Source organism: Streptomyces sp. PR69 (genome assembly GCF_026420845.1).
Taxonomy (GTDB): Bacteria; Actinomycetota; Actinomycetes; order Streptomycetales; family Streptomycetaceae; genus Streptomyces.
Window position 1 is genome coordinate 108,756 of the sequence record NZ_JAOWCB010000015.1, and the last position, 47,595, is coordinate 156,350.

The following is a 47,595-nucleotide window of genomic DNA, read 5'->3' on the forward strand; positions in this document are numbered from 1 at the left end:
GATGATCTGGGCGTGGCATTTGCTGCTCTTGGCGACGCGTTCGAGGGTGTCGATCCGTGCGTATAGCTGGTCGAGGGCGTCGCTGGTGATGGTGTCGACCGTGTGCCGCGCACGTCCGCAGGTGACGGCGTGCGGGGCGAGGGTGGTGGTATGGCCGTCGAGGATGACGTCGGTGAGGGTGCGGCCGCAGCACGGCACCCGGTAGTCGCCTGACGGGGGAGAGGCATGGACGGTCACAGGTAGCTCCCGGTGGGTAGGTCTTCGATCTCTCGAGGCATGGGTTCGTCGTCTTCGCACGGGCAGGCCTGGGCGTCGTCGTCCCAACAGCACTGAATCTGCGGGTCGTCGAGGCAGGCGGGGCGGCCGGTCACGACTCGGCCCTCCCCGTAGTGGGCTCCTCTTCGGGTGGGCACTGTGCGCAGCGCTCAGCCATGGAGCAGGTGCACGGCGGAGGTTCCGGCAGCGGCACGAGGGCATCCCGCAGGCCTCCAGCCGCGTCCTCGACACTGATCACCACTCCGGGCGAGTCCAGGCGTTGCCAGGACTCCAGGAGAGCCCCCGCGCGGGCGGCGGCAGCCTCGGCGGCCTGCGCGCGCTCCAGGTACTCGACAGCGAGCTCGGATGACTTCGCCACGGCGCACTCCGCCTTCTCCTGCACTTCGCCGAACAGCGCCTCCAGCTCGGCGACCCGCGGATCCCGTCGGCGCCCGGCGCGCACCTCGTACGCGAAGGCGGCGGCGTCGACCGCGCCGATCGCGGCCGCGCCGAACAAGACCGCGGGGACCGGCTGGCCATCGATGCCGAGGAGCATCGAGAGGGTGAGGAAGGTGCAGGCGGCGAAGGCATGCCCCCATGCGCGCAGGCAGTCCGTCATCGGCCGGCCGCCTTCGGCGCGTGGACGGGGCAGGGCTCGGACTCCACAGGCTGGCTGCAGACGCTGCACACAAGTCCGCCGGGCGGGAGCTCGCTGCTCCACACCTCCTGGTAGACCGGTACCGGCGCCGACGTGTTCAGGTGCATCGGGGCCTCCTCGAAGATGAGCAGTTGGCCGACGGCTGCCGTGCCGCGGCTGCCGCGGTACTTGTTGGCGCAGATGGGGCCGCGCCCGGCCGCTCGCGATTCGGGGTCGACGAGGGGTCGGCCGCAGTCCTGGCAGGTGGCGGCCATCAGTGGAGTGCTCCGGTCCACTGGGCGAGTTCTTCGGCGGCCTGGGCGTTGGCCTCGGTGAGCTGCTCGTGATCGGCGAAAAGGTCCTGGAGGGCGTTCCAGCAGCGTCCGGCGAGCTGGTACAGCTCGCGCTCTGTGTCTGTGGCGAAGACTCCGGCCGCCGGGTTGATGCCGGTCGTGAACCTCAGTTGCTTGATCTCGGCGTAGCGCTCGGGCGTCATCACACCGCCGCCTCGTTGTCGTCGACGAGACGGAATCGGCGGGCCTGCTTGTCCCACTCGATGTGCTCGCTGCCGGTGCTGCTGCTGATGTGGCCGTCGGGCTCGATGTGGAAGGGGACGTCGGCGTCTACGAGGGCGTTGAGGCCTTCGACGGCTCGTTGCCAGGGGCCTTCGTCGGGGAGGCCGAGTGCATGGCGGGCGGCTGGGTTGTGGGTGCTGGTGGCGTCGAGCAGCTGCTCGGCGAGGAGTCGGGTTTCGCGGTGGGCGCGGGCGGCATCCGAGCGCCAGCGGGCGACGGCGCGGAGGGCGCGGTCGAGGCGGCGGCGGTAGGTGATGCAGCGGCCAATACCGTGGTCTTGGGCGGTGTCGAGGGCGCTGTAGGCCTCGGTGAGCAGCTGGACGTTCGCGTCGCGCTGGGCTTCGACCTGGCGGAGGCGGCGGGTGGTGGTGAGTCCGAACATGGGTGCTCCTGGCATGGGCGGCCGGGGGCGGGCCCCCGAGGATGGGCCCCAAGTCCGGTGCGGGCAGGTCAGTGGGTCCAGGTGGCCTGTTCCTCGAGGAAGCGGGCGATCACCGCGTTGTGTCGGGCGTCGGCGAGGGCGTTGTGGTGCCCGCCCTCCTGCTTCGGCAGGTCCTGCGGGGTCAGGCCGAGCCGCTTGGCCTCGGTGACCAGGTCGTCGGTCTGCATGGGCAGGCCGGCGGGGAGCTGGCTCATCGGGCCGAAAAGCTGGGCGTAGGCGACGTGGTCGTACGCGGCGTAGTAGGCCCAGAGATCGGGGTTCGGGGTGGCGTGGATGAAGTTCTGTACGAGGCGGGCGATCTGGGCGCGGGGCCGGACGTCGGGGTGGCCGAGGTCCAGGTGCTCGATGCCCCGGTGCCCGGGAGGGTTCTTGGCGATGGGCAGGGAGGGCCAGACGTTGGCCATGAGCCAGCCGTGTTGGCGGACGGCGGCCTGGTCGAACTCGCTGCTGACGGCGTAGAGCTCGCGGCCGTCTTCGGCGACCATGCCGATGCTGATGAGGTCGATGGTGCGGCCGTCGTCGAGGAACTCGGTGTCGTAGAAGATCTTCATTCGGTGTGCTCCTGAGTGAGGTGTGGTGGTCGGATGTGGTCGAGTGAGCTGCTGATGTCGTCGGCCATCCGACGCCAGCGTTCGGCGAGTGCCGGTTCGTCGCTGCGGACGCTGGCTGCGGTGAGCAGGGCCTCGACGATCTCGGAGGCCTCCGCGGCGCCGCCGGCCAGCTGTAGGAGGAGGACGGAGGCCATCAGATATCGCAGTCGTCAAGGTGGATGACGTCGCTGTCGGCGTGCGGCCGCTTCCCGGGCCTCGTCTCGGGTTTCGAGGCCTTGCCGCTGCTCTTCGAGCCGTCCGCCTTCGGAGCTGTGGCCATCGCTGGGGCCGGCCGCGGGGCCGCGGGGCGGTCCGGAGCGATGGGGGCTGCCTGTGCTGCAGGTTGCGGTACGGCGGTGCATCGACCGTCGTTGTTGCATGCCGTGAGCAGCGCGGCGACCGTCATGCCTGCGGCAAGGACCTGGAGTGGTTTCACGAGGGGCTCCGCTGGCTAGAACGGGGGCTCGGCCGGTGTGCCGCCGTCGACCGCCCACGGGTCATCCTGAGGCGGCTGAGTCGGCCGGGGCCTCTGGGCTTGACCCTGCTGCGGCCGTGCAGCCCGCTGGCCGCTCGTCTGCACGCCGCTCTGGCTCGCGGCGTCCTTCGACACCGATGCCACGGAGAACGCCAGCGAGGGGCCGATATGGCGGATCATGAGCGACGGCATGGAGTGCTTCTGGCCGTCCTTCTCCCACTCCTCCGTCCGGATCTCCCCAGTGACGAGGACCTCCATGCCCTTGGCGAAGGTCTCGGTGATGTTCTCGGCGAGGCGCTCCCAGGCGGTGCCACGGATCCAGAAGGTATCGCCGTCCTCCCATTCGCCGGTCTGCTGGTTGCGGCGGCGGGAGTTGAAGGCGAGGCGCACGGAGGCGACCGCCTTGCCGGAGGAGGTGAAGCGGAGTTCGGGGTCAGCGACCAGGCGGGCGATACCGGTCACGGTGGGCAATGGCACGAGGACTTCTCCTTACGTGTAGAACCGGGCTGTAACCGGTGCTGGCGGGTGGGGACTACGGCTTTCGGGGCGGCGCGCTGGCCGTTCCTCCGGGGCGGGAGTCGAGGTCGCTGATCCAGGCGGCGCACACGGCGGCGACCTGGACGAGTTCGGCGCGCAGTTGCGCCGGGTTGGACTCGGCGAGGGCCTCGCGGACCTCCTCTTGGAGGATGTGTCGCCGGGTCAACGTGCCGTCGGCCGCTGCCTTCCGGCAGATCCGGCGGGCGATGTGCGCCTGGCTGTGGTCACCGGGCAGGCCCGTGCCGTCGGGGTGGTGTTGGTCGCCGAACTTGGTGAGCTGTGCCTGGCGCTCGGCGTCGATGTCGTAGGCGAACTGCTTGATGCCGGGGACGATGAAGAGGGCGGGGTACATCAGCGGCGGTTCCTTCGGTGGTCGGCGAGGCGGGTGACGCCAGGAGGGAGGGGGAGCTGCTGCTGGTTGGCGGGGCAGGTGGCGACGTGGGGTTTGTGGAGTCGCTCCCAGCCGTTGAGGGGGAGTTCTGTGGTGGGGCGGCGGGAGCGCCAGGCGCCGGTGCCGTCGCGCCAGACGGCGGTGTTGCCGTCGAGGTCGGGGGTGGGGTCGACGGCGAGGTGTCGGCCGGCCTGGGTGGTGGTCCAGCGGATGGGTTGGCGGCAGGCGGGGCAGGTGGTGGGTCGTCTGGTGGTCATGTGGGGTCCTGGTGGGCGGGTGTCTGTTTCTGGGTTGTCATGGCCCAGTCGGTTTTGCGGGTGGTGTGGCTGGTGGATCCGGGGAGGCGGCGGCCGTTGGCGGGGACGGTGCAGGGTTCCCCGGCGGGGGCGTTGCACCAGTTGCAGCGGATGGCTTGCTCGGGGCGGTGGGGGCGCATTAGGTGGCGTCCTCGTACGCGGTGGGGGGCTGGTTGGCGAGGGCGGCGGCGGATGCGGCGCGGCGGCGTTCCTGCTCTCGAAGGTCGTCATCGGGGTCGATCGGCGGGAGGCCCGCGGCGGCGCGGCGGGCGTCGTCGAGGCGTGCGGGGTGGACGTCTCGTCGGCGGCGGCCGTTGGTGATGCAGGTGCGGCCGGGCTGGGCGTGGCAGCGGCGGCACGGGATGGCGAGGACGTTGGTGACGCCGTCGCGGCGGTGCGGCAGGGCTTGGCCGATGGCGTCGAGGACGGCGGCTGCGCGGCCGCTGGGTCGGCTGCCCGGCGGCAGGGCCGGGCGGTCGGCGGTGCCGAGTGAGGCGCGGATGGTTTGCGGGGGGCGCTGGCCGGAGGCGGCGGCTGCGGTGAGTGCGCGAAGGTTGCGCGCCGAGTCGAGGCCGGTTTCGTCGGGGTCGCCGTCGTAGACGAGGTTCGCGGCGGCGATGCGTTCGGCGCGTCGGTCGCGGATTTCGGTGACGATCTCGGCTGGGGAGACGAAGGGCTGGCGGCGGGCGACGGCGATGACGGCGGCCCTGGCTTCGTTGATCGAGTACGGGGCGAGGATCTCGCCCCAGACGTCGGGGGTGTACTCGCCGAATTTCTGGGCGGGGCAGGCTGCGGCGACGTACTCGGCGATTTGGACAGCTTCTTCTTCGGTCACGGGGTCTGTCCTTCCTGGCGTTGTGCGGCGCGGGCGGCGGCGCGGGCGCGGGCGCGGTCGAAGACGGTTCCTCCGGGCTGGCCGGGCGGCGGGGTGCTGACCGATCCGGGGCCGGGGGTGTTCATGACCTCGTTGACGACGGCCGGGAGGGTCGAGGGGTGGAGGCCTTTCTGCATCCAGCGGGCGATGCCTCGGCGGATGTCGTCCGGGTCGATGCGGTCTTCCTCGAGGAGGACGTGGATCTGCTTGGCCATTTGGCCGATGACGGAGCGTGGTGGGCGCTTGGTGGTGCGCTGCAGCCACTCGCCGACGATGGTCTGGGCGGTGACGTGGTCCGGTTCTTGGGTCTCGGTCTCGGTCTCGTGCTCGACATCGGCGTCGATGACGTTGTCGTGGAGCGCGTCGTCGTGAGGGCCGGCTGACGACGGCGGGTCCGTGTACGAGTGAGGTCTTGTAGAGAGAGGAGAGTGAGTAGGCGTCCGGGATTTCCGGACACTGACGTCCGGGATTTCCGGACACTGAGATTCGTCAGTGTCCGGGTTTCGCGGACACTGGACTGTCGGGTCAGTGTCCGGGTTTTGCGGACGCTGAGGCGGTTCAGTGTCCGGAGTTTCCGGACCCTCAAGTTCGGGTCCAGGGTCCGGGGTTTCCGGACACTGAGGGCTGCCAGTGTCCGCAGAATCCGGACGCTGAGGCTCGGGGCCAGTGTCTGGAAGTTCCGGACACTGAAGCGGCAGGATCCGGTACTTCGCCGTGCCGTTCTTCTGGCCGGCCGTGACCTTCTCCAGGACGCCCTTCTTCACGAGTGCCTTGATCACTTCGTAGATCTGGGGGCGCGACACCTGCGCGCGGCGGAGGATCTTCTCCGACTCCACGCTGGACCAGGTGATCCGAGTCGAGTCCCGGGCGTCGTCCGCCAGCACAGCGAGAGCGAGCTTCTCGCGGTGCGTCAGCGTCGTCGGTGCGTAGTCGAGCACCTCGACGTACAGGCGGCTGCCCACGTACGGATCTCCCTTATTGCGGAGGGGCCTGGTGCGCGGCCGCCGACCGGCCGCGCACCAGAGTTCATGCGGTGCCGTCGTGATCGGCGGCGCTCGGGGCATCGGGCCAGATGGCCCAGCAGTCGATGAGGTCGGCGGACGGCCCGCCGGGCTCGGTCTCCCGGTGCGCGGAGGCGACCGCTTCACGCATCGGATCGAAGGTGTCCATGTATCCGCGGGCGAAGTCCTCAGGCTCGACCGCCGGTTCCTCGTGCTCCGGTTCGTTGTTGCGGTGCGCTGACCAGGCCATCCACAGCACGGCGAGGATCGAGGCGCCCCATGCGGCGGCGCCCACGGCGAGCCATCCCGTGCCGTTCATGACGCGACCGCCGTGACGCTGTGGACCCAGGCCAGCGCGGTGCTGTCGAGCGCCTCGCGGGCGCGGGTGACCGCGACGTAGGCGAGGCGGCCCTCCTCGCGCGGCAGGAGCACCAGCCCGGTCTCCGGGTGAGGCTTCGGGGCGCGGAAATCGTCGTGAATCCGCACGCGCGGCCACTCACGGCCCTTCGCCTTGTGCGCCGTAGAGACGACCAGATCGGCCTGCTGCTCGCTGCACAGCGCGTCCGCCGCCGAGATAATCGCCTCGGTGCCGTGCTCGTCGATGAGCTTCACCAGCACCTTGAGCGACCCGTCTTCCTCCTCCGCGTACTCGCGCACCGCGTCCCACGACGGGAACGCGAGGAGCTCTGGGTGATCCGTCGGGCGGCCGGACTGAAGGGCTTCAGCGGCCCAGGCGAGACGCTTGATGTCCCCTCCGCCGCCGACGAGCGCCGTCTTCCGCCCGGTGGCAAGGGCCTCCATGACGATCCCCATCGCGCCTGCATTGGTGCGGCAGAGGATCGCATCCGGCTCCGCGACCGGCCCCACCGTCGACGTGCACTGGTCGTAGCCCGTGAGGCGGAGCGGGGCGTCGATGGTGCGGAGCCACAGGTTGGCCTCATCCGCGATGGCCGGCCCGAAACGAAAACTCTGGCTGAGCGTCAGCTCCGGGGCGGAGAGCTCACGGACGAACTTCTGGAGGGCGTCGTTCGCGCCGCGCCAGCCGTAGATCTGCTGCGCGGAGTCCCCTACCGCGATCCGCTGCGCGTGGTCCTGCGCGAGCAGCACCGCGGAGAGGACGTCGTTGGTGTCCTGCGCCTCGTCGAGCAGCACCACGTCAGTGGGGATTGTCGGCGAGCTCAGCGCCCACATCTTCAGGTAGTGGTCGTGGCTCAGGTTGAGCACGCCGTCGTCGGTCCGCAGGTCGTCCCACGCCGCCCGTGCAACGGGCAGGACCAGTGCGGCCAGCTGGGCGCGCGGCTCGGTCTTCGTGAGTCCGTCGTAGCGCGGGATGTGCCGTTCGGTGATCTCCAGGTCCGCTGAGTGGCACCAGCGGGTGACGGTGTCGAGTGCCGCCCGCATGATCAGCTTGCTCGTCATGGCCTTCGGGACGCTGAGGTCCGTGATGATGGCCGGAGTCGAGCCGACGATGCCGAGGACGCTGCGGACGTCGAGCGCCTGCGCCGCCTGGTGCGCGGTCTGCCGTGGACGCTGGAGCCGGGCACCGTACCGGGGGTCGAAGGCGAGTCCGTGGCCGGTCTTGCAGAGCACCGTGGACGGGAAGGACCGCGAGGCTTCGGCGGCGATGCTGCGGTTGTACGCCACGTACGTCATCCGCCGCCGCGCGTCGGACCGGGCGATCATCTTCAGCGTGCTGCTCTTGCCGCAGCCCGCACCGGCTTGCAGGACCAGGTCCAGCCCGTCGCCGTAGACGGCGATGGCGTCGGTCTGTTCTGGGGTGGGGTCCACCACTGTGGTGCACCTCCTTTCCGGGGTGCGGGCCCCGCCGGGAGAGTCGGCGGCGGGGCCCGCGATCAGCGGTGGATCAAGCGGCCTGGTCGGCCTGCTGGGCGGTCTCGGAGGCCAGGGCGTCGACCATGGAGGTGAAGTCGGCGGGCCCGTTCTCCCGCTCCGCGTAGGCGTTGAGGGTGTCGAGCAGTTCCTTCGCTTCGTTGAGCGTCAGCTTGTTTGCCGAGTCGAGCTCGCTGCCGACAATGAGCGAGGTGGCCCGGAGGCGATCCGCGCGGTTCTTCACGCCAAGCTTGTTGAACAGGGCGTGCATCATGCGCATCTGCGGCGGAGTGACCAGGGAGACGCCGCCCGCAGCAGACTGCGCATCGGAAAGGGAGTGCGCGGAGGGCGGGTTGGACTGCGCCATGTCTTGGGATGGCGGGGGCGACTCGGCCTGTCGTCCGGCGGGTGCCGAAGACGGCGCGGAGGCGGGCTTCAGCGCCGTTCCATACTCCTTGATCAGAGCACCGAGCTGGATGATTTCCCCAGACTTCGGGTGCAGCGTCCCCGTCGTCAGCAGCCCTCGCTGGTCGGCGCGACGGTGGAGCGCGAGCGCACGCTCGTACGTCAGCCCGCTGGCGGTCAGCTCGTCCAGGATGACCTGGACCGCGTCCACACCCTGGCCGAGCTGCTCCAGGATCGTCTCGCCGATGTCCTCGCCCGGGTGCCGGACCGTGAGGCCGTCCAGCGGCTCATACCGGGTCTTGGTCACGGTCGCTGTGCCTTCGACCATGTCCATCACGACGTCGAGCTCATACTCGGCACCTTCGCGCTGGACGGCCTTCACACCGACCTTGGTGACCTTCTTCCCCTCGATCACGTAGTCGCCCTTGGTGCGCATCGTGACGATGAGGTGGCCGCGGAAGTTCAGGATCGCGTCGAGCATTTCCTGCTCGATCGGGTTGGCCTCGCGCCAGGCGCCGAAGGTGCCGCCGCTCTTCTTCGCGCCGGTGTTCTCGACGATCTCCAGGAGGCCCCCGCGGCCGTTCCAGAAGTGCGACCAGGAGTCGACGACCAGGACCGCAAGCTCTGCCTGCTCGGCGGCGCGGACGGCCTGGACGAGGTTGCGGGGGTCGTGGCTGTCCATAGGCATGTGGCCGAAGACGTGCCCGCCGAGCTCCGGCTTGCCGGGGACGGGGGCGTACTTGAGGGCGGACCTGCGCTCGGTGTCGACGACACCGATCTGGCCGCCCTGGGCCAGGCCCTCGGCGATGCGGAGGGCAGACTTGGTCTTGCCGGACCCTGCGGGACCCTGGAGGCCGATACGGGCCTTCGCCGTCTCGCGGGTGGCCGGAGTGAAGCTGAAGTTCACGGTGTGCTCCGGTTGTTGCGCTGGTGCGGGGTGGTCGTGAGGCGGCCGTTCGACGTTGCGGCGGTGAGCCAGTCGGCTGCGCGCTGCATCGCGCCGAACTTCGCCTTCCTCTTGCGGGCAAGGGCGCGCGAGTCGTTCGGCTGCTCCTGGTGGATCTCCTTGGCGTGCGCCCGGAGGCCGGCGGAGAGCTCGGCACCGGTCTCCCTGCGGAGCTCGGCGAGGAGGGCGGCCACGGCGTCGGGACGCATGCCACCCGCGACCAGGCCTTGGTAAATGCGGGAGTACGCGCTCATCAGGCGTCGGCCTCCTCGTCGTAGGCGGCCTTCACCAGCAGCGGCGTGACCACATAGCCGGTGGGCTCCTCCGGCCCGCCGTCCGCGGTGGCGACCAGCTCCCACGGGGCGTGCGGGTCGTCGTCGCGGATCCAGTCGTGCAGGAGCGCGACATGCGGCGGGTACTCGCGGCTGAGCTGCACCTCGCAGTGGGCGCGTGCGGCGGCCGCGGTGGTGTAGTGGCCGAGGGCGATGTCCGAGCCGTGGAATCCGGCGCGGTAGATCGTCTGCTCGGCGGGCTGGGCGGTGTCCTGCTCGTCGTCGTACTCGTCGAGGAGGTCGTACACTTCGCGGTCCCGGAGGCCCGCGTCGTTCAGCAGCTTGTGGATCTTGTTGCGGGCGCTCATGCGGTACCCCCGGTGGAGGCGGCGACCCACTGCGCGACGGCGGCCCGCACCTGGTCGGCCCGGTGCGAGTCGACCGCGGGATGCTCGGGTACCGGCTGGCCACCGAGCAGCGCCCGCACACAGGCGGTCACGCTGTCGGGGTGGGCGTAGCGGCCCAGACACGGCAGGAACACGGGCTCGGCGGTGAGGACCCCGTGCGCCCCGCGCTCAGCCCACTGCCACTGGTCGGCGGGGTGATCCCACAGCAGGGCGATGCCGTCAGGGTGCCGGTCGGTGTCGACCGCAGGGCTGTCGCTGGTCCAGACGATGGCGGCGTTCAGCATCACGTCCAGGCCGTCACCGTCGTAGGGGTTCGATTCAGCGTCGGAGGTCCAGCAGTAGTCGGGCTCCAGCCCCGCGGCGGTCAGGGTGTCGACGATGGCCTTGATGTAGGGGTCGTGCGGCAGGTCACGCATTGCCCGTACCGCCCGTCGGCTTGACGCCAGCCGCCTTGTACCAGGCCTGGTACTCGCCGCCGCTCATGCCGGGCTCGCAGCCGTCGACGGGCGCGGCCATGGCGGTCGCGGCGGCGAGGGCGAGCGTCGCGTGCACCTGCGCCTCGGCAGCCAGCGCAGCGCCGGTGACCGGGTCCGCTCCGTCTCCGTAGGTGAAGTGGTGGGCGAGGTCGGCGAGGCGCTCGGCCTCGCGGTAGTGCTGAGGTCCGGTCATCGGGCGCTCCAGGTCATGCGCAGGTAGTGGGCGAGGCGGGCCAGCCGACGGCGCGCAGCGAGCGCCTGGGCGGCGGCGGGGAGGATGCGGAACACGAGCGCGACGCCGAGCCCGTAGGCGAGGAGCGCGACGGCGATCCAGTCCAGAACGCTCACGACGCACCCCACAGACGGCGGTGAGCCCGGCTACCGCGGTGCGTGGAGTGGCCGAACGGCCGACCACAGCGTGCGCAGCGCGATGGGTGGCGCAGCCCCGGCCGGTACCAGTGGCGGGGGTCCATCCACTCCCCGCAGGACTCGACGTGCTCGGCCTGCGGCCGCCTGCAGCCCGAGTAGAGGCACGGCTCATCGGCGTAGTCGGCGCGGAACCAGTGCCCGCGGATCAGACGGCGGCGCGTCACGGGGTCACCCCCGGCTCGGGCAGGTCCCGGCCGACCGCATAGTCGTGATGACCCGGCCCGTCCTGGTTGCCGACCACCGGCCGCGCGGGCCAGCAGCAGATCACCACATGAATCCCGCGCCACGTCGCGTGGGAAGTGACACAGCTACCGCGGTTCGTCGTACGCGTCAGGTCGACGTCCAGGGCCTCCTGCCACGCCGACCACTGCTCCGGCGTCGCCGTCAGCTCCAGGCGGATCGTGCGGAACGTGGCGTCGTACGTGGCATCGGCGTACTGCGCGGCAGCGAGGGTGAGGATGTCGGCGGTGTCCTCGTCGAGCAGCGCCTGGGTGGTGCCGGCCTGCCCGGTGAGGGCGTACGCGATCGGGTCCTCGTCCACCGGCCGCTCGTACTCCCCGAGCCGCGCCTCCAGCTCGGCCACCCGAGCCCGCAGCGCAAGGGCACGCGTGAGCGCCTTCCCCCAGGCGGCGCGATAGCGGTTCCGCTCAACCCGCAGCCGCTTCTGCTCATCCGCCGTCTCCGGCGACTGCAGCAAGCACGCCGACTCCAACGCGTACGCCAGCGACGCAGCCAACGTCTTGCCCTGCTTCTGCGCGGCGAGGATCACACCCGCCGCCGCATTCACACGCCGGGCGTTCACGACGCCACCGCCTGAACGCTCAGGCCGAACCCCGTCAGCTGCACCGGCACCCCGCGGAACACGCCCCACGTCTTCAGCCAGGACTCGTGGCCGTTGCTGCGGATCTCCACGCCGGACGGGGCGATCTGAAGCGCCGCACGCCACGCCTCGAAAGCGCTCGGAGAGTCCAGCTGCAGGAATAGCTCCGACGTCCCGCTGTGGATGACGATGTAGGGGGTCGGCAGGTGGCCGAACATGTTGATCAGGGCGACGAGCGCCTCGGCGGCGGGTGCCTGCGAGCTGATCCCGGTGACCCGCGGGGCCGTTTCGATAGTCTGTGTGGTCACGGTGTCCTCGTTTCTCTGTGGATGAGGTGCCGAGGGGCTGCCAAAGGACCGGCCAGGGTCCAGGCGGCCCCGCTTTCTTGGGGGTCAGGCGGCGCGCTTGGTGCTGAGCGGCGCGACCGCGGTGCGCTCGTTCTCAAGGCGGATGTCGGCGATGGTGAAGGTGATCCGTCCGCCGTCGTTGTGGTGGATCACTTCGCGCCGGTAGCACTTCTCCTTGAGCACACGGGCGCTCTTGTACGGGAGCCATCGCTTCGCGATGACCTCTTCGGGGCTGTAGCGGCGAAGGTCCGCCTCGTTCGGCTCGGGCGGTGTCTTCGTGGCCTTGGCGGTCACGTCTGCTCCTCGTGGGTGATGGCGTCAGGGACGACGTCGAGCACCGTGGCGACCTTGAGGACTGGGGCGTCTCCCGGCTGGCGGATGAGTCCCCTCTCCAGGCGGGAGAGATAGCCCCGGTCCAAGCCGGTCTTCTCCTGAAGCTCACGCAGGCTCATGTTCTGAGCCTTGCGGATGGCTCTGATTGCCGGTCCGTTCGGTCTCACGCTCACAATGTAGGCACAAGATGAGTACAGGCGCAAGCGACATGCATACGTTGTCGGCGTAAAACTTGAGCAGTACGGCCGGGGTGCTAGCGCTCAGCGGGCATCGCGTGACGGATGTTGCAACCCTGGAGGCTCAAAAACGACGCAAAGTTGCTGGTCGCGGCCGAAAGGCTAGGCTTACGGGTTGCAGGTGCATGCGGCATGATGAGGGTTCATGGACCAGGACATGGCTCGATTGGGAGCGGCACTCAAGGCGTCCCGTGTCGCCCGCAGACCGAAGATGACGCAGGAGGACGCGGCCACGGCCCTCGGCGTCAGCCGTGCGACGGTGCAGAACATCGAGCGCGGCAGCAGACCATCCAAGGTGAACTCGACCATCCGCGAGTACGCGGCCCTGCTCGGCTGGTCGAAGGGGTCCGTCGAGCGCGTGCTTGCGGGGGACGAGCCGGTGCTCGTTCAGGACTCCCCCGGCGACGCTGCGCAGCCGTCGCCCGCGCCGGCCGAAGACGAGCTGCCAGTCCCCCCGCTGATCAGGGCAGAGCTGCGCAAGGGCCAGGTGCTTGCGTCCGGCGTGTTCGACCTCACCCCGGAGGGTTCGACCGCCCAGCTGATCGTCGTGGTCAAGGGGCCCAACGACGCGACCGACGAAGATATGCGCCGCTACGCCGCCGCTTGGCGTCAAACACAGCGCAAGCTACGGGAGTTGGAATCCAGTGAGACCGACGACGAATCCTGACGGTTCATCATTTCCGGGCGAACCCTACACAAACCCGGAGACGGCGTGGTTGCATAACCGCTCCAACGAGGGGGCCACACCTTCGTGAGGGGGTCAAGTGCGCGTTGTCGTCAATCGCAGCCAAACCGTCCCGGCTGGAAAGATGGAAGCCACAGACGTATACGCCGAGGATCCGGAAACCGGAGAGCGGACAGTCGTCGAGATCCACCTCGACTTCCACCACAACGACATCACACCCGGCTACGAGAACGACATGTCCGAGGCGCTCACCATCGAAGCACAGCGATGGATGGAGGCGGAGGAACCCTCCCGCTCAGCGGCAGCCACCACAGCTCCAGTGATCCATGTAGAGCGACTGCCCGCACTCCGCGGCGGTGCCACTGTGTTCATCCAAGACGAGATCCACTTCGTGAACAGCCTCTTCCTGGAGTCCGGCATCACCGAGGCCGGAGCCCGCGCCTATCAGGAGTTCCTCGAATACCGCGCGAAGCTCTGGCGGCGAAAGGACGGAGAAGGCTGAGGGGGGTTAGGTAAGGATGGCCTACGCCGAAAAGGTCTACAAGGTCAAGAACGGAAAACAAACCAAGCAATACACCTGGAGAGCCCGATACAAGCTCCCGGACGGCACATTGGGCAGCCAACCGGGGTTCCCTACGCGGAAGACCGCCGAAGACTGGGGAAACCAGCAAGAGGCGGCAATGGCCGCCGGAACCTGGGTCGATCCCAAGAAGGCTCAGACCCCTTTTGGGGAGTGGGTCGAGATTTGGAAGACCGCGAACAAGCCCCGCCCAGGGACGGCCACCAAGCGCAGGTATCTGCTGGACGGCCTTCTGCTGCCCGAGTTCGAGTTCACACCCTTGGTGGAGGTGAACAACGTCTTCACCGTGAAGGCGTGGGCGGCGCGAGCGGCCAAACCGGCAGGCACGCATGATCCGGTGACGGTCGGGCATGCCCGCAGCCTCCTCAGCGCGATCCTCACCGGAGCCGAGGACGCCGGCTACATCGTGGCGAACAAGCTGTACGGCAGGAAGATCGCCGTAAGCGGTGACCGGGCCGGAGACGAGGAGGAGGTGTGGGCCCAGCCGGATGAGGCTTACCGCATCTTCGAGCGCCTGCCTGGCGTTCACGGGCTCATGGTCGTGGCGGACTGCTATCTCGGTCTCAGGTGGGGTGAGCTCGCTGGGCTGCACCGGGACAACTGCCTGCTGAAAAGGACGGACAAGGTCGACGGCAGGACGTTCGTACGGCATGTGGTGCGCATCGACCCGAAGGTGGGTGCACTGCACGAGGACGAGTTCGAGCTGGACGACGAGGGGCTGGCCGCTTGGCACGCGGCAGAGGACGCCCGGCTTGCGGAGTGTAGGGAGAAGGGCTGGAAGGCGAACCGGCGCAGGACTCCGAAGGCGCGTGTGGAGCTGTACTTAGGGGAGCCGAAGAACAGGTACTCGGCGCGGGAGGTCGACATGCCGCCGTTTCTCGTAAAGATGCTCGGCGCGCACATAGAGGCGTGGCCGCATGAGCACCCGTTCACCACGCCCAACGGCGACTGGTGGCGGCGCGGGAACTTCGGCCGCACGCTGAAGCCCGCCGCGGGCGGACGTTCCGCGATCCCCCGGAAGCGCGGATTCGCCGGACGCGAGGCATGGGGGCCTGTCCTTCCCGGCTTCACGATGCGCGGTGCCCGCCACACCCATGACACGTGGATGAAGGAGGATCGGGTGGACCGGGCGCTGCGGTTCTTGACGATGGGGTGGGTTCCGAAGGACATTGAAGGGACCTACGAGCACGTGACGCCCGAGATGCGGAAGCATCGTCTGGATCAGCTTGAGGCCCGCTGGGTGCGGGGGAAGAAGGCGTGAGGGTGGATCAATCACAGAGTTGATCTCCTAAAAACCTCCTAAACGATCAAAACGGAGCCTCGGAACGATCTTGTTCCGGGGCTCCGTTGCAGGTCACACCTGGTGGGCGCGGACGGTTTCGAACCGCCGACATCTGCTTTGTAAGAGCAGCGCTCTACCCCTGAGCTACGCACCCGTGGATGAGGCAACAGCGTACATGGCCCATGGGGCGGGGCTGCAAACCCGTTCGCAGGTGGCAGGGGCGGGCGGGGGACAGCCCCACCTCAAGGGGGCGGGCAGCCGGATCGAGGGGACGGGCAGGGGCGCATAGCGTGGGCGGCGGCAGAGACAGGCAGGGGGAAGGATCAAGGTGGGAGTGCAGTGCGGGTGGAGGCGTGCCGTGGTGGCCGGGGGTGGGGTGCTGCTCGTCGTCGGCGGGGTCAGTGGGTGCGGGAGCGCCGAGGCCGGGGGCGCGCCGGTGGAGCGGAAGACGTTTGCGTTTGGGGGGCAGACGCTGGAGATCGACGCCGGGAACACCGACATCGAGCTGGTGACGGGCGATGTCGAGGGCGTCGAGGTGACCAGGCAGGTCGACGGGTGGGTGTTCATGGGGAGCGGGCCCGAGGCCGTGTGGAAGCTGGCGGGTGGGACGCTCACGCTGCGGGTGAGCTGTGAGGCCATGGCGAGCAGCTGTGACTCGCGGCATCGGGTCACGGTGCCCCGTGGGCTCGGGGTGACGGTGACGGATGACAACGGCAGCGTCAGCGCGAGCGGGTTCAGCAGTGCGCTGGCCCTGCGCGCGGACAACGGCGAGGTCACCGTGCGCAACTCCAGCGGGGCCCTGGAGCTGGCCAGTGACAACGGGGAGGTGCGGGCCGAAGGGGTCAGCTCCCGGCAGGTGACGGCCGCCGCCGACAACGGCAGTGTGCGGCTCTCGCTCACCGCCGCGCCCGACCGGGTCGAGGCCGTCAGCGACAACGGCGAGATCGTCGTGGAGCTGCCCCGCTCCCAGGGGCCGTACGCGGTGTCCGCCGAGGCCGACAACGGGAGGACGGACGTGGGCGTCCCTACGGACCCCGGCAGCGCCCATGTGGTCACCGCGCGCAGTGAGAACGGCGAGGTGACCGTGCGCAGCGCGAACTGACCGGCTCGTGTGTTCGTCCCTGCCGGATGGGAGAATGAACCAGGCAGGGCGGGCACACGGCACGGGAGAGGGATGTGACGGGGACACACGCGCAGCAGGCAGGAGTGAGTGCCGTCCGCGATGTCCTCGGGCTGATGCTGCTGCCTGTGCCGCTGGCGGCGGCCGCGCTGTCGGCCGCCTTCGCCGGCGGCGGGACCCGCCGCTGGTTCGGCGGGCGCGGGGAGAGCCGGCGCGCCGATGCGCAGGCCGCGAAGGACGCGGCCGCGGCGGCGTTCTACGAGCTGGACACGGCCCAGCGCGAGCTGCGGATCTCCATTGAGACGATCACCGCGGTGGACGACTCGCCCGCCGCGCGCCGGGCCGCGGACGACTTCGCCGCGCTGGGGCGGCGCATCGACGAGGTGAGCCACCGCTATATCACCGCGGTCGACACACATGATCTCGACCGGGACGATCTGGAGCCCTCGGCCGCCTCCCGGGCGCGCGGCGAGCTGAACGCCGCCAGGGACGAGCTGATACGGATCAAGGGCGAGCTGGACCGGTTCGCGCAGGGGCTCGGGCCGCTGCTCGACAAGGCCGAGACCCAGCTCGCCCGGCTCGCCCCGGCCGTGGAGCGGGCGCGTGCGGCGCTCCGCTCCGCGAGCGGCGCTCTGGACGCGGTGCGCGGCTCCGGACTGCGGGCGGACGACCTCGCCGCCCGGCTCGCCGCTCTCGCGCCGGAGCTGACGAAGCTCAACGAGGGCGCGGGGCGGCACGGTCTCACCGAGACCCTGCACCGCGCCGACCGCGTTCTGCGGGACGCGGAGTCCGTACGCGCCGAGGCGGAGCGGCTCCCCGAGCGTGCCGCGGAGATCGACAAGCGCCTGGTGTCGCTGCGTACCCGCGCGCAGGCGCTGACCACCCGTGCCGCGGGCGTCGAGCCGGTTCTCAGCGAGCTGCGCCGCCGCTTCTCGGCCGCCTGCTGGCAGGATCTCCAGCCCGTCCCGCAGCAGGCCGCCGCCGGCGTCCGCGAGGCGGAGGAGAAGCTGAGCGCGGCGGCCAAGGCGCGGGACGAGCAGCGCTGGCCCGATGCGACGGCCCTCCTCGGCACCGTACGCGCCCTGCTGAACAGCACCGACGAGGCGGTGTCGGCCGCCGGGGACCGGCTTCAGCAGCTCAACGCGGTCGCCAGGGATCCACAGCAGGAGATCGAGCGGACCCGGTTCGCGATCCGCGACGCCCAGCGGCTGGCCATGGCCGGGCGGCACACCCCCGACCCGCGGCACGCCCGTCCCCTCGACGACGCCGTGGCCCGGCTGGACCGGGCCGTCGCCGACCTTGAGGGCCGCCACCCCGACTACTGGCACTTCCTCCAGGAGACCGAGGCCGTGCGAGGGACGGCCGGCCGGGTCGTGGAGCAGATCCGCGGGGAGCGGGGCGGCGGCGGGCATCCGCGCTGACCAGCGCTTGGGCGATCCAGCGGGGCCTTGGCCGATCCAGCGGGGCACTGCCCGGCGGGCGACATCCGGAGGACTGGTCTCCGCATGGGTTGTCCCGTTACGTGTGCTGGCGGATGCTGGTAGCACATGGGGAAGGAGGGCGGACATGGCCGCACACGCACTGCACCCCAGGACCCACCGCATCAAGCTCGACGAGCATCTCCCCGTCGATCACCGCCTCAGCACCTTCTACCGCATCGGGGCGGGACTGACCGGTCTGCTGCTGGTCGCCTTCGGCGTCCTCGGTCTGACGGACAACGTCGGCTTCTTTGACACCGAGGGCGACACCGTCATCGGACTCAACACCAACGGCGCCCTGAGCGTGCTCTCCATCTGCGTCGGCGCACTGCTGTTCGCCGGGATGGTCATCGGCGGCAACTTCGCCTCCACGCTGAACATGATCCTCGGCATCGCGTTCATCGTCAGCGGCTTTGTGAACCTCGCCCTCCTCGACACCAGCTATAACTTCCTCGCCTTCCACATCCAGAATGTGATGTTCAGCTTCGTGGTCGGCATCATGCTGATGTTCTTCGGCATGTACGGGAGAGTGAGTTCGACCTTGCCGCACGACAATCCGTACTGGAAGGCCCGCCACCCGGATCAGGCCGCCGAGGAGCGGCGTATGGCCCAGCGCATCAGCGAGCAGCGGAAGCGCGCGGAGGAGGCGGAGCACGCGCTGGCGGAGAAGGCGGAGGCCGAGCGGCGGCGGGCACTCGGTCGGTGACCTCACCTCCGGCAGCGCCACCGGGCCGGTGATCTGGCGTCGCCGGGCCGATAATCTGGGACCATGCCTCGCTATGAATACCGCTGCCGGAGCTGCGGCGACACCTTCGAAGTAAACCGGCCGATGGCGCAGTCGTCCGACCCGGCCGACTGCCCGGCCGGTCATACGGACACGGTCAAGCTTCTGTCCGCCGTCGCCGTGGCGGGAGGATCCGCCGCGCCCGCACCCTCGCCCCAGGGCGGCGGAGGCTGCTGCGGCGGAGGCTGCTGCGGCTGACCACGGCCGCTGACCACAGCCCCTGCCCACGCCCGCTGACCACAGCCGCCGACTCGTGGCCGCCGCGGGTGGCTCACGGGCCGCCCGCGGGCGGCTCCGCGCTCCGGGTACGGGGTCAGACCCCGGCCAGGAACCGGCGCAGGATCTCCTCCCCCGCCGCCGCGCCCGTCTCCGTCAGCGCCTCGACCTGCGGGGCGGTCCAGCCCTGGTCGGCGAGTTCGCCGTGGCCGGGCCGCCAGGCGCGGTGCGCGGCGAGCAGCAGATCGGCGTCGAGGAGGGAGTCCCCGGCGGCGAGAATCCGCTCCGCGCCCGTGCGGCGGGCCAGCTCCCGCACGGCCGCGCTCTTGGTAAGCGGCTTCGGCACGGCGTAGATCTTGCGGCCCTGGAGGGAGACCGCCCAGCCGAGGCCGTCGGCCCACTCGGCCACGTCCTTCACCCAGCCGTCCGGCAGCAGGGCGCGGTCGACGACGAGATACGCGAAGAGGTCCTCGGCGACCCGCTCCTTGAGCAGCCACGCCGGGTCGGCCGCGGCGGACAGCCGGTCCCGCACCTCGGCGAGCGGGGCGCACGCGGCGGCGATACGGGCGGCGACCTGCCGCCGCCAGTCCGGGTCAAAGACCCCGTCCACCAGCAGATGCCCGCCGTTGGCGCAGATCGCGTACCGGGGCGCGGGGCCCGGCAGCCGGATGCGTCCGTACTGCTCGCGGGTGCGGGTGGTGACGGGGACGAACGCCGCCGCCCGCGACAGCTCGCCGAGCAGCCCGGCGGCCGTCTCTGTCATATACGACAGCGGCCGGGACTCGTACACCTCCACGCACAGCAGCCGGGGGGCGTCGGCGTCCGGCATCCGCAGATCCAGCGCGGCGGCCGAGTAGATCAGCGTGCGGTCGAGATCGCTCGCGACGAGCGTGGGCGTGCCGCGCGGGGTCACGGGGCCGTCACCGCCTTGCCGTCCGCGCCGGTCGCGCCGCGCGTATAGCGGGGGTGGATCAGACCGACGCAGCTGTACGGGAGGCCGTCGACCTCCTCGACGGGTACGCCGCGCTGCTCGGCGAGCAGCCGTATGTGCGCCAGGTCGTCGCCCGCGCCGCGCCGCGCCAGGATCTTCCAGGGGACGCGGCGCAGCAGCACGCGCGTGGTCTCGCCGACGCCCGGCTTGACCAGGTTGACGTCGTGGATGCCGTACTCCTCGCTGATCCGCTCGACGGCGGCCCAGCCCTCCCACGTCGGCTCGCGGTCCGCCGCGAGGAGCTCCTTGACGTCCGCGGCGACGGTTTCGGCGACCTCGCCGAAGCGGGCGGCGACCGTCTGGGTGAAGAGGCCCGAGACATCGTCGGCGGCCAGCTCGCGGTAGAACTTCGCGCCGTGGTAGTCATGCGGGCCGACCAGGTCGGAGCGCAGGACCGTACGCGATATGAGCCCGGAGACGGTGGAGTTGAGGCAGGCGGAGGGGATGAGGAAGTCCTCGCGGGTGCCGTAGGTGCGCACACAGCCGCCGGGGTCGGCGAGCACCGCGATCTCGGGGCTGAAGCCCGCAACCCCGTGGGACTCGGCGAACTGGGCGAGCGCGGCGGCCAGTTCGCGGGTGATGGCGCCCTTGCCTGTCCAGCCGTCGACGAAGACGACGTCGGCCGGGTCGTGGTGGCGCGCCAGCCAGCGCAGGGCGTTGGCGTCGATGCCCCGGCCGCGGACGATGGAGACGGCGTAGTGCGGCAGATCCAGTCCGTGGCGGTGCTGTGCCCAGCGGCGCATCAGCACCCCCACGGGCGTTCCGGCGCGGGCGAGGGAGACCAGCACGGGGCGCGGCGACCGCTCGGCGAGGACCGTCTCCGTGACCGTGCCGACGGCGCGGGCGATCCGGGCGGCGGAGGCGGCCAGCGCGTCCTGGAACAGCCGCTGGTACTGGGCGGAGGGCTGGTACTCGACGGGCAGCGACTCCGCGTAGTGCGCCCCGCCGCTCTGGATGGCCTCCTCGCGCTCCTCGGTCGGGGCCTCCAGTTCGGCGTCCGACAGATCCTGGAGCAGCCAGCCGACGTCCTCGGCCGGATACGAGGAGAACGCGGGACCGCGGAGGGGGCCGGGCAGATCGGGCTGCTCGGCCAGGTCGGGCAGGTCGGGCAGGTCGGGCAGGTCGGCCACAGGCATGGGGGCGCTTTCGGGGTTCGTGCGGCGGGAGTGGGGGTGGGGGTGGGGATGAGAGAGGGAGCCGCGGCGGGGGCGGGGCTCGTACGCGGGGACGACCGCCAGCACCACCCGCTCCGTGTGCGCGGCGAGCTGGGACAGCAGACCGTCCGAAGCGTGCAGCCCGGGGGTGTCGGCGGCGGAGTCGACCACGGCGACGACCGCGTCGAAGCCGCCGCCCGCCACGTTGTAGGCGTAGCGGTCGCCGGGGCCGTCCGCCGGGTCGTCATGGGCGGGGAAGACAAGGCGGCTGCGGATCGCATAGCCCGGGTGGTCGACCGCGAGCACCGGCGAGCGGGTCGTGGTCGAGAAACGTATCTCCGCGTCGCCGCCGAGGCGTTCCTGCAGCGCCATGCCGAGCCGCAGCGGTGCGTACATCAGCTCCTCGCAGCCGAGGACGAGAACGCGGGCCGGTGTGCCGCCGTCCGGGGTCCGCGACGACTGCGCTGCCGCCCGTGCCGACGCGAAGGGGCCGGACGCGCGAGCGGGTGCCCCGCCGTCCACGACGGCCCCGGACACGTCAGGCCCGGAGCGCCCAGCCGGGCCCGCACCAGGCGCGGCCGCGGCGGCGCCCGCCGCAGTGCCCGCGCCCTTGCCCGCGCCTGTGTCCGTGCCCGCGCCCGCGCCCGGGGCCAGCGCCTCGGCGATCCGGGCCGCCATCGACGGGAGCGCCGCCTCCAGCCGGGCCCGGTGCTCCGGCCGGAAGCCGTGCCGCCCGCCGTCCGGGAGCCCCTCGGGCCAGCCAAGCTCGATCCGTACGACCCGGTCGGCGTCGCCCCGTGACCGGGCGGGTGCGGATTCATGGCGGGCGACCAGCTCCCGGCCCTTCTCCAGGACGCCGTCCGGCAGGGTCACGGTCCCGGAGGCCAGCGAGATCAGATCGACGCGCGCGCCGATCTCGGCGGCGAATCCGGACAGCCGGGACCGGTCCCGCGGGGCGCGCATATCGGCGAGCGCCACGATCACATAGCGTGCGCGCGGGTAGCGGGCGTGCAGGGCGCGGATGGTGTTCAGGACGGTGTTGCCCGTGGAGAACTCGTCGTCCACGAGAACCAGCGGCCCCGGCCCGGCCAGCAGCTCCGGGTCCTCCGGCAGCAGCAGATGGGAGGTGGCGTGCGAGTGGGACTCTTCAAAGCCGCCGGCCTGCGCCACGCCCGCCACCGGCCGGCGGGTGGAGTGCAGATACGGGGAGAGGCCGAGGCCGTCCGCGACGGCGTGGCCGAGGCCGGTCGCCGTCTCCGCATAGCCGAGGACGACGGCCCGCGCGGCGTCCGCGTCGCCCAGCAGCTTCCGTACCCGCTCGCCGAGGCCGAGCCCCGCCCCGTACACGACGGACGGAAGCTGCGGGACATGCTTGCCGAGGACGTTGGACACCAGCAGATGGGCCCGCTTGGGGTTGCGGCGCAGGGCGAGGCCGAGCAGTTCCTCAAGCCTCGGGGCCCCGGGAGCGCCCGTCCCGTCCGCGGCCAGGGCGACGCCCAGCCGCTCGGCCACCCAGCTGCCCGTCCACACCGACACCGTGCTGTGCTCCTTCTCCTCGCCCCGCGCCGCGGGCCGCGTCTCGCCCCGCATCAGTGCGCGACCCCCGCCGCCAGCAGCTCCACAAAGCCGACGTCCTCCCGCGCCACGCCGAACACCTCGGCGCGCACCAGAGTCCGCTCGGCCCAGGCGCGGTGCGGCTTCACCTCGTTCATCTTGTTCGTGTACGCGGAGCGCAGCACGCCTCCGCCGCCCCGCTCGGGTCGCAGTATGTCCCGGGCGTCGCTGTACTCCTCGTGGCTGACCACCGACAGCGCGTGCACGGGAGGCACATGCGAGGGGTGGATGCAGGTCTTGCCGAGCAGTCCGTTCGTCCGGTCGAGTTCGATCTCGCGCAGCAGACCGTCCATGTCATGCTCGATCAGCGCGGTGCGCAGCTCCTCCGCGCGCCCCGCGAGGAAGGGGCTGCGGCGCAGCTGGGGCTTGAACATCCGCTCCTGCAGCCGGAAGTACTCCCACACCGGTCCGGTGATGGTGAAGCCGGTGCCGTCCGAGCGGCCCAGCACATTGACCACGTCCGCGATGACCGAGGCGACGATCCCGACGTCGTACGCCGTCATCTCCGGAGAGCGGCGCAGGCCGTAGGCGGAGCAGAAGTCGGTGACGCCGAGCCGCAGCGCCAGCACCCGGTCCCGGTACTTGTCGACGGTGCGGGCGATTCCGGTCAGGGTCTCGGTCCTGGTCTCCAGATGCAGCAGCTCGGGCGATTCCAGGACGGGCATGGCGTACAGCCGCCGTCCGCTCGCCGCCTCGGCCGCGGTGAGCGCCTCCAGAAAGGGCGCGCCGCGCTCCTCCGTGAACTTGGGGAGGACGAATCCGGACAGCAGCTCGCCCGCCGCGCCAAGACGGCCGGCGAGGTCCGGTATCTGGCCGGGCTCGCGGACACGGATGAACAGCAGCGGCGGCTCGATCCCGCTCTTGTGCAGCTCACCGAACTGCCGTATGAGGTTGGCCTCGGCGCCGCCGACGTCGGCGTCGTCGATCGAGTCCTCCAGGCAGAGCACCATGGAGACAACTCCGCGCCCCGCCTGCTTGGCGATGTCGTCGGCGAGCTTCGGCCTGGTGGCGGGCGAGTAGAGGGTGGCTCCCAGCGCGGCGGAGAGGATATGGGCCGGGGAGTCCGCGGTGAACGCGCATGGCTCCCGGTGGAACAGCCCCTGCCGGGCAGCGGGCGGGATGTGCCCGAAATGACGCATAAGTATTCCCCGTACTGCCGTGGCGGGCCGGATGACGTGTGGCCGGTAATAGTACGTACGCGGGGGTGTCGGCAGTTCCCCGCATGCATGAAATCCAGGTGACCCGTCCGCTTCTCACCGGTGCCTGCCAGGCCCCCCGCGTTGTCCGCCCGCCCTCGGGGAAGGCAGGATGACGGGCATGACGCACGCGATGCTGAAGGGCTCGAACGTCCCTCTTGACGCCACGGCGGTACGGGCCGTGCTGCGCTGGACCCCCGGCGGCGGGGTCCCGGATGTGGACGCCTCCGCCCTGCTGCTCGGCGGCGACGGCCGGGTGCGTTCCGACGAGGACTTCGTCTTCTACAACCAGCCCCGGCACCCTTCCGGGCTGGTGCGCCGGCTGCCGAAGAAGCGGATCGCCGAGCATCTGACGGACACCGTCGAGGCGGATCTCGCGGGGCTGGACCCGTCCGTCGATCAGGTGGTGCTGGCGGCGTCCTCGGACGGCGCGACCTTCCAGCAGGTGGCGGACCTGCGGATCGCCGTGTACGACGCGGGCGACGGCGGCGGCGATGCGCCGCTGGCCGTCTTCGATGTGGTGCCGGAGACCGGCGAGGAGACGGCGATCATCTGCGGCGAGCTGTACCGGCGCGGCGCGGGCTGGAAGTTCCGCGCGGTGGGCCAGGGCTATCCGACGGGTCTGGTGGGGCTGGCGACGGCCTTCGGCATCTCGGTCGACGAGGCCGGGGACGAGGGTGCGGACGGAAGCGGGCACGACGGAAGCGGGCCGGACAGCGGCGGACCGGGCGGAAGTGGTCCGGAGCGAAGCGGTCCGGACGGCGAGACCGCGGGCGACGCCCCGGCTGCCGCCACTCCGGCTCAGCCCGCGCCGCAGGCCGCCGCCCCCGGCAGGCCCGCCGCGGCCGGGCAGGCTGCTCAGCCGGGGCTGCCGCCGATGCCGGCCGCGCCGCCCGCGTATGGCTACCCTCCGGCCGCCCCGACACAGCCCGGGGCCGGACAGCCCGCGCCCCAGCCCGGCTACGGCTATCCCCACCCGGCTCCGGTCCCGGCGCCGGCCGCCGCCGCACCGGCGCCGCCCGCCGGGCCGCCCGCGTACGGCTATCCTCAGGCCGTGTCCGACCAGGACTTCCGGATGCCGCCGATGGGACCGCAGTTCGTCCGCCCGTAGCCGACAGGTCCCCAGTCCGCGGGCCCGCAACCCGCAGGCCCGCAACCCGCAGGCCAGTGACTCGCAGGCCAGTGACTCGTACGCCCGCGGCCCCCGCACCGCCGCCGTACGTCGGTCAGACACGGCTCTTGTAGCCGCGCCCCCACTGCAGACCCCAGCCGTACAGCCGGTCCAGTTCGGCCTGAAAGCCGTAGACGAACCTCACCTCGCGGCGCACCACCAGCTCGTCCTTGATCTTCTCCATGCTGAACAGCGCGCACGAGCGGGCCTGCGGGGCACGCTCGTCGAGGTCAATCTCCACCCGTGGCCCATTGCTGGGGTAGAGCGTCACCTTGGCCTGGGTCCGGTCAAAGGCCGGGGTCGCGTCATAGATATAGACGAAGAACAGCAGTCGCTGGATGTCGTCGCGATGGTCGAGATTGACGTAGATGGTCTCACCGGAGGGGGCGCCGAACCGGTCGTCGCCGCTGAGCTTCACATACGGCGGCTCGTTGAGGCTGCCGAGGAAGCCGCCGAGGGGCTGGACGACGCCCTTGGAGCCGTCCGTCAGCTCGTACAGACAGCCGAGGTCGAGGTCCACATTGACCACACCCTGGGTGTGCGCCTGGACGACCTCCGGATGGAAGAGCTTGGAGGGGTGGCGCAGCAGGCCGCCGCTCCGCCGGGACCGGCCCTCGATGTCGGAGGTGCGCATGCGCCAGGAGAGGTTGACGCGCAGATTGCCGGTGGCGGCGCCCTGCTTGGTGAGGGAGACGGTCGGCTTCCGCCGGGTCAGTTCGATGGAGTTGGCGCCGCCGCCCGCGTCGAAGTCAAATGACCGCCTGCCGCCCCGCAGACTGTCCCAGAAAGCCATCTCCACCACCCCCAGATGTCCCGGTGTCCCTGACGCACGACCGGCGTTTCGGGCATACGACAGCGGGGCGGTTCAGGCCGCCGGCCCAAGACCGCCCCGCTCTGAGCGCTTCCCGCTGCAGGCCGGGGTCACACCCCGGAGGACACCTCGGTCTTCTCGCCCGGGCCGCCTGAGCCGTCCGAGCCGCCGGAACCCTCGGAGCCGGAGCCGTCCCCTCCCCCGGCCGCGAGGGCGCGGTTGCGGCGCACGGAGGCGAAGAAGGACCAAGCGATCAGGGCCACGCCGATCAGGCCGGTGACGACCTCGGGGACCTCGTACTGGATGGTGATCAGCAGGATCACGGCCAGCGCGCCGATGGCGTAGTGCGCGCCGTGCTCCAGGTACACATAGTCGTCGAGGGTGCCCTGGCGGACCAGATAGACGGTCAGCGAACGCACATACATCGCGCCGATGCCGAGGCCGAGGGCGATGACGACCGGGTCATTGCTGACCGCGAAGGCGCCGATGACGCCGTCGAAGGAGAAGGACGCGTCGAGCACCTCAAGGTACATGAACATAAAGAAGGCGGCCTTGCCGACGAGCTTGGTCACCGCCAGCGGCTTGCCGGTCCTCCTGGCCTCTTCCTCCGCCTCGTGCTCACGCTCCTCCTCTTCCTCAAGCTTGTCCTCGAAGAAGCCGGAGAGCCCGCCGACGATCATGTAGGTGACCACACCTGCGACGCCGGCGAGCAGCACGGTCGCCGACTTGTCCGCGTGGACTCCGCCGTACTGATGGGCGTGGACGGCGAAGGTGGTGGCGGTGATCAGCAGCACGATCAGCGCGATGCAGGCCGACAGCATGTCGATCCTGCCGAGCTTGGCGAGCGGCCGCTCCAGCCAGGCCAGCCACTTGATCTCGCGCTCCTCGAAGATGAACTCCAGGAAGATCATCAGCAGGAACATGCCGCCGAACGCGGCGATCGCCGGGTGGGCGTCAGTGACCAGCTCCTCGTATCGCGCATGGTCGGTCATCGCGAGGTTGACAGCCTCGATCGGACCCAGCTGCGCGGTGATCGAGACGATCACCACGGGGAAGACCAGCCTCATGCCGAACACGGCGATCAGGATGCCGATGGTGAGGAAGATCTTCTGCCAGAACTCGCTCATCTTCTTCAGCACACCGGCGTTGACCACCGCGTTGTCAAAGGAGAGCGAGACTTCCAGGATGCTCAGGATCGCGACCAGCCAGAAGGCCGTCCATCCCCCGTAGAACACCGCCGCGACCAGGCCGAGCGCAGTCACTGCGAACGACCAGCCGAAGGTCTTGAGAACCACTGGCTACCCAATCGTGTCATGGAGGCCGCCCGGGAGATCCCCGGAGCGGCTGGCCCCCGCGCCGCGTACGGCTTTACGAAACATTGACTCCGAAGTCTAGAGCGATGCCGCGCAGCCCCGACGCGTACCCCTGCCCCACCGCCCGGAACTTCCATTCGCCGCCGTAGCGGTACAGCTCACCGAAGATCATCGCGGTCTCGGTGGAGGCGTCCTCGCTCAGGTCGTAGCGGGCCAGCTCCTGGCCGTCCGCCTGATTGACCACGCGGATGAAGGCATTGCTGACCTGCCCGAAGGTCTGGCCGCGGTTGTCGGCCTCATGGATGGAGACCGGGAAGATGATCTTGTCGCAGTGGGCGGGCACCTTGCCGAGATCCACCAGCAGCGACTCGTCGTCGCCGTCCCCCTCGCCCGTGAGGTTGTCACCGGTGTGCTCGACCGAGCCATCAGGGCTGGTGAGGTTGTTGTAGAAGACGAACCACTCGTCGCCCAGCACCCGGCCGGACTGGCAGAGCAGGGCGCTGGCGTCGAGGTCGAAGGGCGCTCCGGTGGTGGAGCGCGCGTCCCAGCCGAGTCCGACCAGCACCTGTGTGAGGTTGGGTGCGGCCTTGGAGAGGGAGACATTGCCTCCCTTGGCGAGTGTGACGCCCATGTTGGTGAGTCCTCCCCGGGTGATGTGCCGGTGCGTGCGGCGATGCCGGCCGTACGGCGGCCGTATGGCGGCGGTGCGGTGCTTGCGGTTCGGCGGCGGTGCGGTGCTTGCGGAGCTGGTGTGTCAGGCGCTGGTGTGTCAGGCGCGTCCGGCGCCGCACTGGGCAGTGCGGCGCCGGACGCAGGATGCTGCTGTGCGCGGTGTGCGCTGGCTCAGCCGTCGCTCAGACGTTCACGCCGAAGTCCTGAGCGATGCCGCGCAGACCCGAGGCGTACCCCTGGCCGATGGCGCGGAACTTCCACTCCGCGCCATGGCGGTACAGCTCGCCGAAGACCATCGCGGTCTCGGTCGAGGCGTCCTCGGTCAGGTCGTAGCGGGCGAGCTCCTCGTTGTTGGCCTGGTTCACCACGCGGATGAAGGCGTTGCGCACCTGGCCGAACGACTGCTGTCGGGTCTCGGCGTCGTAGATCGAGACCGGGAACACGATCTTCTCGACGTCGGCCGGGACCCCGGCGAGGTTGACCTTGATCTGCTCGTCGTCGCCCTCGCCCTCACCGGTGAGGTTGTCACCGGTGTGCTCGACCGAGCCGTCGGGGCTCTTGAGGTTGTTGAAGAAGACGAAATTGCCATCGACGGCGACCTTGCCCTCGGCGTTGGTCAGCAGGGCGCTGGCGTCGAGGTCGAAGTCGGTGCCGGTGGTGGTCCGCACATCCCAGCCGAGACCGACGGTCACCGCGGTCAGATTGGGCGCGGCCTTGGTCAGCGAGACGTTGCCGCCCTTGCTGAGGCTGACTCCCACGAGTCCCTCCATTGGTTGTCAGGGGCAGCGCCCCCGTTGTGCCTTGCATCGGATCAACGTTTGGATCCTAGTGACCGGTTCCCGGGTCAAACAGACACTTCGGCCGCAGAATCACAGGGTGTCGAGTGCCTTGATGTAGTCGTTCAGATCCCGGGCGTCCGGCAGGTCGTTGACGACGGTCCAGCGCACGGCGCCCGAGGCGTCGATGACGAAGGTGCCGCGCACCGCGCAGCCCTTCTCCTCGTCGAAGACGCCGTACGCCCGCGCGGCCTCGCCGTGCGGCCAGAAGTCGGAGAGCAGCGGATAGTCCAGGCCCTCCTGCTCGCCGAAGACGCGCAGGCTGTGCATCGAGTCGGCGGAGACGGCGAGCAGCTGTGTCTCGTCGTTGACGAACGACGGCAGCCGCTCCTGGAGCGCGCGCAGCTCGCCCGTGCACACGCCGGTGAACGCGAACGGATAGAAGAGCAGGACGACCCGCTTGCCGCCGCGGAAGTCCGCGAGCCGCACGGTGCGTCCGTGATTGTCCCGCAGCTCGAAGTCCGGGGCCTGTGCGCCGACCTCGATCGCCATGTCCACTCCACCTCTCCGGGAAGTCCGCTCCTGCTGGGCCGTGCCGGTGAAGCCCCACCCTACGCGCCTGCGCAAGGGCCCCCGCGGCGGCCGGAGCCGCCACGGGGGCCTGCGGGGTGCGACTCGGCCCCATGGGCGAGTGCGCTGAAGGGGGAGGGCTCAGCGCTTGGGGGCGGCGAGGCGGACGCCCGACCAGTCCTTGCCGACGCTGATGCTCTTGGTCGAGGTGAGGCCGGCGGTCCTGGCCGCGTCGCTCACATCGCTCGGCTCGACGTATCCGTCACGACCGGTCTTGGGGGTCAGCAGCCAGATGTCGCCGCCCTCGTCGAGCAGGCCGATGGCATCGACCAGCGCGTCCGTGAGATCGCCGTCTTCGTCGCGGAACCAGAGCACGACGGCGTCGGCGACGTCGTCGTAGTCCTCGTCCACGAGTTCCTGACCGATCACGGACTCGATGCCTTCACGGAGATCCTGGTCGACGTCGTCGTCGTAACCGATCTCCTGGACCACCTGTCCGGGAGAGAACCCCAGCTTTCCAGCCGGGTTGGTCCGCTCCTCCGCGTGGTCCGCGGTCGCGCTCACGGCTTGCCTCCTGATCGTGTGTGGAAAATGCTTCAGCCGCGCGCGTACGCGCGGCGTTGGCCGTAGTCCACACGTGCTGGGCGGATCGCGCAAGTACCCGGCCGTCGAGACCGCCGAAACGGTGACGTTTAGGGCCGTCTCGCCGCAAGTCCAGGCACGCTCGGGGGACTGAAGGTGATCTAGGGCACACCCTTCGACAGCCTTTGCGGCTTTTCTTCCCGGCGCCCCGCCCTCGTACGCCATCCAATCCCGAACAAAGCGCCGGAACGCCTGCGCGATCCCGGTGCGCGCTTACGACGCGCTCACGGTGCGCACACCACCCGCCCACCACCCGCCCGCGACCTGACACAGGACTTCATGGTTACCCCTGGGTAGAGATGACGTTTCCCGTCCAGCGGTACACGATGGGAGACGGTGCACGTCCGCCCTGTCACATCTCCCGCCCTGTCACAACCTCTCCTAACAGTGAAGGAATAGCGTGGCTCCCGGATCAGATCGCAACCCGATCATCATTGGCGGCCTTCCCAGTCAGGTCCCGGACTTTGATCCCGAAGAGACCCAGGAGTGGCTGGACTCCCTTGACGCCGCCGTCGACGAGCGGGGGCGGGAGCGCGCCCGCTACCTGATGCTCCGCCTGATCGAGCGGGCCCGCGAGAAGCGCGTGGCCGTGCCCGAGATGCGCTCCACGGACTACGTCAACACCATCGCCACCAAGGACGAGCCGTTCTTCCCCGGCAACGAGGAGATCGAGCGGAAGATCCTCAACGCCACCCGGTGGAACGCGGCCGTCATGGTCTCGCGCGCCCAGCGCCCCGGGATCGGCGTCGGCGGCCACATCGCCACCTTCGCCTCCTCCGCCTCCCTCTACGACGTGGGCTTCAACCACTTCTTCCGCGGCAAGGACGAGGGCGACGGCGGCGACCAGATCTTCTTCCAGGGCCATGCCTCCCCCGGCATCTACGCCCGCGCCTTCCTCCTCGACCGGCTCAGCGACGCCCAGCTCGACGGCTTCCGCCAGGAGAAGTCCAAGGCCCCCGACGGCCTGTCGTCATATCCGCATCCGCGGCTGATGCCGGACTTCTGGGAGTTCCCGACCGTCTCCATGGGCCTGGGCCCGATCAGCGCGATCTACCAGGCGCGGATGAACCGCTATATGGCGGCCCGCGGCATCGCCGACACATCCAAGTCCCACGTCTGGGCCTTCCTCGGCGACGGCGAGATGGACGAGCCGGAGTCCCTCGGCCAGCTCTCCATCGCCGCCCGCGAGGGCCTGGACAATCTGACCTTCGTGGTCAACTGCAACCTCCAGCGCCTCGACGGCCCGGTGCGCGGCAACGGCAAGATCATCCAGGAGCTGGAGTCGCAGTTCCGCGGCGCCGGCTGGAATGTGATCAAGCTGATCTGGGACCGCACCTGGGACCCGCTGCTCGCCCAGGACCGCGACGGCGTGCTGGTCAACAAGCTGAACACCACGCCGGACGGGCAGTTCCAGACGTACGCCACCGAGACCGGCGCATATATCCGCGACCACTTCTTCGGCGACGACCACCGGCTGCGCGCGATGGTCGCGAACATGACCGACCACCAGATCCTGATGCTCGGCCGCGGCGGCCACGACCACCGCAAGATCTACGCCGCGTACTCGGCGGCCCGCGCGCACAAGGGCCAGCCCACGGTGATCCTCGCCCAGACCGTCAAGGGCTGGACCCTCGGCCCGAACTTCGAGGGCCGCAACGCCACCCACCAGATGAAGAAGCTGACGGTCGACGACCTCAAGGGCTTCCGGGACCGGCTGCACCTGCCCATCGCGGACAAGGATCTTCAAAGCGGCCTGCCGCCCTACTACCACCCCGGCCGCGACTCCGAAGAGATCCAGTACATGCACGACCGGCGCAAGTCGCTGGGCGGATACGCACCGACCCGCGTCGTGCGCGCCAAGCCGCTGCCGCTGCCTGACGACAAGGCGTACGCGGCGGTCAAGAAGGGCTCCGGACAGCAGTCCATCGCCACCACCATGGCGTTCGTCCGGCTGCTGAAGGACCTGATGCGGGACAAGGAGATCGGCAGGCGGTTCGTGCTGATCGCGCCGGACGAGTACCGCACCTTCGGCATGGACTCCTTCTTCCCGAGCGCCAAGATCTACAACCCGCTGGGGCAGCAGTACGAGGCGGTCGACCGCGAGCTGCTGCTCGCCTACAAGGAGTCCCCCACCGGGCAGATGCTGCACGACGGCATCTCGGAGGCCGGCTGCACCGCCTCGCTGATCGCCGCGGGCTCCGCCTACGCCACCCACGGCGAACCGCTGATCCCGGTGTACGTCTTCTACTCGATGTTCGGCTTCCAGCGCACCGGCGACCAGTTCTGGCAGATGGCCGACCAGCTGGCACGCGGCTTCGTCCTGGGCGCGACCGCCGGGCGCACCACGCTCACCGGCGAGGGCCTGCAGCACGCCGACGGCCACTCACAGCTGCTGGCCTCCACGAATCCGGCGTGCGTCGCCTACGACCCCGCCTTCGGCTTCGAGATCGCCCATATCGTCAAGGACGGACTGCGCAGGATGTACGGCTCCGACGCCGAACACCCCCACGGCGAGGACGTCTTCTACTACCTGACCGTCTACAACGAGCCCATCCAGCACCCCGCCGAACCCGACGACGTGGACGTGGAGGGCATCCTCAAGGGCCTCCACCGTCTCAAGGCCGGCGAGTCCGGCGAGGCGCCCGCCCAGATCCTGGCGTCCGGCGTCGCCGTGCCCTGGGCCCTGGACGCGCAGCGGCTGCTGGCCGAGGAGTGGAACGTCCGCGCCGACGTATGGTCGGCGACCTCCTGGAACGAGCTGCGGCGCGACGCCGTCGCCGCGGATGAGCACAACCTCCTCCACCCGGAGGAGGAGCAGCGCGTTCCGTACGTCACCCGGAAGCTGTCCGGGGCGGCCGGGCCGTTCGTCGCGGTCTCCGACTGGATGCGGTCCGTGCCCGACCAGATCTCCCGCTGGGTGCCCGGGACATACACCTCCCTCGGCGCCGACGGCTTCGGCTTCGCCGACACCCGCGGCGCGGCACGGCGGTACTTCCACATCGACGCGCAGTCGATCGTGCTGGCGGTGCTGACGGAGCTGGCGCGGGAGGGGAAGCTCGACCGCTCCGTGCTGAAGCAGGCGATCGACCGGTACCAGCTGCTGGACGTCGCGGCGGCGGAGCCGGGGGCGGCGGGCGGCGACGCGTAGTCGCCTGCGGCGGGCGTACGGGGCCCGAGGCGCACGGGGCCCAAGGCTCGGGCGCGCCTCGGCTGGCGTCTGGGCCCCGGGGCGCGGGGGTGCGGCTGCGCATCCGTGCGGGTCGCCCGGGGCCCGGGCCGGTGCCTCTCCCACCCACCCTCCCGTTTCCAGTGCTCCGCCAGCCGCGGGCGGGAGGGTGGGCAAGGACCCGCACCCGGGAAGACCCGCGCGCGGCGCCGCACGGGGGTGCGGGGGCGAAGCCCCCGCACCGGAAAGAGGGGGCGTCCCGCAGAGCCCCTAGCATGGCGCGCATGAACGAAACGTCCGCCCAAGATCGGTGGGAGCGGCGCAGCCAAGGTCCGCTCCTCTGGCTCGCCGCCGCCTTCGCCGTCGCGTACGCCGTCCCCATCGTCGCCCCCGACTCCGCCCCCTGGGTGCGCACCATGTGCGTGATCACCAACTGGGCGGTCTGGACGGCGTTCGCCGTGGACTACGCCGTGCGGCTGTGGCTCGCCGAGAACCGGCTGCGTTTCGTCCGCGCCAACCCGCTCTCGCTGCTTGCCGTCCTGCTCCCGCTTCTCCAGCCGCTGCGGCTGCTCAAGCTGGTCTCGATGCTGCTGCTCGCGGGCCAGCGGGCCCGTATGGCCTCGCAGGTGCGGGTGACCGTGTATGTGGCGGGCTCCTGCCTGGGGCTGCTGATCTTCGGGGCGCTGGCGGTGCTGGAGGTGGAGCGGCATGAGCCCGGTGCGTCGATCCAGTCGCTGGGCGACGCCCTGTGGTGGGCGTTCACCACGATGACCACGGTGGGGTACGGAGACATGGCGCCCACAACGGGCATCGGCCGCGTCCTGGCCGTGGGGCTGATGCTCTCCGGCATCGCACTGCTCGGTGTGGTCACGGCGAACATCGCGGCCTGGTTCATCGCCCGCTTCGAGAAGGACGAGGACGCCGAGCGCCGTCAGTCCGAGGCCATCGAGGTGCTGACCGCCGAGGTCCGCGCCCTGCGGGCCGAGGTGGCACGGCTGTCGCAGCCGGGTCACGAGCCGGACCCCGCGCCGGACCCCGAACAGCGCCCCACGCCCGGCCCCGCGTCGGGTTCCGTCCCGGTCCCCGCGCCCCAGCCCGCGGCCGGGTCATGACCGCCGGGGCTCTGGTTCTCCGGCGCGCCAGCTCCTCCGACGCACCCGCCATGGCGGAGGTGTGGCTGCGTTCCTTCGCCGCCGCGCTGCCGACCGTACGCCGTGCGCACAGCGACGACGCGGTGCGGAGCTGGTTCAGCCATGTCGTCGTGGAGCGGTACGAGACCTGGGTGGCGGACGCCGGGGGATCGGTGATCGGGCTGCTGGCGCTCGACGGCTCGGAGCTGGAGCAGCTCTACCTTGATCCGGCATGGCGCGGCCGGGGTGTGGGGGACCGGTTCACGGAGCTGGCGAAGCGCCGCCGCCCGCAGGGGCTGGGGCTGTGGACGTTCCAGGTCAACGGGCCTGCGCGGCGGTTCTACGAGCGGCACGGCTTCACTGCCGTCGAGTGGTCCGACGGGCGGCGCAACGAGGAAAAGGAGCCGGACGTCCGCTATGTCTGGCACCCCGCACCCGCGCCACCGGGACGCTCCGGGGCGACAGCGCTTAGCTCTCCCACAGTTTGAACGCCCTCACCCGGTACGGCGACCGCGGGGCCCATGTCCCGCTGCCGGGATATGTCTCGAACTCGCCCGTCTCCGCGCACTCCGCCGACTGGTAGGTGGTGACCGGCCGTCCGGTCCTGTTGGCCAGCGACTGGGCCGCGGCACCGGACGGCAGCCGGACGCAGGATTCGATGTCGATGTGGGTGAGTTCGAAGGTCCGGCGGGTTCCCTGGAAGTCGTCCTCGGGCCACAGACAGAGCTGCCCCGGCCCGCAGGGCCCGAGGTCCGCGGCGGCGCGGGACGCCGTGGCGGCAGGGGACGCCGTGGCGGTGGCGGCAGTGGCCGGCAACAGGGCGGCGGCAGCCGTGGCGGTGGCCGGCAGCAGGGCGGCGGCGGTCGCGGCGAGCACCGCGAAGGCGGCGGCAGCCGTGGCGGTGACGGTCGTCCGCATCTGGTTCTCCCCCGTACGGTGTGGTCCTGCCGTGGGACCACGGTGAGCCGCCCGGCCCCAGCCGGGGAAGGGGCCTTGGAGCCGATCACCCGGATAGGCGACATCCAGGCTGTCAGCCCGACAGCCGTGCACGTCCACGGTGCGCGCAGGCGCGAAACGTGATCTGCCTCACGGTATTCACAGCGGTGCACATGAGTCTCCTAGGGTGTCCCGCAGTGACTTCCTTCGACTCCTCCCCCACCCTCTCCGTCTGGCGCGCACTGCTGGCCCTGGCCGTCGTGTTCGTGATGCTGGCGACGACCGGCTGGACCGCCGTACGGCACCAGGGCGGTCCACGCGACGCGCTGGAGGCCGAGTTGGCCGGGTGGCGGAAGGAGCGGGTGGGGACCCGTGCCCTGCCGTCGCCCGACGCTCCGCCGCGGCGCGTCGCCGCTTTCTTCGCGTCGATCGGCGCGGCGCGGCAGACCGGGCTCGCGGATCGCTTTCCCCGTATCGTCGGCAATCTCAACGGCGCGCCCGTCAGCCTGCGTTACCGTGCCAACCGCAGCTCTCTCGGCGCGACGCTGAAGACGGAGCGCGAGCGGCTTGGCAAGGCCGCGTCCCGGCTGACCCGCGAGGGCCGGCACACCGCCGTCCGCCGGCTGCACCGCTTTGAGGCGCTGATGGCCCGCGACCGGCAGATCCTCGCCTTCGACCCGTCCGGTTCGGGGAAGGTCGCCGAGGTCTTCGGCGACCTCGAACGCGCCGACCGGGTCTCGGTCGTGGTCCCGGGCGTCGACACCAGTCTGCTCACCTTCCAGAAGACCGCGCGCAAGTACACCGCCCCGGTGGGCATGGCGCAGTCGCTGTACGCCGCCGAGCGGGCCGCGGCGCCCGGCGTCCGTACGGCGGTCATCGCGTGGGCGGACTACACCGCACCCGTCGGGATCGGCATGGACTCGGCGATCGGCCGGCTCGCGGAGAGCGGCGCGGTGCGGCTGACGGCGCTCACCGAGGCGCTGCCGGGCGACTCGGAGGTCGCGCTGTTCTGCCACAGCTATGGCTCGGTGGTCTGCGGGGTCGCCGCGCGCGGCCTGCCGCGGCGCGTCAGCGATCTGGCGGTGGCGGGCAGCCCCGGCATGCGGGCGGAGAACGTCGCGGGCCTGGGCACTCACGCCCGGGTGTGGGCGATGCGGGACGAGGACGACTGGATCGGGGATGTGCCGCATTTGGCGCTCGGCGGGCTCGGGCACGGCGAGGACCCGGTCGCGCCGGGCTTCGGCGCCCGGGTGCTGTCGGCGGCGGGCGCGGTCGGTCACGGGGGCTATTTCGAGCCGGGAACCGGTAGTCTGGCGAACTTCGCCGCGCTAGGCGTCGGTTCCTACGACGAGGTGGAGTGTGCGCCGGGACACCGGCACTGCCGCAGGGGAATTTCCGGCGGAAGCGGTCTCTGACGCGCGTAGACCATCGTGGATCGAGGTGGATCCGGGTGGATTTGGCTGGTTGCCAAGGGGCGACGCGCGGGCGTACGCCGCATACGATGAGGCGTATGGGTGATGTGCTGGCGGGAATTCAAGCCACCTGGGAGTTCGAGTCCGACTCCGTGCTCATCCGCTTCGAACGGGGGATCCGCACGCCGAAGCTCCTCTCCGCGCTCGGTGAACGGCGCATCCCCCACGAGGCGTTGGCGTCGGTGACGCTCACTCCCGGCAAGCGGGGGACGGTAGTGCTGCGCGCCGTGCCCAGATCCGGCGCGGATCCGCTGATGGAGGCGGCCGCGGGCCAGCTCAAGGAGGTTTGCGACCCGTACCGGCTGGTGCTGCCTGCCGAGCGGGAGACGCTCGCCGAGTACTACGCCGACGAGCTGCGCGCCCGCCTCGGCCCGGACGCGGACCGGCCGGCGGACCGCTTCACCGTGGCGGCCCCGCCCCCGCCGCTGCACTTCAAGGCGTATGACGGCAAGGCCTCCTTCGACGGCTCGCATGTCTCCTTCCGCTGGTTCTGGACGGGCGCGTCGTCGGCGAAGTGGAAGGCCGGCGACCAGAGCTTCCCGGTGGCGGAGCTGAGCGGGGTCGAGTGGCGCTCGCCCGAGGTCTTCGACGGCTGTCTGCGGCTGCTGCGGAACGGGAAGACACCCGCGGGGCAGGCGGACCAGGACCCCGCCGCGGTGGTGTTCGGGCTGGGTTACGGGCCGGTGCACGAGTCGCTGCCGTTCGCCGCGGCGGTGCTGGAGGCGGTCCGCACGACGTCGGCCGTCCCGGCCCTGACGATCCCCTCGGCCCGCCGCGACCCCGCGGACATCGCGGAGCGAATCCGGCATCTGGGGGAGCTGCACCAGGCGGGGCTGGTCACGGACGAGGAGTTCACCACCAAGAAGGCGGAGCTGCTGGCGCAGCTGTGACCGGGACCGGACCCCGCTCCCTCATACCCCGGTATGAGGACGCGGGGCGGACCCCGGTATGACGCCCGGTCCGGCGCGGGCGCATACGCTGGGCCGGGTCATGTCCTCCACACCCCGTCCCCCCTCCCCCCAGGCCTCCCCCATGCGCGCCCTGCGCTCCGCGCCTTCCGGTGTACGGGCCGCGCTGCGCGGGCTCGCGCACCCCTCACATCCGCCTGTCGCGCTGCTCGCCGGGGCGCCCCGGCGGTGGCAGCGGCTGCTGCCGTATCTCGCCGTGGTGGCGCTCACCGCGACGTTCCTGCCGGTCACGGTGACTGTCCTGACCGATCAGTACGGAATGAACGCCGCGCTGGCGGGCGCGATCGCGACCGGCTCCGCGGCGCCGCTGCTGGCGATCGCGCACCGGCCGCTCCAGGCCTGGTGGGTGATCTTCCCGGTCGACGTCGTCTGCGCGCTGAATCTCGCGGGGCTTCAGCCGGAGGACAGCGTCACCTGGCCCTGGCCGCCGCCCATCCTCATCGGCTATCTGTTTCTGATGCTGGCGCTCGCGCTGCGGGAGCCGCGCCGCACCCTGCTGACCGTATGGCTGCTGACCGGCGGCGTGGGCCTCGTCCTCGGGCAGCTCCGGCCGGGGCTGAGCGAGGGCAGCAATGTCCTTCTGTTCGTCCTCAGCGGCGTCGTGCTGGTCATCGGCGGCGCGGTGCGGGAGCGCTCGGAGGCGCAGCGCAGGCTCGTCGAGCAGGAGACCATCAGCGAGGCGGAGCGCGCGCAGCGCACGCTGCTGGAGGAGCGGGCGCGGATCGCCCGCGAGCTGCACGATGTGGTGGCCCACCATATGTCGGTGATCACGGTGCAGGCGGACTCCGCGCCGTATCGGATCGAAGGGCTGCCCGAGGCGGCCCGCGAGGAGTTCGGCACGATCGCGGCGAGCGCACGTGAGTCGCTCACCGAGATGCGGCGGCTGCTCGCGGTGCTGCGCAGTGAGAACGCGGCGGGTGAGCGGGCCCCGCAGCCGGGGCTCGACCGGGTGCAGCAACTGGTGGAGGCGACGGTGCGGGCGGGTGTGCCGGCCGAGCTGTCGCTGCCGGCGGGCCTGGGGCCGGTGCCGCAGGCGGTGGATCTGTCGGCGTACCGCATCGTCCAGGAGGCGCTGGCCAACGTCGTACGGCATGCGCCCGGAGCGAGCGTCCGGGTGTCGGTGACCTCCGACGGCGGGCATCTGACCGTGCTGGTCGTCAACGGGCCCGCGCGCAAGGCCGGTTCGCCGCTGGAGACGGCGGGCACCGGGCACGGACTGGTCGGGATGCGGGAGCGCGTACGGTTGACGGGCGGCACGCTGGACGCCGGGCCGCTGCCGGACGGGGGCTTCCGGGTCGCCGCGCGGCTGCCGCTCGCCCCCGCCGGCGCCGCACACAGCACAGACGCCGCAGACGCGGCAGATTCCGCACACACCACGGAAACCACCGCCCCGGAGGCCCCCGCGTGACCATCCGCGTGATCATCGTCGACGACCAGGCCATGGTCCGCGCGGGATTCGCCGCGCTGCTCGCCGCGCAGCCGGACATCGACGTGGTGGGCGAGGCCCCGGACGGCCGCGCGGGCGTCGACGTCAGCCGGGCCGCCCATCCCGATGTGGTGCTGATGGATGTGCGGATGCCCGAGATGGACGGGCTGGCGGCGGCCCGCGAGCTGCTGGCCCCTCCGCCGGGAGCAGTCCACCGCCCCAAGGTGCTGATGCTGACGACCTTCGACGTGGACGACTATGTGTACGAGGCGCTGCGCGCCGGGGCGTCCGGCTTCCTCCTCAAGGACGCGCCGCCGGCCGATCTGATCGCCGCGGTGCGGGTGGTGGCCGCGGGCGAGGCGCTGCTGGCCCCCTCGGTCACCCGCCGGCTGATCGCGGACTTCGCCGCCCAGCGCCCCGCTCCGCGCAGGGACCGTGCGTCGCTGCGGCTGAACGGGCTGACGCCCCGTGAGACCGAGGTCCTGGAGCTGATCGCCCGCGGACTGTCCAACCAGGAGATCGCCGAGCGGCTGGTGCTCGCGGAGCAGACCGTGAAGACCCACATCGGCCGGGTGCTGGCCAAACTGGAGCTGCGCGACCGCGCCCAGGCGGTGATCTTCGCCTATGAGTCGGGTCTGGTGAAGCCCGGCGACGGCGTCTGAGCCCGCGCGCGAGGCCTCGTACACCCCCTACCCCGGTATCACCGGGGAGTTGGCTCCGCGGTGTGATCCGCGCGCGGTCGTCCCCTTCCTACGTTCGGCTCCCTCACGCCGAAGGACCGCTCAGAGGGAGACGACACGATGCGCCGCTACAAGAGGACCCTGGCCGCCGCCGCGCTGGCGGCCACCGTGGTCGCGGGGACGGCCGGCTGGGCCTCGGGGAACGCGCAGCGCCCGGTCACCGGACCGCCGCCGGGCAGCGCCGCATGGACGGCGGACACCTCGCTGGGCCGCCCGCTGCCCGACCCGGCCGCCGCGTCGCCCGCCCAAGTGGCCGCGTTCTTCGCCTCGCTGACCGGGGATCAGCGCAGCGCACTGGTCCGCAGGCATCCGCTGGTCGTCGGCAATCTGGACGGCGCGCCGCTGTCGCTGCGCTTTGCGGCGAACGCCCGGACGCTCGGTCTCGCCGAGGGTTCTCACCGGCGGGTCCTCGCCTACGATCCGCGCGGCCGCGGCCAACTCGCCGAGGTGTACGGGGACATCGCCGGGGCCGAGCGCGTCGCCGTGATCGTGCCGGGGTCGGATGTGGACGCGGACCACTTCGACCGTACGGCGGCGATGGCGCGGGCGCTGACGGAGGCGACGCACGGCAGGACCGCGGTCATCGCCTGGGCCGGGTACACCACGCCCGTCGGCGTGGGACTGGACGCGGCGACCGGCGGTCTCGCGGAGGCGGGCGCCGAGCGGCTGACCGGGCTGGCCGAGGGGCTCGCCGCGAACGGGGTGAACAAGCCGGCGCTGTTCTGCCACAGCTATGGCTCCGTGGTGTGCGGGCTGGCGGCGAAGGACCTCGACGTCAGCGACATCGTGGTCTTCGGGTCGCCGGGCATGCGCGCCGACCACGCTGCCGATCTGCACACCACGGCCCGTGTCTGGGCGGCGAAGAGCCCCGACGACTGGATATCGAAGGTCCCGAATGTACGGTTCGCGGGGCTCGGCCACGGCAACGATCCGGCCGGGGCCGGCTTCGGCGCCCGCCGTGTCGCCGCGGACGACGTCACCGGCCACGCGGGCTATCTCACGCCCGGCACGGACTCGCTGCGCGCGTTCGCCGCGATCGCGGAAGGGGACGTGACGTGATCCCCTTCTCGGCATTCGCCCGGATGCCCTCCCGGGCGCTCACCCGGACACCCGCGCCGATGCTGACCCGGGCAGCCGCCCGGCCACAGACCCGGCCACAGACCCGGACACAGACCCGGACACAGACCCGGACACCCGCGCGGGCAGCCGCCCAGGCAGCCGCCCGGATCGACGCGCAGACCCCGGCGCACCGCGACCGCGCGATCGACGGCCTGCGGGCGCTCGCCCTGCTGGCCGTGCCCGTCGGCCACTGGATGCTCGGCGGCTTCACCCTGGACTCCGCGGGAGCGCTGCACAACGCCAGCCCGCTGTCCGCGTTCGGCTTCTTCGCGCCCGTCAGCTGGGTGCTCCAGATGCTCGGCGTCTTCTTCCTCGTCGGCGGCTATGCCTCCGTGCTCTCCTACCGCCGCCGCACCGGCACGGCCGGCGACTGGCTGAGGGGCCGGCTGGCCCGGCTGGGCAGGCCGGTGCTCGGTGTGACGGCGGTGTGGGCGGCGCTGATCCCCGTGCTGTACGCGCTGGGCGTGCCGGGCGACACGGTCAGGACCGCCACGACGCTGGTGATCCAGCCCCTGTGGTTCGTCGGCGTCTATGCGGCGGTCACCGCCCTCACCCCGTACTGCGTACGGGCCGCCCGCCGCTTCGGGGCCGCCTCGGCCGCCCCGCTGCTGGGCGCGGTCGCGGTCGTGGACGTCCTGCGCTACGGCCCGTACGCGGAGGCGATGCCGTCCTGGCTGAGCGCGCTGAACATCCTGCCCGGCTGGCTCTTCGCCTACCAGCTGGGCGTCGCCTGGGGCGAGCGCCGTCTCGGACGGCGCGCCGCCGCGGTGCTGCTGCTCGGCGGCGCGGCCCTGTTCGCGGCGCTGCTGCTGGTGTTCGGCTATCCCGCGTCGATGGTGGGCGTGCCCGGCGCGGCCCGTACGAACTCCCATCCGCCGTCGCTGCTCGTCCTCGCGCTGGCCGCGGCGCAGAGCGGGGCGGCGATCCTGCTGCGGGACCGGATCGCCGGGCTGCTGCGCCGGCCCGCGCTGTGGGCCCCGGTCGTGGTCGTCAATCTGTCGGCGATGACGGTCCTGTGCTGGCATCAGACGGCCATGCTGGCCGCCGCCGTGCCCGCCGCCTCCTTCCTGGGCGCGGTCCCGGGCCTGACCACGCCCCCGGAGACGGCCGGGTGGATCGTGGCCCGGCTGGCCTGGCTGCCGCTGTTCGCGGCCCTGCTGGTCCTGATCGGCCGCCGCACCCGCGCCTTCGAGGCGCCGTGGCACGGCGCGGGCCGGGGGCGGCGGGTGGTCGCGGGCCTGCTGGCGGCGTTCTTCGCGGTGTTCGCGCTGGGGCTGGCGTGACGCCGGGCCGACCGCACGGTCACCTGGCGGGAACGTTCCGTACAGGGGCCCGTTCCGAACAGGGGCCGTTCGGTACAGGGGCCCGTTCCGTACATATGTCCGCCCACCCCTTAGGCTCGTACGCATGCAGAGCCTGGCGATGATCGAGAACTGGCCGGCCCCAACCGCGGCGGCCGCCGTCGTACGCGCGGACGGAACCGTGGCCGGCGCGCACGGCCCCACCGGACGCCGTTTCCCGCTCGCCTCCGTCACCAAGCCGCTCGCCGCGTACGCGGTGCTCGTGGCGTACGAGGAGGGGGCGGTCGAACTCGACGAGCCGGCCGGCCCCGAGGGCTCGACCGTGCGGCATCTGCTCGCCCACACCTCCGGGCTCGCCTTCGACGAGCACCGCGCGGTCGCCGCGCCCGGCACACGCAGGATCTACTCCAACGCGGGCTTCGAGGTGCTCGGCGACCACATCGCCAAGGCGACGGACATCCCGTTCGCGGAGTATCTGCGGCAGGCGGTTCTCGAACCGCTGGGGATGACCTCGACCGTGCTCGACGGGTCCCCGGCCAAGGACGCCGTCTCGACGGTCGACGACCTGGTGCGCTTCGCCGCCGAGGTGCAGGCCCCGCGGCTGCTCGACGCCCGTACGGTCCTGGAGGCGATGACCGTCGTCCATCCGGGGCTGACCGGCATCCTGCCCGGCTACGGGCATCAGAAGCCCAACGACTGGGGCCTCGGCTTCGAGATCCGCGACGGCAAGTCCCCGCACTGGACGGGCGTCTCGTCGTCGCCGCGCACCTTCGGGCACTTCGGCCAGTCGGGCGCCTTCCTGTGGATCGACCCGGACGCGGGCGCGGCGTGTGCGGCGCTGACGGACCGGGCGTTCGGGCCGTGGGCGATCGAGGCGTGGCCGCCGTTCACGGACGCGGTGCTGGCGGAGCTGAAGACTGCCTGAGGGTGAGGGGGCGGGTCTCGACGGCCGGTGACGTGGGCGAGGCGTCGGCTGCGTCTGCTGCGTTCTCTTCGCCGCAGCGCGCCGCGGGCAGTTTGCCGTCCGGGCCGGTGAGGAGCACCTCGGCGGCGCCCTCGGTGTCGGCGGCGTACGCGGCGGTGCACACCAGCTGGCGTACGGCGTTCTCCGGCAGCCCGCGCACCGCGAACGGGGCCCTGATCTCGACCCGGCCGGGGAACCCGGAGGACGGCAGCACCCGCATCGGGCCGACGGGCGGCGGGGGCAGGGCGCTGTCCAGCCCGGTCTCCTGCTCGTGCGGCAGCGGCCCCGCCGTCAGCGCGGTGAGGCTCTTGCCGATCGCCTCCTGCGCTACGCGCAGCTCTTTGCGGTCGCTGAGGTCCGAGTCGGCCGACCGGGCCACCGGCACCAGGTGCCCCTCGGGGCCGACGAAGAACAGCAGCAGCCGGTATTCCTCGTCGGGGTAGACCTCGATGGTGGCGGGTCCGCCGGCCTCGACGACACCGGTCCCCTGCACTCCGCAGCCCGCCAGCAGCACGGCCGCCGATGCCACGACGGCACGGCGCAGGGCCCGCCTCACGGCGTCGCCTCCTGCGCGGCCGGCGGCTCCTCCGCCGTCAGGGGCAGCTCGACGGTGAACACGGCCCCGCCGTCCGCTGCGTTGGCGGCGCGGACCGTGCCGCCGTGCAGCCGTACGTTCTCCAGGGTGATGGCCAGCCCGAGGCCGCTGCCCGCCGAGCGGGTGCGGGCGGCGTCCGCCTTGTAGAAGCGGTCGAAGAGATACGGCATGGCCTCCTCGCTGATGCCGGGGCCGCTGTCGGCGACCTCCATGACCAGGACGTCCGGCCCCGGCTCAGGGGTCTCAGCGGTCTTGTGGGCGCCGGCGGTCCCGGTGCGCACCCGGACCGTGACGGGCGCGGCGCCGTGCCGCAGCGCGTTCCCGACGAGATTGGCCACGATGACGTCAAAGCGCCGCGGGTCGACGCGGGCGCGGATGCCCTCGGGCAGATCAGCGACGACGCCGACGGGGCCGGTGGGGCCGGCGGGGTCGCTCCAGCGGCGGCTGTGCAGGGTCTTGCGGACCGTCTCCGCGATGTCGACCTCGTCGAGGTGCAGTTCGGCGGCGCGCGCGTCGAAGCGGGAGATCTCCATCAGATCCTCGACCAGGGTGGCGAGTCTGCCCGTCTCCACGCTGATCAGCCGGACGGCGGCGGCGGTGTCGGGGTCCAGCGACCCGGCGTCCTCGTCAAGGAGTTCGGTGACGGCGAGCATCCCGGCGAGCGGGGTGCGCAGTTCGTGCGAGACGTCGGCGGCGAAGCGGCGGGCGCGGACCTCGGCGCGCTGGAGTTCGTCCACCGACCGCTCCAGCGCGCCCGCGGACTCGTTGAAGGTGCGGGCGAGGTCGGCGAGTTCATCCGACCCCTTGGCCTGGATACGGGTGTCGAGCCGGCCGCGGCCCATGCTGCGGGCCGCTTCGCGCAGTTCCCGCACCGGCCGCAGCACGCTCCGGGCGGACAGCAGCGCGGGCACGAGCGCCACGGCGAGCCCGGGAACCGCGCCGTCACGGGCGGCGATCACCATGGCCCGTACATTGGCCTCCTCGTCCGTCAACGGCATCACCGCGTACAGAATCAGCCCGCTGGGCTGGGAGGAGTGGCCGGTGGCGAAGACCGCGGGCACGGCGATGGTGAGGTAGGGGGTGCCGCCCTTGACGACGCGCTGGAAGCTGCCGCGGGGGTTCGCGTGGGCGGCGCTGCGCAGCTCCGGGGTGATGACGGTGGAGACGGGATTGCTGGTGGAGGAGACCCGGACCGATCCGTACTCGGCGAAGACAAACCAGGGGCGGGGCTTTCCCCGGCCGGCGATGCGGTGCAGCACCTGCTGGAGGTGGCGGCGGTCCACGGGGAGGCCGACGGCGAGGGTGGCCACCTGGTCGCGGAAGGAGGAGACGGCGGTGTCCTGCGCCTGCTCCAGGATGGCGTTGCGGGCTTCGCGGTAGGTGAGGGTGGCGGTGGTGCCCGCGCTGACGGCGGCGACGAGGAGGAAGGCGAGGACGAGGCGGGTGCGCAGCCCGAAGCGCGCCCGGGGCTTGCGGGCCTGTGCGCGGTCCTGTGCTTCCCCGGCTGCCTCGCGTGCGGCGCTCGCAGCGTTGTCTTGTTCGCTTCTCCGCCCACTCGGCGAAACTCCGGCCATCGCCGCCGCCTGCGACCCGGCTGCCTCGCGCGCGACGCTCACAGCATCATCTTGTTCGCTTCTCCGCCCACTCGGCGAAACTCCGGCCATCGCCGACGCCTGCGACCCGGCTGCCCCGCGTGCGACGCTCACAGCGGGCCGAAGCGGTAGCCGAAGCCGCGCAGGGTCTGTATGTAGCGGGGGCTGCCGGGCACGTCCTCGATCTTGTTCCGCAGCCGCCGGACACAGGCGTCGACCAGCCGGGCGTCGCCGTGGTAGCTGTGCTCCCAGACGTGTTCGAGGAGCTGCTGTCTGCTGAAGACCTGCTCGGGCGCGGCGGTCAGATACAGCAGCAGCTTCAGCTCGGAGGGCGCGAGCGTGAGCGGCTGCCCGGACTTGGAGACGCTCAGCCCGGCGCGGTCGACGGCGAGTTCGCCGTGGACCTCGACGGCGGGCCGCCCGGCGGGCGGCTCGATCCGGCGGAGCACCGCCCTGATCCGGGCGTCGATCACATCGGTGCGGGCGGGTTTGACGATGTAGTCGTCGGCGCCCGCCTCCAGCCCGACGACGACGTCGAAGTCGTCGCCGCGGGCGGTGAGCATGATGATCGGCAGCTGGCTGGTCTCCCGGACCCGGCGGCAGATCTGCACGCCGTTCAGGCCCGGCAGCATCAGATCCAGCAGCAGCAGATCGGGGCGGAAGTCGCCGAGTGCGGCGAGCCCGGACTCCCCGGTGCCCGCGCTGCGCACATCGTGCCCGCGTCGGCGCAGCCCGAGTTCGACGCCTTCACGGACGGAGGGGTCGTCTTCGATGAGCAGGACGCGTGGCATGAGTGGAGTGTCCCAACGGTGTGTCCGGGCAGGTCGGAGGGGGTCAGCTGGTGCGCCTGAAGCGGCGGCCGGCTTTTCGGAGCACGGCCTGCACCTCGTCGAGGCGCAGCGGCCGGGCCAGCAGCGCGTAGACCGCCGCGATGGCGGCCGCGCCCGCCGCGGCGGCGGCAAGCGGGCCGTGGTCGGCGGTCTGCTCGGCGGCGAGGCGGGCGAGGACTGCCGCGGGGGCGGCGGCGAGCAGCAGCCGGGCGAGGGCGGCGGCCGTCGGGGAGCGCCACAGCCGGGCGCGGGCGTCCGGGCGGGAGCCGGGGCCGGGGCGGGAGCCGGGGCCGGGGCGGGGGCGGGGGCGCGGGCCGGAGGGTCCGGCGAGCCTGCGGCGGAGGGCGTACGCGGTGACGGCCCAGCCCGCGAAGAGGGCGGCCGAGTAGGCCCCGGCCATGCCGGTGACCGCCCAGCGCGCGGGCAGCAGCAGATACGCGGCGGCCGAGCCGCCCGCGTTGAGCACCACGATCACCAGATTGAGCAGGAAGGGCGTACGGGTGTCGGAGAGCGCGTAGAAGGCGCGGGAGAGCACGTACTGGCCGGAGAAGGCGATCAGCCCGGGCGCGAACGCCATCAGCGCGCCCGCCATGACGGCGATGTCGCCGGCGTCGGTCCTGCCGTGCTGGTAGACGAGCGCCATGACCGGCTGGGCGAGCGCGAACAGCGCGCAGGCGGCGGGCACGACGACGGCGAGGCTGTTGCGCAGGGCGTAGGAGACGTCCCGGCGCACGGCCGCGGCGTCGCCGTCGGCGGCCGCGCCGCTCATCCGCGGCATCAGGGCGGTGACCAGGGAAACGGTCACGATGCCGTGCGGCACGGCCCACAGCACATAGGCGTTGTTGTACGCGCTGAAGCCCGCGCCGCCGTCGATGCCGAGGGCGGCGGCCCGGGTGCCGGCGGCGGTGGCGAGCCGGGTCACCGCCCAGTACGCCAGCTGGTTGGTCAGCACCAGCAGGACCAGCCAGCCCGCGGAGCGCAGCGGCCGGGTCAGCCCGCTGCCGCGCCAGTCGAACCGCGGCCGCCAGCGGAACCGGGCCGCGCGCAGCGACGGCCACAGCGCGAGCGCCTGGACGGCTATGCCGGCGGTGGTGCCCCAGCCGAGGAGGGCGGTCTCGGCGGGGGTGAGCGTGCCGCCGGTGCCCGCCGTGGCCAGGAACAGCCCGAACACGGCGATGACGACGACGTTGTTGAGGACGGGCGTCCACATCATCGCGCCGAACCGGCCGCGGGCGTTGAGCACCTGCCCGAGCAGGGTGAACAGCCCGAGGAAGAAGATCTGCGGCAGGCAGTAGCGGGCGAAGGCCACGGTGGCGGTCCGCTGCCCGCCCGTGTAGTCGGTGTAGACGTCGACGATGGCGGGCGCGGCGAGCACGGCCGCGGCGGTGAGCGCGAGCAGTGCGACCGTGCAGACGGTGAGCAGGCGGTCGGTGTACGCGGCTCCGCCGTCGTCGTGCTCCTTGGCGGCCTTGACGAGCTCTGGCACGAAGACGGCGTTCAGCGCGCCGCCGAGGAGCAGCATATAGACGATGGTGGGCACGGAGTTCCCGACGGCGTACCCATCGGCGACCACCCCCACCCCGAGCGCCGCGGCCACTGCTGCGGACCGCACAAACCCGGTGGCCCGCGACACGACGGACCCGGCGGCCATGACGGCCCCGCTCCGCGCGACGGACGCCTGCCGGGGGGCATGTTCCGCGGCCACCGCGGGCCGGTCCCCTGCGGGC

At 71.4% G+C, this 47,595-nt stretch carries 56 protein-coding genes and 1 tRNA gene (1 of these 57 cut by a window edge); 18 read left to right on the top strand and 39 right to left on the bottom strand.

Going from position 1 to position 47,595, the window contains the following annotated elements:
* From OF819_RS16950 to OF819_RS17065, 24 genes are all read right to left on the bottom strand, one after another.
* A protein-coding gene (locus tag OF819_RS16950; RefSeq protein WP_267244381.1) for a hypothetical protein crosses the window boundary here: on the bottom strand, positions 1-237 show its start. Its footprint begins 303 nt before the window's first position; the window shows 237 of its 540 coding nt (coding positions 1-237); it begins with the start codon at positions 235-237; its stop codon lies beyond the left edge, outside the window.
* A 130-nt stretch (positions 238-367) separates the two neighbouring features.
* Positions 368-874: a hypothetical protein gene (locus OF819_RS16955; RefSeq protein ID WP_267244382.1), complete on the bottom strand. Its 507-nt coding sequence runs from the start codon at positions 872-874 to the stop codon at positions 368-370.
* Positions 871-1,167, bottom strand: a complete 297-nt coding sequence (locus OF819_RS16960; protein ID WP_267244383.1) for a DUF6011 domain-containing protein — start codon at positions 1,165-1,167, stop codon at positions 871-873. Before OF819_RS16960 ends, OF819_RS16955 begins: the two co-directional genes overlap by 4 nt.
* Positions 1,167-1,388: a hypothetical protein gene (locus tag OF819_RS16965; protein WP_267244384.1), complete on the bottom strand. Its 222-nt coding sequence runs from the start codon at positions 1,386-1,388 to the stop codon at positions 1,167-1,169. The genes OF819_RS16960 and OF819_RS16965 overlap by 1 nt, the downstream gene beginning before the upstream one ends.
* On the bottom strand, positions 1,388-1,849 hold the full coding sequence (locus tag OF819_RS16970) for a hypothetical protein (RefSeq protein ID WP_267244385.1): 462 nt from the start codon (positions 1,847-1,849) through the stop codon (positions 1,388-1,390). Before OF819_RS16970 ends, OF819_RS16965 begins: the two co-directional genes overlap by 1 nt.
* 68 nt (positions 1,850-1,917) lie before the next feature.
* Positions 1,918-2,460: a 3'-5' exoribonuclease domain-containing protein gene (locus tag OF819_RS16975; RefSeq protein ID WP_267244386.1), complete on the bottom strand. Its 543-nt coding sequence runs from the start codon at positions 2,458-2,460 to the stop codon at positions 1,918-1,920.
* Entirely contained in the window at positions 2,457-2,654 is a 198-nt protein-coding gene (locus tag OF819_RS16980; RefSeq protein WP_267244387.1) for a hypothetical protein, read from the bottom strand. Before OF819_RS16980 ends, OF819_RS16975 begins: the two co-directional genes overlap by 4 nt.
* A gap of 296 nt (positions 2,655-2,950) precedes the next feature.
* The gene (ssb, locus tag OF819_RS16985; RefSeq protein WP_267244388.1) at positions 2,951-3,451 is read right to left on the bottom strand and encodes a single-stranded DNA-binding protein; all 501 of its coding nucleotides are present in this window, start codon (positions 3,449-3,451) and stop codon (positions 2,951-2,953) included.
* 55 nt (positions 3,452-3,506) lie between these two features.
* A complete protein-coding gene (locus OF819_RS16990) occupies positions 3,507-3,863 on the bottom strand; it encodes a hypothetical protein (protein WP_267244389.1) in 357 nt (118 codons plus the stop codon).
* Complete coding sequence (locus OF819_RS16995) at positions 3,863-4,159, bottom strand: hypothetical protein (RefSeq protein ID WP_267244390.1); 297 nt, start codon at positions 4,157-4,159, stop codon at positions 3,863-3,865. The genes OF819_RS16990 and OF819_RS16995 overlap by 1 nt, the downstream gene beginning before the upstream one ends.
* Positions 4,160-4,337: 178 nt before the next feature.
* Complete coding sequence (locus OF819_RS17000; protein WP_267244391.1) at positions 4,338-5,033, bottom strand: hypothetical protein; 696 nt, start codon at positions 5,031-5,033, stop codon at positions 4,338-4,340.
* Positions 5,030-6,034, bottom strand: a complete 1,005-nt coding sequence (locus OF819_RS17005) for a hypothetical protein (protein ID WP_267244392.1) — start codon at positions 6,032-6,034, stop codon at positions 5,030-5,032. Before OF819_RS17005 ends, OF819_RS17000 begins: the two co-directional genes overlap by 4 nt.
* 64 nt (positions 6,035-6,098) lie before the next feature.
* Entirely contained in the window at positions 6,099-6,392 is a 294-nt protein-coding gene (locus OF819_RS17010) for a hypothetical protein (RefSeq protein ID WP_267244393.1), read from the bottom strand.
* On the bottom strand, positions 6,389-7,861 hold the full coding sequence (locus OF819_RS17015) for a UvrD-helicase domain-containing protein (protein WP_267244394.1): 1,473 nt from the start codon (positions 7,859-7,861) through the stop codon (positions 6,389-6,391). Before OF819_RS17015 ends, OF819_RS17010 begins: the two co-directional genes overlap by 4 nt.
* Before the next feature lie 76 nt (positions 7,862-7,937).
* Positions 7,938-9,215, bottom strand: coding sequence for an AAA family ATPase (locus OF819_RS17020; protein WP_267244395.1), 1,278 nt, complete (start codon positions 9,213-9,215; stop codon positions 7,938-7,940).
* Complete coding sequence (locus OF819_RS17025; RefSeq protein ID WP_267244396.1) at positions 9,212-9,508, bottom strand: hypothetical protein; 297 nt, start codon at positions 9,506-9,508, stop codon at positions 9,212-9,214. Before OF819_RS17025 ends, OF819_RS17020 begins: the two co-directional genes overlap by 4 nt.
* The gene (locus OF819_RS17030) at positions 9,508-9,894 is read right to left on the bottom strand and encodes a hypothetical protein (protein ID WP_267244397.1); all 387 of its coding nucleotides are present in this window, start codon (positions 9,892-9,894) and stop codon (positions 9,508-9,510) included. Before OF819_RS17030 ends, OF819_RS17025 begins: the two co-directional genes overlap by 1 nt.
* Positions 9,891-10,349, bottom strand: a complete 459-nt coding sequence (locus tag OF819_RS17035) for a hypothetical protein (protein WP_267244398.1) — start codon at positions 10,347-10,349, stop codon at positions 9,891-9,893. The genes OF819_RS17030 and OF819_RS17035 overlap by 4 nt, the downstream gene beginning before the upstream one ends.
* Entirely contained in the window at positions 10,342-10,602 is a 261-nt protein-coding gene (locus OF819_RS17040) for a hypothetical protein (RefSeq protein WP_267244399.1), read from the bottom strand. Before OF819_RS17040 ends, OF819_RS17035 begins: the two co-directional genes overlap by 8 nt.
* Positions 10,599-10,757, bottom strand: coding sequence for a hypothetical protein (locus OF819_RS17045; protein ID WP_267244400.1), 159 nt, complete (start codon positions 10,755-10,757; stop codon positions 10,599-10,601). Before OF819_RS17045 ends, OF819_RS17040 begins: the two co-directional genes overlap by 4 nt.
* A gap of 241 nt (positions 10,758-10,998) precedes the next feature.
* On the bottom strand, positions 10,999-11,640 hold the full coding sequence (locus OF819_RS17050) for a hypothetical protein (RefSeq protein ID WP_267244401.1): 642 nt from the start codon (positions 11,638-11,640) through the stop codon (positions 10,999-11,001).
* Positions 11,637-11,966, bottom strand: coding sequence for a hypothetical protein (locus tag OF819_RS17055; protein WP_267244402.1), 330 nt, complete (start codon positions 11,964-11,966; stop codon positions 11,637-11,639). Before OF819_RS17055 ends, OF819_RS17050 begins: the two co-directional genes overlap by 4 nt.
* A gap of 84 nt (positions 11,967-12,050) precedes the next feature.
* The gene (locus OF819_RS17060; protein ID WP_267244403.1) at positions 12,051-12,299 is read right to left on the bottom strand and encodes a hypothetical protein; all 249 of its coding nucleotides are present in this window, start codon (positions 12,297-12,299) and stop codon (positions 12,051-12,053) included.
* Positions 12,296-12,511 carry a helix-turn-helix transcriptional regulator gene (locus OF819_RS17065; protein ID WP_323748933.1) on the bottom strand — a complete coding sequence of 72 codons (216 nt, stop codon included), beginning with the start codon at positions 12,509-12,511 and terminating at the stop codon, positions 12,296-12,298. Before OF819_RS17065 ends, OF819_RS17060 begins: the two co-directional genes overlap by 4 nt.
* Before the next feature lie 208 nt (positions 12,512-12,719).
* On the opposite strand from OF819_RS17065, the gene OF819_RS17070 reads away from it, so the two are divergent.
* The 3 genes from OF819_RS17070 (at position 12,720) to OF819_RS17080 (ending at position 15,100) form a co-directional block, all read left to right on the top strand.
* A complete protein-coding gene (locus OF819_RS17070) occupies positions 12,720-13,241 on the top strand; it encodes a helix-turn-helix domain-containing protein (protein WP_267244405.1) in 522 nt (173 codons plus the stop codon).
* A gap of 142 nt (positions 13,242-13,383) precedes the next feature.
* Positions 13,384-13,761, top strand: a complete 378-nt coding sequence (locus OF819_RS17075) for a hypothetical protein (RefSeq protein ID WP_267244406.1) — start codon at positions 13,384-13,386, stop codon at positions 13,759-13,761.
* A gap of 16 nt (positions 13,762-13,777) precedes the next feature.
* The gene (locus OF819_RS17080) at positions 13,778-15,100 is read left to right on the top strand and encodes a hypothetical protein (RefSeq protein ID WP_267244407.1); all 1,323 of its coding nucleotides are present in this window, start codon (positions 13,778-13,780) and stop codon (positions 15,098-15,100) included.
* Positions 15,101-15,200: 100 nt separating this feature from the next.
* Here OF819_RS17080 and OF819_RS17085 read toward each other — a convergent pair.
* A tRNA-Val gene (locus tag OF819_RS17085) sits at positions 15,201-15,275 on the bottom strand.
* A gap of 204 nt (positions 15,276-15,479) precedes the next feature.
* Between OF819_RS17085 and OF819_RS17090 the strand changes: the two genes are divergently transcribed.
* The 4 genes from OF819_RS17090 to OF819_RS17105 all read left to right on the top strand — a co-directional run bounded on the left by OF819_RS17090 (position 15,480) and on the right by OF819_RS17105 (position 18,701).
* Entirely contained in the window at positions 15,480-16,223 is a 744-nt protein-coding gene (locus OF819_RS17090; RefSeq protein WP_267244408.1) for a DUF4097 family beta strand repeat-containing protein, read from the top strand.
* A 74-nt stretch (positions 16,224-16,297) separates the two neighbouring features.
* On the top strand, positions 16,298-17,662 hold the full coding sequence (locus OF819_RS17095; protein ID WP_416370556.1) for a hypothetical protein: 1,365 nt from the start codon (positions 16,298-16,300) through the stop codon (positions 17,660-17,662).
* 145 nt (positions 17,663-17,807) lie between these two features.
* A complete protein-coding gene (locus OF819_RS17100; RefSeq protein ID WP_267244409.1) occupies positions 17,808-18,425 on the top strand; it encodes a DUF4383 domain-containing protein in 618 nt (205 codons plus the stop codon).
* Positions 18,426-18,488: 63 nt separating this feature from the next.
* A complete protein-coding gene (locus tag OF819_RS17105) occupies positions 18,489-18,701 on the top strand; it encodes an FmdB family zinc ribbon protein (RefSeq protein ID WP_267244410.1) in 213 nt (70 codons plus the stop codon).
* Between the two features lie 115 nt (positions 18,702-18,816).
* Here the strand turns inward: OF819_RS17105 and OF819_RS17110 are convergent, their stop codons facing one another.
* Genes OF819_RS17110 through OF819_RS17120 form a run of 3 tightly spaced genes read right to left on the bottom strand, consistent with a single transcriptional unit; the run spans position 18,817 to position 23,617 of the window.
* Positions 18,817-19,632, bottom strand: coding sequence for an HAD family hydrolase (locus OF819_RS17110; RefSeq protein WP_267244411.1), 816 nt, complete (start codon positions 19,630-19,632; stop codon positions 18,817-18,819).
* The gene (locus OF819_RS17115) at positions 19,629-22,454 is read right to left on the bottom strand and encodes a phosphoribosyltransferase (RefSeq protein ID WP_267244412.1); all 2,826 of its coding nucleotides are present in this window, start codon (positions 22,452-22,454) and stop codon (positions 19,629-19,631) included. Before OF819_RS17115 ends, OF819_RS17110 begins: the two co-directional genes overlap by 4 nt.
* Entirely contained in the window at positions 22,454-23,617 is a 1,164-nt protein-coding gene (locus tag OF819_RS17120; protein WP_267244413.1) for an HpcH/HpaI aldolase/citrate lyase family protein, read from the bottom strand. The genes OF819_RS17115 and OF819_RS17120 overlap by 1 nt, the downstream gene beginning before the upstream one ends.
* Before the next feature lie 169 nt (positions 23,618-23,786).
* Between OF819_RS17120 and OF819_RS17125 the strand changes: the two genes are divergently transcribed.
* Positions 23,787-24,785, top strand: coding sequence for a TerD family protein (locus OF819_RS17125; protein ID WP_267244414.1), 999 nt, complete (start codon positions 23,787-23,789; stop codon positions 24,783-24,785).
* Between the two features lie 115 nt (positions 24,786-24,900).
* Here OF819_RS17125 and OF819_RS17130 read toward each other — a convergent pair whose 3' ends face one another.
* The 6 genes from OF819_RS17130 to OF819_RS17155 all read right to left on the bottom strand — a co-directional run bounded on the left by OF819_RS17130 (position 24,901) and on the right by OF819_RS17155 (position 29,551).
* Entirely contained in the window at positions 24,901-25,638 is a 738-nt protein-coding gene (locus OF819_RS17130; protein WP_267244415.1) for a TerD family protein, read from the bottom strand.
* 128 nt (positions 25,639-25,766) lie between these two features.
* On the bottom strand, positions 25,767-26,951 hold the full coding sequence (locus OF819_RS17135; RefSeq protein WP_267244416.1) for a DUF475 domain-containing protein: 1,185 nt from the start codon (positions 26,949-26,951) through the stop codon (positions 25,767-25,769).
* 73 nt (positions 26,952-27,024) lie between these two features.
* Entirely contained in the window at positions 27,025-27,600 is a 576-nt protein-coding gene (locus OF819_RS17140) for a TerD family protein (RefSeq protein ID WP_267244417.1), read from the bottom strand.
* 223 nt (positions 27,601-27,823) lie between these two features.
* On the bottom strand, positions 27,824-28,399 hold the full coding sequence (locus OF819_RS17145) for a TerD family protein (RefSeq protein WP_267244418.1): 576 nt from the start codon (positions 28,397-28,399) through the stop codon (positions 27,824-27,826).
* 111 nt (positions 28,400-28,510) lie between these two features.
* On the bottom strand, positions 28,511-28,969 hold the full coding sequence (locus OF819_RS17150; RefSeq protein WP_267244419.1) for a peroxiredoxin: 459 nt from the start codon (positions 28,967-28,969) through the stop codon (positions 28,511-28,513).
* Between the two features lie 159 nt (positions 28,970-29,128).
* A complete protein-coding gene (locus OF819_RS17155; RefSeq protein ID WP_267244420.1) occupies positions 29,129-29,551 on the bottom strand; it encodes a DUF3052 domain-containing protein in 423 nt (140 codons plus the stop codon).
* A gap of 478 nt (positions 29,552-30,029) precedes the next feature.
* Between OF819_RS17155 and aceE the strand changes: the two genes are divergently transcribed.
* From aceE to OF819_RS17170, 3 genes are all read left to right on the top strand, one after another.
* Complete coding sequence (gene aceE / locus OF819_RS17160) at positions 30,030-32,777, top strand: pyruvate dehydrogenase (acetyl-transferring), homodimeric type (protein WP_267244421.1); 2,748 nt, start codon at positions 30,030-30,032, stop codon at positions 32,775-32,777.
* A gap of 293 nt (positions 32,778-33,070) precedes the next feature.
* Complete coding sequence (locus OF819_RS17165) at positions 33,071-33,907, top strand: ion channel (RefSeq protein WP_416370557.1); 837 nt, start codon at positions 33,071-33,073, stop codon at positions 33,905-33,907.
* Positions 33,904-34,413, top strand: coding sequence for a GNAT family N-acetyltransferase (locus OF819_RS17170; RefSeq protein ID WP_267244423.1), 510 nt, complete (start codon positions 33,904-33,906; stop codon positions 34,411-34,413). Before OF819_RS17165 ends, OF819_RS17170 begins: the two co-directional genes overlap by 4 nt.
* Here OF819_RS17170 and OF819_RS17175 read toward each other — a convergent pair.
* Positions 34,394-34,843 carry a peptidase inhibitor family I36 protein gene (locus OF819_RS17175; RefSeq protein WP_267244424.1) on the bottom strand — a complete coding sequence of 150 codons (450 nt, stop codon included), beginning with the start codon at positions 34,841-34,843 and terminating at the stop codon, positions 34,394-34,396. The two genes, OF819_RS17170 and OF819_RS17175, sit on opposite strands and share 20 nt — an antisense overlap.
* A gap of 215 nt (positions 34,844-35,058) precedes the next feature.
* Between OF819_RS17175 and OF819_RS17180 the strand changes: the two genes are divergently transcribed.
* From OF819_RS17180 to OF819_RS17210, 7 genes are all read left to right on the top strand, one after another.
* Entirely contained in the window at positions 35,059-36,276 is a 1,218-nt protein-coding gene (locus OF819_RS17180) for an alpha/beta hydrolase (protein ID WP_267244425.1), read from the top strand.
* A gap of 95 nt (positions 36,277-36,371) precedes the next feature.
* Positions 36,372-37,223, top strand: coding sequence for a DUF4429 domain-containing protein (locus OF819_RS17185; RefSeq protein WP_267244426.1), 852 nt, complete (start codon positions 36,372-36,374; stop codon positions 37,221-37,223).
* A gap of 100 nt (positions 37,224-37,323) precedes the next feature.
* Entirely contained in the window at positions 37,324-38,709 is a 1,386-nt protein-coding gene (locus tag OF819_RS17190; RefSeq protein WP_267244427.1) for a sensor histidine kinase, read from the top strand.
* Complete coding sequence (locus OF819_RS17195; RefSeq protein ID WP_267244428.1) at positions 38,706-39,389, top strand: response regulator; 684 nt, start codon at positions 38,706-38,708, stop codon at positions 39,387-39,389. The genes OF819_RS17190 and OF819_RS17195 overlap by 4 nt, the downstream gene beginning before the upstream one ends.
* 138 nt (positions 39,390-39,527) lie before the next feature.
* On the top strand, positions 39,528-40,526 hold the full coding sequence (locus OF819_RS17200; protein WP_267244429.1) for an alpha/beta hydrolase: 999 nt from the start codon (positions 39,528-39,530) through the stop codon (positions 40,524-40,526).
* A 59-nt stretch (positions 40,527-40,585) separates the two neighbouring features.
* A complete protein-coding gene (locus OF819_RS17205) occupies positions 40,586-41,869 on the top strand; it encodes an acyltransferase family protein (RefSeq protein WP_267244442.1) in 1,284 nt (427 codons plus the stop codon).
* 124 nt (positions 41,870-41,993) lie between these two features.
* Positions 41,994-42,812 (top strand): serine hydrolase domain-containing protein, encoded by an 819-nt coding sequence (locus OF819_RS17210; RefSeq protein WP_267244430.1) that lies wholly within the window; start codon positions 41,994-41,996, stop codon positions 42,810-42,812.
* On the opposite strand, the gene OF819_RS17215 is transcribed toward OF819_RS17210, so the two are convergent.
* The 4 genes from OF819_RS17215 to murJ form a co-directional block, all read right to left on the bottom strand.
* Positions 42,775-43,407, bottom strand: a complete 633-nt coding sequence (locus OF819_RS17215; RefSeq protein WP_267244431.1) for a hypothetical protein — start codon at positions 43,405-43,407, stop codon at positions 42,775-42,777. The two genes, OF819_RS17210 and OF819_RS17215, sit on opposite strands and share 38 nt — an antisense overlap.
* Positions 43,404-45,020 carry a sensor histidine kinase gene (locus OF819_RS17220; protein ID WP_267244443.1) on the bottom strand — a complete coding sequence of 539 codons (1,617 nt, stop codon included), beginning with the start codon at positions 45,018-45,020 and terminating at the stop codon, positions 43,404-43,406. Before OF819_RS17220 ends, OF819_RS17215 begins: the two co-directional genes overlap by 4 nt.
* A gap of 128 nt (positions 45,021-45,148) precedes the next feature.
* Positions 45,149-45,829 (bottom strand): response regulator transcription factor, encoded by a 681-nt coding sequence (locus tag OF819_RS17225; protein WP_267244432.1) that lies wholly within the window; start codon positions 45,827-45,829, stop codon positions 45,149-45,151.
* 43 nt (positions 45,830-45,872) lie between these two features.
* Positions 45,873-47,595, bottom strand: a 1,723-nt coding sequence (murJ, locus tag OF819_RS17230) for a murein biosynthesis integral membrane protein MurJ (RefSeq protein ID WP_416370558.1), incomplete at its 5' end; no start/stop codon positions are given.

Bases quoted from the DNA above. Each gene is read 5' to 3' on its own strand.
- OF819_RS16955 (WP_267244382.1), bottom strand. From the start codon at position 874: ATGACGGACTGCCTGCGCGCATGGGGGCATGCCTTCGCCGCCTGCACC.
- OF819_RS16960 (WP_267244383.1), bottom strand. From the start codon at position 1,167: ATGGCCGCCACCTGCCAGGACTGCGGCCGACCCCTCGTCGACCCCGAA.
- OF819_RS16965 (WP_267244384.1), bottom strand. From the start codon at position 1,388: ATGACGCCCGAGCGCTACGCCGAGATCAAGCAACTGAGGTTCACGACC.
- OF819_RS16970 (WP_267244385.1), bottom strand. From the start codon at position 1,849: ATGTTCGGACTCACCACCACCCGCCGCCTCCGCCAGGTCGAAGCCCAG.
- OF819_RS16975 (WP_267244386.1), bottom strand. From the start codon at position 2,460: ATGAAGATCTTCTACGACACCGAGTTCCTCGACGACGGCCGCACCATC.
- OF819_RS16980 (WP_267244387.1), bottom strand. From the start codon at position 2,654: ATGGCCTCCGTCCTCCTCCTACAGCTGGCCGGCGGCGCCGCGGAGGCC.
- OF819_RS16990 (WP_267244389.1), bottom strand. From the start codon at position 3,863: ATGTACCCCGCCCTCTTCATCGTCCCCGGCATCAAGCAGTTCGCCTAC.
- OF819_RS16995 (WP_267244390.1), bottom strand. From the start codon at position 4,159: ATGACCACCAGACGACCCACCACCTGCCCCGCCTGCCGCCAACCCATC.
- OF819_RS17010 (WP_267244393.1), bottom strand. From the start codon at position 6,392: ATGAACGGCACGGGATGGCTCGCCGTGGGCGCCGCCGCATGGGGCGCC.
- OF819_RS17025 (WP_267244396.1), bottom strand. From the start codon at position 9,508: ATGAGCGCGTACTCCCGCATTTACCAAGGCCTGGTCGCGGGTGGCATG.
- OF819_RS17030 (WP_267244397.1), bottom strand. From the start codon at position 9,894: ATGAGCGCCCGCAACAAGATCCACAAGCTGCTGAACGACGCGGGCCTC.
- OF819_RS17035 (WP_267244398.1), bottom strand. From the start codon at position 10,349: ATGCGTGACCTGCCGCACGACCCCTACATCAAGGCCATCGTCGACACC.
- OF819_RS17040 (WP_267244399.1), bottom strand. From the start codon at position 10,602: ATGACCGGACCTCAGCACTACCGCGAGGCCGAGCGCCTCGCCGACCTC.
- OF819_RS17070 (WP_267244405.1), top strand. From the start codon at position 12,720: ATGGACCAGGACATGGCTCGATTGGGAGCGGCACTCAAGGCGTCCCGT.
- OF819_RS17075 (WP_267244406.1), top strand. From the start codon at position 13,384: ATGGAAGCCACAGACGTATACGCCGAGGATCCGGAAACCGGAGAGCGG.
- OF819_RS17080 (WP_267244407.1), top strand. From the start codon at position 13,778: ATGGCCTACGCCGAAAAGGTCTACAAGGTCAAGAACGGAAAACAAACC.
- OF819_RS17100 (WP_267244409.1), top strand. From the start codon at position 17,808: ATGGCCGCACACGCACTGCACCCCAGGACCCACCGCATCAAGCTCGAC.
- OF819_RS17105 (WP_267244410.1), top strand. From the start codon at position 18,489: ATGCCTCGCTATGAATACCGCTGCCGGAGCTGCGGCGACACCTTCGAA.
- OF819_RS17115 (WP_267244412.1), bottom strand. From the start codon at position 22,454: ATGCGGGGCGAGACGCGGCCCGCGGCGCGGGGCGAGGAGAAGGAGCAC.
- OF819_RS17120 (WP_267244413.1), bottom strand. From the start codon at position 23,617: ATGCGTCATTTCGGGCACATCCCGCCCGCTGCCCGGCAGGGGCTGTTC.
- OF819_RS17125 (WP_267244414.1), top strand. From the start codon at position 23,787: ATGACGGGCATGACGCACGCGATGCTGAAGGGCTCGAACGTCCCTCTT.
- OF819_RS17130 (WP_267244415.1), bottom strand. From the start codon at position 25,638: ATGGCTTTCTGGGACAGTCTGCGGGGCGGCAGGCGGTCATTTGACTTC.
- OF819_RS17140 (WP_267244417.1), bottom strand. From the start codon at position 27,600: ATGGGCGTCACACTCGCCAAGGGAGGCAATGTCTCCCTCTCCAAGGCC.
- OF819_RS17150 (WP_267244419.1), bottom strand. From the start codon at position 28,969: ATGGCGATCGAGGTCGGCGCACAGGCCCCGGACTTCGAGCTGCGGGAC.
- OF819_RS17165 (WP_416370557.1), top strand. From the start codon at position 33,071: ATGGCGCGCATGAACGAAACGTCCGCCCAAGATCGGTGGGAGCGGCGC.
- OF819_RS17170 (WP_267244423.1), top strand. From the start codon at position 33,904: ATGACCGCCGGGGCTCTGGTTCTCCGGCGCGCCAGCTCCTCCGACGCA.
- OF819_RS17175 (WP_267244424.1), bottom strand. From the start codon at position 34,843: ATGCGGACGACCGTCACCGCCACGGCTGCCGCCGCCTTCGCGGTGCTC.
- OF819_RS17185 (WP_267244426.1), top strand. From the start codon at position 36,372: ATGGGTGATGTGCTGGCGGGAATTCAAGCCACCTGGGAGTTCGAGTCC.
- OF819_RS17190 (WP_267244427.1), top strand. From the start codon at position 37,324: ATGTCCTCCACACCCCGTCCCCCCTCCCCCCAGGCCTCCCCCATGCGC.
- OF819_RS17200 (WP_267244429.1), top strand. From the start codon at position 39,528: ATGCGCCGCTACAAGAGGACCCTGGCCGCCGCCGCGCTGGCGGCCACC.
- OF819_RS17205 (WP_267244442.1), top strand. From the start codon at position 40,586: ATGCTGACCCGGGCAGCCGCCCGGCCACAGACCCGGCCACAGACCCGG.
- OF819_RS17210 (WP_267244430.1), top strand. From the start codon at position 41,994: ATGCAGAGCCTGGCGATGATCGAGAACTGGCCGGCCCCAACCGCGGCG.
- OF819_RS17220 (WP_267244443.1), bottom strand. From the start codon at position 45,020: ATGGCCGGAGTTTCGCCGAGTGGGCGGAGAAGCGAACAAGACAACGCT.
- OF819_RS17225 (WP_267244432.1), bottom strand. From the start codon at position 45,829: ATGCCACGCGTCCTGCTCATCGAAGACGACCCCTCCGTCCGTGAAGGC.